This window comes from Blattabacterium cuenoti, assembly GCF_014251315.1.
Taxonomy (GTDB): domain Bacteria; phylum Bacteroidota; class Bacteroidia; order Flavobacteriales; family Blattabacteriaceae; genus Blattabacterium; species Blattabacterium cuenoti_AJ.
The window spans coordinates 76,688-134,358 of record NZ_CP059185.1; the positions used below are offsets into that span (position 1 = coordinate 76,688).

General features: G+C 25.7%; 59 protein-coding genes, 4 tRNA genes and 1 other RNA gene (2 of these 64 running past the window's edge). 37 read left to right on the forward strand and 27 right to left on the reverse strand.

All coding sequences use genetic code 11. The annotated features are described in order from the left end of the window. The 5 genes in view from H0H74_RS00315 to H0H74_RS00335 are tightly spaced (at most 39 nt apart) and all read left to right on the forward strand, a layout consistent with a single transcriptional unit that may run on beyond the window. A protein-coding gene (locus tag H0H74_RS00315) for a 4Fe-4S dicluster domain-containing protein (protein WP_185849279.1) crosses the window boundary here: on the forward strand, positions 1–486 show its 3' portion. Its footprint begins 2,499 nt before the window's first position; 486 of the gene's 2,985 nt are visible here — the last part of the coding sequence; the start codon falls outside the window, past its left edge; its stop codon occupies positions 484–486. 18 nt (positions 487–504) lie between these two features. Beyond that, positions 505–1,872, forward strand: coding sequence for an NrfD/PsrC family molybdoenzyme membrane anchor subunit (nrfD, locus tag H0H74_RS00320; protein WP_185849280.1), 1,368 nt, complete (start codon positions 505–507; stop codon positions 1,870–1,872). After that, positions 1,872–2,393, forward strand: a complete 522-nt coding sequence (locus H0H74_RS00325) for a DUF3341 domain-containing protein (protein ID WP_185849281.1) — start codon at positions 1,872–1,874, stop codon at positions 2,391–2,393. The genes nrfD and H0H74_RS00325 overlap by 1 nt, the downstream gene beginning before the upstream one ends. A 39-nt stretch (positions 2,394–2,432) precedes the next feature. Continuing rightward, on the forward strand, positions 2,433–3,038 hold the full coding sequence (locus tag H0H74_RS00330; protein WP_185849282.1) for a c-type cytochrome: 606 nt from the start codon (positions 2,433–2,435) through the stop codon (positions 3,036–3,038). A 2-nt stretch (positions 3,039–3,040) separates the two neighbouring features. Beyond that, positions 3,041–4,288 (forward strand): hypothetical protein, encoded by a 1,248-nt coding sequence (locus H0H74_RS00335; protein WP_185849283.1) that lies wholly within the window; start codon positions 3,041–3,043, stop codon positions 4,286–4,288. A 46-nt stretch (positions 4,289–4,334) separates the two neighbouring features. Here the strand turns inward: H0H74_RS00335 and H0H74_RS00340 are convergent, their stop codons facing one another. The 4 genes from H0H74_RS00340 to tsaB form a co-directional block, all read right to left on the reverse strand. Further along, positions 4,335–5,024 carry a potassium channel family protein gene (locus H0H74_RS00340; protein WP_185849284.1) on the reverse strand — a complete coding sequence of 230 codons (690 nt, stop codon included), beginning with the start codon at positions 5,022–5,024 and terminating at the stop codon, positions 4,335–4,337. 18 nt (positions 5,025–5,042) lie between these two features. Continuing rightward, entirely contained in the window at positions 5,043–6,788 is a 1,746-nt protein-coding gene (locus H0H74_RS00345; RefSeq protein WP_185849285.1) for a TrkH family potassium uptake protein, read from the reverse strand. Further along, positions 6,785–6,913 (reverse strand): hypothetical protein, encoded by a 129-nt coding sequence (locus tag H0H74_RS03160; protein ID WP_262886989.1) that lies wholly within the window; start codon positions 6,911–6,913, stop codon positions 6,785–6,787. Before H0H74_RS03160 ends, H0H74_RS00345 begins: the two co-directional genes overlap by 4 nt. A 367-nt stretch (positions 6,914–7,280) precedes the next feature. After that, positions 7,281–7,916: a tRNA (adenosine(37)-N6)-threonylcarbamoyltransferase complex dimerization subunit type 1 TsaB gene (tsaB, locus tag H0H74_RS00350; RefSeq protein ID WP_185849286.1), complete on the reverse strand. Its 636-nt coding sequence runs from the start codon at positions 7,914–7,916 to the stop codon at positions 7,281–7,283. A 40-nt stretch (positions 7,917–7,956) separates the two neighbouring features. Here tsaB and nadE point away from each other — a divergent pair, with 40 nt between their 5' ends. From nadE to cysS, 3 genes are all read left to right on the forward strand, one after another. Beyond that, the gene (gene nadE / locus H0H74_RS00355; RefSeq protein WP_185849287.1) at positions 7,957–8,745 is read left to right on the forward strand and encodes an NAD(+) synthase; all 789 of its coding nucleotides are present in this window, start codon (positions 7,957–7,959) and stop codon (positions 8,743–8,745) included. A gap of 75 nt (positions 8,746–8,820) precedes the next feature. Next, complete coding sequence (gene folE, locus H0H74_RS00360) at positions 8,821–9,516, forward strand: GTP cyclohydrolase I FolE (protein ID WP_185849288.1); 696 nt, start codon at positions 8,821–8,823, stop codon at positions 9,514–9,516. A 9-nt stretch (positions 9,517–9,525) separates the two neighbouring features. Beyond that, entirely contained in the window at positions 9,526–11,016 is a 1,491-nt protein-coding gene (gene cysS, locus H0H74_RS00365; protein ID WP_185849289.1) for a cysteine--tRNA ligase, read from the forward strand. Here the strand turns inward: cysS and H0H74_RS00370 are convergent. Next, positions 11,008–12,159: a trans-sulfuration enzyme family protein gene (locus H0H74_RS00370; RefSeq protein ID WP_185849290.1), complete on the reverse strand. Its 1,152-nt coding sequence runs from the start codon at positions 12,157–12,159 to the stop codon at positions 11,008–11,010. The two genes, cysS and H0H74_RS00370, sit on opposite strands and share 9 nt — an antisense overlap. A 166-nt stretch (positions 12,160–12,325) precedes the next feature. Here H0H74_RS00370 and atpB point away from each other — a divergent pair, with 166 nt between their 5' ends. From atpB to ilvA, 15 genes are all read left to right on the forward strand, one after another. Further along, complete coding sequence (gene atpB / locus H0H74_RS00375) at positions 12,326–13,378, forward strand: F0F1 ATP synthase subunit A (RefSeq protein WP_185849291.1); 1,053 nt, start codon at positions 12,326–12,328, stop codon at positions 13,376–13,378. A 12-nt stretch (positions 13,379–13,390) separates the two neighbouring features. After that, positions 13,391–13,618, forward strand: a complete 228-nt coding sequence (gene atpE / locus H0H74_RS00380) for an ATP synthase F0 subunit C (RefSeq protein ID WP_185849292.1) — start codon at positions 13,391–13,393, stop codon at positions 13,616–13,618. 7 nt (positions 13,619–13,625) lie between these two features. Beyond that, complete coding sequence (gene atpF, locus H0H74_RS00385) at positions 13,626–14,114, forward strand: F0F1 ATP synthase subunit B (protein ID WP_185849293.1); 489 nt, start codon at positions 13,626–13,628, stop codon at positions 14,112–14,114. A gap of 11 nt (positions 14,115–14,125) precedes the next feature. Next, positions 14,126–14,668: an ATP synthase F1 subunit delta gene (atpH, locus tag H0H74_RS00390; RefSeq protein ID WP_185849294.1), complete on the forward strand. Its 543-nt coding sequence runs from the start codon at positions 14,126–14,128 to the stop codon at positions 14,666–14,668. Positions 14,669–14,693: 25 nt separating this feature from the next. Next, on the forward strand, positions 14,694–16,274 hold the full coding sequence (gene atpA / locus H0H74_RS00395; protein ID WP_185849295.1) for a F0F1 ATP synthase subunit alpha: 1,581 nt from the start codon (positions 14,694–14,696) through the stop codon (positions 16,272–16,274). Between the two features lie 13 nt (positions 16,275–16,287). Then, a complete protein-coding gene (gene atpG / locus H0H74_RS00400; protein ID WP_185849296.1) occupies positions 16,288–17,169 on the forward strand; it encodes an ATP synthase F1 subunit gamma in 882 nt (293 codons plus the stop codon). 32 nt (positions 17,170–17,201) lie between these two features. Next, a complete protein-coding gene (gene trpS, locus H0H74_RS00405) occupies positions 17,202–18,188 on the forward strand; it encodes a tryptophan--tRNA ligase (RefSeq protein WP_185849297.1) in 987 nt (328 codons plus the stop codon). 94 nt (positions 18,189–18,282) lie between these two features. After that, on the forward strand, positions 18,283–18,840 hold the full coding sequence (locus H0H74_RS00410; RefSeq protein ID WP_185849298.1) for a nucleotide exchange factor GrpE: 558 nt from the start codon (positions 18,283–18,285) through the stop codon (positions 18,838–18,840). An 18-nt stretch (positions 18,841–18,858) separates the two neighbouring features. After that, positions 18,859–19,977 carry a molecular chaperone DnaJ gene (gene dnaJ / locus H0H74_RS00415; protein ID WP_185849299.1) on the forward strand — a complete coding sequence of 373 codons (1,119 nt, stop codon included), beginning with the start codon at positions 18,859–18,861 and terminating at the stop codon, positions 19,975–19,977. 116 nt (positions 19,978–20,093) lie between these two features. After that, complete coding sequence (gene mnmA / locus H0H74_RS00420; protein ID WP_185849300.1) at positions 20,094–21,302, forward strand: tRNA 2-thiouridine(34) synthase MnmA; 1,209 nt, start codon at positions 20,094–20,096, stop codon at positions 21,300–21,302. Positions 21,303–21,622: 320 nt separating this feature from the next. After that, entirely contained in the window at positions 21,623–23,308 is a 1,686-nt protein-coding gene (gene ilvD, locus H0H74_RS00425; protein ID WP_185849301.1) for a dihydroxy-acid dehydratase, read from the forward strand. Positions 23,309–23,316: 8 nt separating this feature from the next. Continuing rightward, positions 23,317–25,011: a biosynthetic-type acetolactate synthase large subunit gene (ilvB, locus tag H0H74_RS00430; protein ID WP_185849302.1), complete on the forward strand. Its 1,695-nt coding sequence runs from the start codon at positions 23,317–23,319 to the stop codon at positions 25,009–25,011. 19 nt (positions 25,012–25,030) lie between these two features. Further along, positions 25,031–25,342 (forward strand): acetolactate synthase, encoded by a 312-nt coding sequence (locus H0H74_RS00435; RefSeq protein ID WP_185849303.1) that lies wholly within the window; start codon positions 25,031–25,033, stop codon positions 25,340–25,342. A gap of 24 nt (positions 25,343–25,366) precedes the next feature. Continuing rightward, positions 25,367–26,419 carry a ketol-acid reductoisomerase gene (gene ilvC / locus H0H74_RS00440; RefSeq protein ID WP_185849304.1) on the forward strand — a complete coding sequence of 351 codons (1,053 nt, stop codon included), beginning with the start codon at positions 25,367–25,369 and terminating at the stop codon, positions 26,417–26,419. Positions 26,420–26,433: 14 nt separating this feature from the next. Continuing rightward, positions 26,434–27,699 (forward strand): threonine ammonia-lyase, encoded by a 1,266-nt coding sequence (gene ilvA / locus H0H74_RS00445; RefSeq protein WP_185849305.1) that lies wholly within the window; start codon positions 26,434–26,436, stop codon positions 27,697–27,699. 13 nt (positions 27,700–27,712) lie between these two features. Here ilvA and H0H74_RS00450 read toward each other — a convergent pair. Then, positions 27,713–27,797: transfer RNA gene (locus H0H74_RS00450), tRNA-Leu, on the reverse strand. Between the two features lie 139 nt (positions 27,798–27,936). Here H0H74_RS00450 and dapB point away from each other — a divergent pair. Genes dapB through lepB form a run of 3 tightly spaced genes read left to right on the forward strand, consistent with a single transcriptional unit; the run spans position 27,937 to position 30,136 of the window. Then, entirely contained in the window at positions 27,937–28,647 is a 711-nt protein-coding gene (gene dapB, locus H0H74_RS00455; RefSeq protein WP_185849306.1) for a 4-hydroxy-tetrahydrodipicolinate reductase, read from the forward strand. 10 nt (positions 28,648–28,657) lie between these two features. Beyond that, on the forward strand, positions 28,658–28,873 hold the full coding sequence (locus tag H0H74_RS03110) for a DUF5684 domain-containing protein (RefSeq protein WP_238784098.1): 216 nt from the start codon (positions 28,658–28,660) through the stop codon (positions 28,871–28,873). A gap of 9 nt (positions 28,874–28,882) precedes the next feature. Continuing rightward, positions 28,883–30,136, forward strand: coding sequence for a signal peptidase I (gene lepB / locus H0H74_RS00460; RefSeq protein WP_238784099.1), 1,254 nt, complete (start codon positions 28,883–28,885; stop codon positions 30,134–30,136). A 2-nt stretch (positions 30,137–30,138) separates the two neighbouring features. Here lepB and H0H74_RS00465 read toward each other — a convergent pair whose 3' ends face one another. From H0H74_RS00465 to H0H74_RS00490, 6 genes are all read right to left on the reverse strand, one after another. After that, complete coding sequence (locus H0H74_RS00465) at positions 30,139–30,843, reverse strand: rhomboid family intramembrane serine protease (protein ID WP_185849307.1); 705 nt, start codon at positions 30,841–30,843, stop codon at positions 30,139–30,141. Positions 30,844–30,846: 3 nt separating this feature from the next. After that, positions 30,847–32,580, reverse strand: a complete 1,734-nt coding sequence (mutL, locus tag H0H74_RS00470) for a DNA mismatch repair endonuclease MutL (protein WP_185849308.1) — start codon at positions 32,578–32,580, stop codon at positions 30,847–30,849. After that, on the reverse strand, positions 32,577–33,059 hold the full coding sequence (gene ribH, locus H0H74_RS00475; protein ID WP_185849309.1) for a 6,7-dimethyl-8-ribityllumazine synthase: 483 nt from the start codon (positions 33,057–33,059) through the stop codon (positions 32,577–32,579). The genes mutL and ribH overlap by 4 nt, the downstream gene beginning before the upstream one ends. A gap of 12 nt (positions 33,060–33,071) precedes the next feature. Continuing rightward, on the reverse strand, positions 33,072–33,674 hold the full coding sequence (locus H0H74_RS00480; RefSeq protein WP_185849310.1) for a tetratricopeptide repeat protein: 603 nt from the start codon (positions 33,672–33,674) through the stop codon (positions 33,072–33,074). Positions 33,675–33,742: 68 nt separating this feature from the next. Continuing rightward, positions 33,743–35,071 (reverse strand): gliding motility-associated protein GldE, encoded by a 1,329-nt coding sequence (gldE, locus tag H0H74_RS00485; RefSeq protein WP_185849311.1) that lies wholly within the window; start codon positions 35,069–35,071, stop codon positions 33,743–33,745. Between the two features lie 101 nt (positions 35,072–35,172). After that, a complete protein-coding gene (locus H0H74_RS00490; protein ID WP_238784111.1) occupies positions 35,173–36,063 on the reverse strand; it encodes an A/G-specific adenine glycosylase in 891 nt (296 codons plus the stop codon). A gap of 236 nt (positions 36,064–36,299) precedes the next feature. Between H0H74_RS00490 and H0H74_RS00495 the strand changes: the two genes are divergently transcribed. The 3 genes from H0H74_RS00495 (at position 36,300) to H0H74_RS00505 (ending at position 38,445) form a co-directional block, all read left to right on the forward strand. After that, positions 36,300–36,599: an HU family DNA-binding protein gene (locus H0H74_RS00495; protein WP_185849312.1), complete on the forward strand. Its 300-nt coding sequence runs from the start codon at positions 36,300–36,302 to the stop codon at positions 36,597–36,599. A gap of 186 nt (positions 36,600–36,785) precedes the next feature. Further along, positions 36,786–38,327, forward strand: coding sequence for an Rne/Rng family ribonuclease (locus H0H74_RS00500; protein ID WP_185849313.1), 1,542 nt, complete (start codon positions 36,786–36,788; stop codon positions 38,325–38,327). Between the two features lie 35 nt (positions 38,328–38,362). Beyond that, a tRNA-Leu gene (locus H0H74_RS00505) sits at positions 38,363–38,445 on the forward strand. On the opposite strand, the gene H0H74_RS00510 is transcribed toward H0H74_RS00505, so the two are convergent. The 3 genes from H0H74_RS00510 to fabD are packed head-to-tail and all read right to left on the reverse strand — an operon-like array spanning position 38,446 to position 41,566. After that, a complete protein-coding gene (locus H0H74_RS00510; RefSeq protein WP_185849314.1) occupies positions 38,446–39,696 on the reverse strand; it encodes a citrate synthase in 1,251 nt (416 codons plus the stop codon). A 48-nt stretch (positions 39,697–39,744) separates the two neighbouring features. Next, complete coding sequence (locus tag H0H74_RS00515; protein WP_185849315.1) at positions 39,745–40,689, reverse strand: GYDIA family GHMP kinase; 945 nt, start codon at positions 40,687–40,689, stop codon at positions 39,745–39,747. A gap of 16 nt (positions 40,690–40,705) precedes the next feature. Next, positions 40,706–41,566 (reverse strand): ACP S-malonyltransferase, encoded by an 861-nt coding sequence (gene fabD, locus H0H74_RS00520; RefSeq protein ID WP_185849316.1) that lies wholly within the window; start codon positions 41,564–41,566, stop codon positions 40,706–40,708. A gap of 41 nt (positions 41,567–41,607) precedes the next feature. On the opposite strand from fabD, the gene H0H74_RS00525 reads away from it, so the two are divergent. After that, the gene (locus H0H74_RS00525; RefSeq protein ID WP_185849317.1) at positions 41,608–42,384 is read left to right on the forward strand and encodes a TatD family hydrolase; all 777 of its coding nucleotides are present in this window, start codon (positions 41,608–41,610) and stop codon (positions 42,382–42,384) included. Here H0H74_RS00525 and fumC read toward each other — a convergent pair. The 3 genes from fumC to ybeY all read right to left on the reverse strand — a co-directional run bounded on the left by fumC (position 42,371) and on the right by ybeY (position 46,548). Continuing rightward, the gene (fumC, locus tag H0H74_RS00530; RefSeq protein WP_185849318.1) at positions 42,371–43,756 is read right to left on the reverse strand and encodes a class II fumarate hydratase; all 1,386 of its coding nucleotides are present in this window, start codon (positions 43,754–43,756) and stop codon (positions 42,371–42,373) included. The two genes, H0H74_RS00525 and fumC, sit on opposite strands and share 14 nt — an antisense overlap. Before the next feature lie 488 nt (positions 43,757–44,244). Next, a complete protein-coding gene (mnmG, locus tag H0H74_RS00535; protein ID WP_185849319.1) occupies positions 44,245–46,119 on the reverse strand; it encodes a tRNA uridine-5-carboxymethylaminomethyl(34) synthesis enzyme MnmG in 1,875 nt (624 codons plus the stop codon). Between the two features lie 15 nt (positions 46,120–46,134). After that, positions 46,135–46,548 (reverse strand): rRNA maturation RNase YbeY, encoded by a 414-nt coding sequence (gene ybeY, locus H0H74_RS00540; RefSeq protein ID WP_185849320.1) that lies wholly within the window; start codon positions 46,546–46,548, stop codon positions 46,135–46,137. 48 nt (positions 46,549–46,596) lie between these two features. Between ybeY and H0H74_RS00545 the strand changes: the two genes are divergently transcribed. After that, the gene (locus H0H74_RS00545) at positions 46,597–47,307 is read left to right on the forward strand and encodes a CDP-alcohol phosphatidyltransferase family protein (protein WP_185849321.1); all 711 of its coding nucleotides are present in this window, start codon (positions 46,597–46,599) and stop codon (positions 47,305–47,307) included. A gap of 7 nt (positions 47,308–47,314) precedes the next feature. After that, positions 47,315–48,082, forward strand: coding sequence for a 3'-5' exonuclease (locus tag H0H74_RS00550; RefSeq protein WP_185849322.1), 768 nt, complete (start codon positions 47,315–47,317; stop codon positions 48,080–48,082). A 16-nt stretch (positions 48,083–48,098) separates the two neighbouring features. Here H0H74_RS00550 and htpG read toward each other — a convergent pair whose 3' ends face one another. From htpG to rpmB, 5 genes are all read right to left on the reverse strand, one after another. Beyond that, on the reverse strand, positions 48,099–49,967 hold the full coding sequence (gene htpG / locus H0H74_RS00555; RefSeq protein WP_185849323.1) for a molecular chaperone HtpG: 1,869 nt from the start codon (positions 49,965–49,967) through the stop codon (positions 48,099–48,101). 75 nt (positions 49,968–50,042) lie between these two features. Then, positions 50,043–50,993, reverse strand: coding sequence for a signal recognition particle-docking protein FtsY (gene ftsY, locus H0H74_RS00560; RefSeq protein WP_394798659.1), 951 nt, complete (start codon positions 50,991–50,993; stop codon positions 50,043–50,045). An 8-nt stretch (positions 50,994–51,001) separates the two neighbouring features. After that, positions 51,002–51,166 (reverse strand): DUF4295 family protein, encoded by a 165-nt coding sequence (locus tag H0H74_RS00565; RefSeq protein WP_185849325.1) that lies wholly within the window; start codon positions 51,164–51,166, stop codon positions 51,002–51,004. 15 nt (positions 51,167–51,181) lie between these two features. Then, positions 51,182–51,364 carry a 50S ribosomal protein L33 gene (gene rpmG / locus H0H74_RS00570; RefSeq protein ID WP_185849326.1) on the reverse strand — a complete coding sequence of 61 codons (183 nt, stop codon included), beginning with the start codon at positions 51,362–51,364 and terminating at the stop codon, positions 51,182–51,184. A 5-nt stretch (positions 51,365–51,369) separates the two neighbouring features. Further along, on the reverse strand, positions 51,370–51,597 hold the full coding sequence (gene rpmB / locus H0H74_RS00575) for a 50S ribosomal protein L28 (protein ID WP_185849327.1): 228 nt from the start codon (positions 51,595–51,597) through the stop codon (positions 51,370–51,372). 75 nt (positions 51,598–51,672) lie between these two features. Here rpmB and H0H74_RS00580 point away from each other — a divergent pair, with 75 nt between their 5' ends. The 3 genes from H0H74_RS00580 to H0H74_RS00590 all read left to right on the forward strand — a co-directional run bounded on the left by H0H74_RS00580 (position 51,673) and on the right by H0H74_RS00590 (position 52,774). After that, the gene (locus H0H74_RS00580; protein WP_185849328.1) at positions 51,673–52,389 is read left to right on the forward strand and encodes a YebC/PmpR family DNA-binding transcriptional regulator; all 717 of its coding nucleotides are present in this window, start codon (positions 51,673–51,675) and stop codon (positions 52,387–52,389) included. Further along, positions 52,383–52,690, forward strand: an RNA gene (gene rnpB, locus H0H74_RS00585) — RNase P RNA component class A. Before H0H74_RS00580 ends, rnpB begins: the two co-directional genes overlap by 7 nt. Next, positions 52,690–52,774 (forward strand) — tRNA-Ser (locus tag H0H74_RS00590). Before rnpB ends, H0H74_RS00590 begins: the two co-directional genes overlap by 1 nt. Before the next feature lie 13 nt (positions 52,775–52,787). Here the strand turns inward: H0H74_RS00590 and H0H74_RS00595 are convergent. The 3 genes from H0H74_RS00595 to rho form a co-directional block, all read right to left on the reverse strand. After that, positions 52,788–53,879: a DNA recombination protein RmuC gene (locus H0H74_RS00595; protein ID WP_238784100.1), complete on the reverse strand. Its 1,092-nt coding sequence runs from the start codon at positions 53,877–53,879 to the stop codon at positions 52,788–52,790. A 90-nt stretch (positions 53,880–53,969) separates the two neighbouring features. Then, positions 53,970–54,042, reverse strand: a tRNA-Met gene (locus tag H0H74_RS00600). A 63-nt stretch (positions 54,043–54,105) separates the two neighbouring features. Further along, the gene (gene rho / locus H0H74_RS00605; RefSeq protein WP_185849330.1) at positions 54,106–55,674 is read right to left on the reverse strand and encodes a transcription termination factor Rho; all 1,569 of its coding nucleotides are present in this window, start codon (positions 55,672–55,674) and stop codon (positions 54,106–54,108) included. A 179-nt stretch (positions 55,675–55,853) separates the two neighbouring features. Between rho and H0H74_RS00610 the strand changes: the two genes are divergently transcribed. Both H0H74_RS00610 and prfA read left to right on the forward strand, forming a co-directional pair. Then, on the forward strand, positions 55,854–56,270 hold the full coding sequence (locus H0H74_RS00610; RefSeq protein ID WP_185849331.1) for a DUF4293 family protein: 417 nt from the start codon (positions 55,854–55,856) through the stop codon (positions 56,268–56,270). Between the two features lie 49 nt (positions 56,271–56,319). After that, positions 56,320–57,405 (forward strand): peptide chain release factor 1, encoded by a 1,086-nt coding sequence (gene prfA, locus H0H74_RS00615; RefSeq protein WP_185849332.1) that lies wholly within the window; start codon positions 56,320–56,322, stop codon positions 57,403–57,405. Here the strand turns inward: prfA and accC are convergent. Then, positions 57,397–57,671: the final stretch of an acetyl-CoA carboxylase biotin carboxylase subunit gene (accC, locus tag H0H74_RS00620; protein ID WP_185849333.1), read on the reverse strand. Its footprint extends 1,072 nt past the window's final position; only the last 275 of its 1,347 coding nucleotides appear in the window; the start codon falls outside the window, past its right edge — the gene reads right to left on this strand; it ends in the stop codon at positions 57,397–57,399. The genes prfA and accC overlap by 9 nt on opposite strands.

Sequence of the window (57,671 nt, forward strand, 5' to 3'; positions counted from 1 at the left end):
CATGGGGAACAAGGTCAAAATATGATGGCTTACAATCGTTGTGTAGGAACTCGTTATTGTGCAAATAACTGTCCTTATAAAGTAAGACGATTTAATTGGTTTAATTATGCTAATAATCAAAAATTTGATTTTAACATGAATAATACTTTAGGAAAAATGGTATTAAATCCAGATGTAGTTGTAAGAACCAGAGGTGTAATGGAAAAATGTTCTTTATGCATACAAAGAACACAATATGTTATAGGAATAGCAAAAAAAGAAAATAGAAAAATTAAGAATGAAGAATTTGAAACAGCTTGCAGTGTTTCTTGTCCTACCAAAGCCATTACTTTTGGAGATGCGAACGATTCTTCTAGTCTTATTTCTAAAAAAATAAAGGATACTAGATCTTATAAACTATTAGATTTTATAGGAGTAAGACCTAATGTATCTTATCTATTGAAAATTAGAAATAAGAAAAAAAATGAAATAGATAAAATGAAATAGATAAAATTATGTTTAATCATGTATGAATCTCCTATAAGAAAACCCCTAATTTTAGGAAAAAAAACATTTAAAAATATTACCGATGATATATTAAATCCTGTAAAAAATAAAGCTGGAAATTTATGGTGGATATCTTTATTTATCTCTATTTTAGCTTTTTTATGGGGATTAGGATGTATTTTTTATACAATTGGAACAGGGATAGGTGTTTGGGGGTTAAATAGAACAATTAATTGGGCTTGGGATATAACAAATTTTGTTTGGTGGGTTGGAATTGGTCATGCTGGAACTTTGATTTCAGCTGTATTGTTGTTATTTCGTCAAAAATGGCGATTATCCATTAATCGTTCAGCGGAAGCAATGACAATTTTTGCAGTGATCCAAGCTGGATTATTTCCTATTATTCATATGGGAAGACCATGGAATGCACATTGGGTTTTGCCTATTCCTAATCAATTTGGAACTTTATGGCCAAATTTTAATTCTCCTTTATTATGGGATGTATTTGCGATTAGCACTTATTTTTCTGTTTCTACAGTTTTTTGGTTTATGGGATTAATTCCAGATTTTGCAATGATACGAGACCGTATATCAAACCCTTTTCAAAAAAGAATCTATAATATTCTTAGTTTTGGATGGGGTGGAACATCAAGAGATTGGCAAAGGTTTGAAGAAATGTCTTTAATTTTGGCGGGTTTATGTACCCCATTAGTATTTTCTGTACATACCATAGTATCCTTCGATTTTTCTACTTCTGTAATTAAGGGGTGGCATAGCACAATATTTCCTCCTTATTTTGTAGCAGGCGCTATATTTTCTGGTTTTGCTATGGTACAAACTTTATTAGGCGTAGCAAGAAAAGTTCTTTCTTTGGAAAATTATATTACAAGAAATCATATTGAGTATATGAATATGATTATATTATTAACAGGAGGAATTGTTTTATTAGCTTATATTTCTGAATTTATTCTGGCTTGGTATTCCGGAAGTCCTTTTGAAAAATTCATTTATTTTTCTGAAGAAGCATCTAAGGGGCCATTTTGGTGGGCTTTTTGGGCTTTGATTATTTGTAATGTTATTATTCCTCAATTTCTATGGATTAAATATGTGCGAAGAAGTTTTTTTTGGTCTTATGTTATCGCTATTATTATAAATATTGGAATGTGGTTTGAAAGATTTGATATTATCGTTTTAAATCTAAGTCATGATTATCTTCCTTCTTCTTGGACTGGTTTTGTTCCTTCATTTGTAGATGTTGGAATTTTTGTAGGAACTATTGGCTTATTTTTTGTTCTTTATTTATTATATATACGTGTTTTTCCTGTTATTTCACAATCGGAGTTAAAAACAATATTAAAATCTGATCATAATCATAATAAAAAATAATGACAATGATATATGTACATGCATTATATAATAATAATAATACGTTAATAAATAGTATAAAAATTATACAGCGTCATAATTATATTATACATGAAGTTTATTCTCCTTTTCCTATTCATAATTTAACTGAACTCTTAAAATTAAAAAAAACAAATTTATCTTTTTTATCTTTTATATATGGATTTTTAGGTTTTTGCATAGCTTGTGCATTAACTTGGTATACCATGATTTGGGATTGGCCTCAAAATATTGGAGGAAAACCCTCTTTTTCTTGGATTAGAAATCTTCCTTCTTTCATTCCTGTTATATTTGAATTGTCTATTTTTTTTTCTGCACATTTTATGTGTATTACTTATCTCATACAATGTCAATTATTTCCGGGACGTATGCCAAAAAATCCGGATTCAAGGACTACTGACAACATGTTTTTAATAGAAATTTATACTGAAAAAAATGACGAAAAATTAGTGAATCTATTAAAAGAAAATGGGGCAATAGAGGTTATGATAAAAAAATACTAAATCCATTATTAATTATCATACATAAAGATTATAAGTATTATGAATAAATATTTTTACGGAATTATTCTTATGATTTTACTGATATTTTTTTTAGAATCTTGTTGGTTTGATAAAACTAAACCTAATGTAGTGTATATGCCTGACATGTATTATTCAGAAGCATATGAACCTTATTCAGATCCTGATTTTAATTACAATAAAAAAGCTAAAAAAATTAAAATTCCATTATTTTTAAAAGAAAAAACTTCTTCATTTTTGCCAGTAAAAGGCACAGTTTCTAGAAGTGATTTATTTTATAATTTAATGGATATCGAAAATAAAGGATTTAATTATTCAAAAAATATAATTAAAAATCCATTATATAATAAGTATGAAGAAAAAGAAATTACAATAAAAAAAGGAGAAAAATTATATCAAATCAACTGTTCTATATGTCACGGAAAAAATGGAGATGGACAAGGAGAATTGGTAAAAAACGAAAAAATTTTAGGAATTCCTAATTACAAAGATAGAGATCTTACTATTGGAAGTGTTTATTATGTTATTACATATGGTAAAAATAATATGAATTCTTATGCTTCACAATTAAATGAAATAGATAGATGGAGAGTTTCAGAATATGTTATGTTTTTAAAAAATAAATAAACATGTATCAATTTTCTAGAACAAATAAAAAAATTATCATTTTTATAATAATCGTAGGTTTTATTTTCATTTTTTTGGATAAAATATTTATTGATAATAAAAAAAATTTTACAATTTTTTCAAAAGAAAAAAAATATTCTATTATAAAAAATCACAACCCTTGTACCGTATTATATATTTCTATTTTTTATTTCACTTCTATATCTCTAGGAGCATTGTTTTTTTTAGGGATACAAAATGTTTCACAATCAGGTTGGTCCGTCATTATTCATCCTATTATGGAGGAAATTTCTTCTTTTATTCCATATGGGGGTTTTATGGTTATTATCATTTTGTTATTAAATACGATGGATATCGTACATATATTTCATTGGATGGATTCCAATTTATATAATCCAATTTCTTTAAAATATGACAAAATTATTGCAAACAAAAAAATATTTTTGAATATTCCATTTTTTTTAATAAGAAGTGTAATTTATGTGTCAGTATATAGTTTTTTTTATTTAAGTATTAAAAGTATATCTCGTACATTATATATATCACATTCTTTAAATGATTACAAAAAATTATATTCTAGATCTATTATTTTTGTTATATTTTTTTCCATCATTTCTATATTTATGATATGGGATTGGGTTATGTCTTTAAATCCACATTGGTTAAGCACTTTATTTAGTTGGTATGTTTTGAGTAGTTTTATTATAACAGGAATAAGTACGATTACAATAATAGCTATTTATCTATCCAAAAAAGGATATTTTCCTTTATTCAATAACAATCATTTACATGATTTAAGCAAATATTTATTTTCTAGTAGTTTGTTATGGACTTATCTTTGGTTCTCACAATTTTTACTTTATTGGTATGGAAATATTCCAGAAGAAGTTATATATTTTATAAAAAGAGAAAAAATATATAATTTCATTCATTTTTGGATGCTGATTCCTAATTTTATAATTCCTTTTTTTGGATTAATTAGTAGTAAAAATAAATCAAATTACAGAATAGTCTTTTCAGTATCTTTAGTCTTACTCATAGGACACTATATAGACATATACAATTTAATAGCTCCAGATGTTAATGAGGGAATCAAACTTTGTATATTCGAAGTAATAGGTTCTTTGTTAATAATAGGAGGATTTTTTATTTATATTTTATTTTCAAATTTGAATAAAAGAAAATTAAATTCTTCTGAAGGGAATCCTTTTTTCAAGGAAAGTAAAAATTACAAATATCCTTATATGTAAATGTTTTAAAATAAAAATTCATTAAAATATTAATAATCAATAATTGTTATTTTTTATCTTTTACAAAATTCATGATAGATCTGTTAGAACCAAAAAGAGTTAATATATCTCCTTTTTGTAAAACAGTGTTTCCTGTAACTAATCCTATAACTTTTCTTGTAGGAGTCCCTTTAGAAGACATTGGATTATTTATATCTCGGATTACAGTAATTAAAGAAACGGAATATTTTTGTGTCAATTTCAAACTTTTTACAGATTTCCCACTAAAAGAATATGGAGAAAAAACTTCTGCTATAGAATGCTTATTATCTACTCTAAAATAATCTAAAGCATAATTAAAAGATATTTGTTTAGTTAATCGAAATGCGGCATCTTGTTCTGGATGTATAACATCATTAATTCCCATAGCTTCTAATATTGTATCATGTATTTTTGATAAAGATCTACTCACGATTCTTAAATTCTTATACTTTTTTTTAAGGATAGCTGTCGTTACTATTGAGGACCCCTCGTTTTCTCCAATAGCTACAATACCTAAATCTGCTTGTTTAATAGGCAATACTTTATAAGCCGCTTCATTATTTGCATCCATACATACTACGTTTGCTATATGATCTTTCAATAAATCTACTTTTTCCATTTTATGATCTATCCCAAATACTTCATGTCCATTATCTGTTAAATTAAGAGCTAAAGATCTTCCAAAATTTCCTAACCCTATAATTATAATTTTCATATTCTTCTTTATCTTAATTTAATTAATAAGAATATTCCCTCTAGGATACCTATAATAATGATGGGAACCTATTTTATTTTTTCTTAAAAAACCAATCATGACATTAAAAACTCCTATTCTTCCTAATAACATTAAAAATATTAAAACTAATTTACTTCCGTTTGATAAATTAGAAGTAATACCTAAAGATAATCCTGTTGTGGAAAAAGCAGAAAAGACTTCAAAAGAAACAGATAGAATATCTTCTTTTGGATCTAAAAGAATTATGATTAATATACTTATGTATATTACCATTAGAGATAGCATAATAATTGAAAAAGATAATCGAATAGATTCCGAAGATATTTCTTTTCTTTGTATTTCTAATCTATTTTTTCCTCTAGACAAAGAAATAATATTCATTAATGCTAATGCAAAAGTACTCGTCTTTATCCCTCCACCAGTAGAAGCTGGAGAAGCTCCTATCCACATTAAAAAAATAGTAAAAAAAATAGTAACTGGTGTTAGAGTACTCATATTTAATACATGAAATCCTGCAGTTCTAGATGTAGCTGAAGAAAAAAACGAAGCGATCCATTTACCATGAAAAGAATGATGTTCTGAAAGAGAAAAATGATACTCACTTATATAATAAAAAAGAGTTCCAAAAAAAAGCAAAAAAAAAGTAGTCAATATCACAATTTTTGTATTTAAAGTTACTACATGTGCAGGACGTCTAAAATCTTCATCTTTAAAAATTTTTAAAAAATATTTTTTTACAGTTAGCCATATATATGTAAAAAAATTGAACAAAATATTAAAACCTATCCCACCCAATATTAATAAAAAAGCAATAATTATCTGCAATAAATAATTAAATCTAACAGATTCTGAATATAATCCTTGACTTAAAGTAGAAAATCCACTATTGCAAAAAGCGGATATAGAATGAAAAATAGAAAAAAACAAAATACTATCAGATTCTATTATCTGTTTATTTTTAATAGAAAAATAAATTAATAAAGTTCCTATAAATTCTACTGTTAAAGTAAACATGACTACTTTTACAGCTAAACTAAGAACGTTACTTGTTGTTTTTGTGTTTAGAAAATTACTAACAAAAATAGCTTCCTTAAAAGAAAATCCATCTCTGAAAAAATAACTAAAAAAAGAAGTTATAGTTAAAATACCTAGTCCTCCTAATTCTATTAATATAAGTATAAAAATTTTTCCTAAATATGTAAAATCCTTAGCTGTATCTAATACGCCTAATCCCGTTACACACACAGCACTAGTAGAAGTAAATAAAGCATCTATAAATGATATTTTATTGACTGTAGATGCAGGAAGCATTAATAAAGCGGATCCCAAAAAGGATAAAAGAACAAAACTTGTAATAAATATGAAAGCAGGACTATGAATTTTTACGTATACTATTCGCATAAAATAAGTGATACGAATTAACACATATAGAATCAAACTAATAAGTGTTGATATTTTTATATCTTCAGTTATTCTTATGTTATGGAATAAAATTTTTACAAAAGAAAAAATAAGAGAAAGTCCTAATATGAAAAAGGATAAAAAAATCATGGATCTATAACCTTTTTCAAGGTTTTTATCAAAAAGAATAAAAAAGTGCAAAATACTCATCATTAATACAATTCCTAAAAGAATTTCTACATTAAAAAGTCTAAAAGTTTTCCATCCTAAAGAGATAATTATATAAATAAATATAATTGGAGTAGACATATCCAAAAAATTTCGTAATCTAATTTGGATCATAATTTTTTTATGAAATCCCTTTTTATTTTTTCTAATATTTTTATTTCTATTTCTTTTAAAATATTTTCAATACAAATACATTGAAAGCCAATTGTATCATAATTAGATCCTATTTTTTTGTGCATTTCATCTAATCTCAGTTTAGATTATGGCAAAATAATCAATTTTATTTTTAATCTCAGCATGATCTCCTATAGGATTCATGCATCCATTTTATAAAACTTAAAAAAAATTGACATTACATATATATGCAGATTATATAATTTAATGAATTTAAAAATAAATAATATTAATTATTTTGAATAATAATACATGATTTTTTTTATATTCTAAACGTTTTAATCCTACTCAGACAGCCTATTTATTTTTATTACTTAACTCAAGTAGAAAATCATTTGTATGTTATGTATTATTTGTTTGAAAAATATTTGATTTAAGAAAACGTTGAATTTTTTTTCCATAAAAATGGAGATATGTATTTTTCATTATTATTTATAAATAAAAAGGAATAAATTTTTCAATGTTATTAAACTCTTTTTTACAAAATTTTTTGTAGGAAACTAAAGCCATATCCATTGCAGATGGTATTTTTTTATATAAAAATCCATTTTTTACTAATTTAGTATCTATAATAGGAATATTTCCTATGAAATATATTTTTTTATATTTTGATAATAAAGATTTTAAAAAATCGTTATCAAATTTTTTTATCTGAATAGGTTTCAATCTTTTTTTTGATTCATTAAATAATGAAGTATAGAAAAAATCAGATTTAGCATGTATCATAGGAATCAAAAATCCTTTTTTTATATCTATTTTATAACTCATTATAGTTAATGTATCTATAGATAACAAAGGAATATCTAAAGCAAAACATAATCCTCTAGCAGTAGATGCTCCTATTCTTAAAGAAGTGTAGGATCCCGGTCCTTTGCTTACACAAATAGATTTTAAATCCTTAATATGAATTCCGGAAATTTTTATAGCATATTCTATAAATGTATGTAATTTTTCTGAATGAAAATATTCTTTATAACATTCTTCTACAGAAGTTAAACATATTCCATTTTTAGCAATACTGACTGAACTATTTTTGGTAGAAGTTTCTAAATTTAGAATTAAAGACATATATAAAATTTTTTTAAAATTAATGTATTCAAAAAATAAAATGATAAAAACAGAAAAAGTAATTAAATATATTGTTTCCTGGTTAAAAGAATATATTAAAAAATCTAAATCTAATGGTTTTATTATTGGTATATCTGGAGGCATTGATTCTTCAGTAACATCTTTTTTAGTAGCTATGACAAAATTTCCTACTATCGTATTAGAAATGCCTATTATGGAAAATAAAAAAAATTTTTTGTCTATGAAACATGCAAAATTTTTAAAGAAAAAATTTTCAAACGTTCATTATCTAGAAAAAGATTTATCTTCTTTATTTACGGTTTTTTGTCATATCATAAATAAAAATAATGTTGAAGATTCAAAATTATCTTTAGCATTAGCTAACGTAAAATCTCGTATTCGAATGATAACTTTATACTATTATGCTAATGTAAAAGATTATCTTGTTGTTGGAACTGGAAATAAAGTGGAAGATTTTGGGGTAGGTTTTTTTACGAAATATGGAGATGGAGGTGTGGATTTACATCCTATAGCTGATCTAACTAAAAGTGAAGTACGTTTTTTGGCTAAAAAATTAAATATTCTTGATGAAATCCAAAAAGCAAAGCCTACGGATGGACTTTGGGAAGATAATCGATCAGATGAAGATCAATTAGGAGCTACTTATGAGGAATTAGAATGGGCTATGAAGGTTATGAAAAAAAAAGACTATCCGTTTTCCGAAATAGAATATAAAATTCTAAAAAAATATCAAATTTTACATCAGAAAAATAGACATAAAATGATTCCTATTCCTGTATGTAAAATTCCTTATAATATAAAAAAATAATAATGAAACTTCGAGTAAATATTACAACAGAATCGTTTTCGTAACTTTGTTTTTCATGGATCAATATATGTATGTATGATGGAAGAAAAATATAAAAAAATTTTAAAAAAAGAAAAATTGACTCAAAAATCTAATTCGATTTTAAATCGATCAGTTGATACAGATCCTGTTTTTCAGCATAAGGATGTTTGCTTTATGACTGATGAAGAGAAGATTGAAAAAATTAAAAAACATTTTTTTCAGATTATGAAGATTTTAGGTTTAGATATGAACGATGATAGTTTACGTAAAACACCTAAACGAGTAGCAAAAATGTTTATACAAGAAATATTCAGTGGTCTGAATTCTAAAAATTCGCCTAACCTTTCCATTTTCGAAAATAAATATAAATATAAACAAATGTTAATAGAAAAAAATATAACAGTTTATTCCACTTGTGAACATCATTTTCTTCCTATTGTAGGTAAAGCTCATGTGGGTTATATTTCTAATGGAAAAGTAGTAGGTCTTTCTAAAATTAATAGAATTGTAAATTTTTATGCAAAAAGACCACAAGTTCAAGAACGTTTAACTATACAAATTGTTCAATATTTACAAAAAATGTTAGATACACAAGATGTAGCTTGTGTAATAGAAGCAAAACATTTATGCGTAAATTCTCGTGGAATTAGGGATATAGATAGTAGTACTATTACTACTGAGCTAATAGGTTCTTTTAAAAAAAATTCAGAAATTCGAGAAGAATTTTTGCATCATATTGGAATTTCTTAAATGATAAAAATGGAGGATAAAAATTTTCAAAAAGAAAATCGAAGTCACATAAAAATATATAATTCTTTAACAGGAAAAAAAGAATTGTTTCATCCGATTCATAAAGAGCATGTTGGTATTTATGTATGTGGTCCTACGGTTTATAATCACTTACATTTAGGTAATTGTAGAACTTTTATATCATTTGATATTGTTTTTCGTTATTTAAAACATTTGGGATATAAAGTTCGTTATGTAAGAAATATTACTGATGTTGGACATATAGAAAATGAGGTTTCTGATACAGAAGATCAAATTTCTAAAAAATCTCGTATAGAAGGACTTGAACCTATGGAAATTGTTCAAAAATACACTCTTTCTTTTCACAATTTATTAAATATTTTAAATGTATTACCTCCAAGTATAGAACCTACAGCGACAGGACATATTATAGAACAAATAGATATGATTCAAGAGTTAATTAAAAAAAAACTGGCATACGAAATAAATGGATCTGTCTATTTTGATTTGAAAGAATATAAAAAATCATATCCTTATGGTATTATTAGCAGAAATAAAATTGATCAACTTTTTCATAAAAAATTAAAATTTTTAGAGGAAAAACGTGGATTTCAGGATTTTTCTCTTTGGAAAAGAGCTCATTCTAGTCATATTATGAATTGGAATTCTCCATGGGGAAAAGGATTTCCTGGTTGGCATATAGAATGCACTGCTATGAGCACAAAATATTTAGGAGAAACTTTTGATATTCATGGTGGAGGAATAGATCTTAAATTTCCTCATCATGAATGCGAATTAGCTCAAGCTATAGGTCTTTATAATAATAAAAATTCTTTTGCACATTACTGGATGCATACTAATATGCTGACTTTAAATGGAAAGAAAATGAGTAAATCTACAGGTAATTTTTTGGAATTAAAAGACATCATTCACAATAGTGAAATTTGTGAAAAAACTTTTTTTCCTAATATTTTTAGATTTTACATTTTACAATCCCATTATAGAAATGTTATGGATTTTTCCAATAAAGGAATTACAGATGCTGAGAAGGGATATCATCGCATAATGAGAGCTATAGAAATATTAAAAAATTTTGAACAACCTAAAATATCTGAAAATAGATTAATAAAAAATAGTTTTGATATATATCATTGGATAAATATTTGCTATCAAGCTATTAACGATGATTTTAATATTCCTTTATTAATTACTTACTTATTTGAAGCTGTCCGTATTATTAATACTTCCCTTCATAGTATGGACATATATCATGTTAATTTATTAAAAAAGTATATGATTTATTTTGTTTTTGATGTTTTAGGGATTCAAAAAATAAATCATCACGAAGAAAACTCTAAAAAATTAAAGATACTCACTGAAAGATTAATCAAATTTCGTGCAGAGGAAAGAAAACAAAAAAATTGGATTATTTCAGATCAAATTCGTAAAGAATTGTCTTACATAGGAGTTTCATTACATGATGAAAAATTTTTACAATGATTTTAAAGCCTGATCAAGATCTTCTATAAGATCTTCTACGTTTTCTATTCCAAGAGATAAACGAATAAGAGAATCTTGGATTCCTGCATTGATTCTGACTTCTGACGGGGTAGATTTGTGAGTCATAGTTGCTGGATGACAAATTAAACTTTTTGTCCCTCCCAAACTTTCTGCTAACTTAAATATCTTTGTTGAAGTTACAATTTTTTTTGCTGATTCTATTGTATTTTTTTTAAGACTAAAAGAAACAACTCCTCCAAAATACCGTTGTTGTTTTACTGCAATAAAATGATTTTTATGATGAGATAATCCAGGATAATAAACTTTATCTATTTTAGAATTTTTTTTATCTCTTAAAAAAGAAGCGATTTGAAACGCATTTTGAGATTGTTTTTTGATACGTAAATATAACGTTTGGCTTCCTCTTATAGTTAACCAACAATCAATAGGAGATAAAACCCCACCCGTTGCATTTTGAATATACTTTAATTTTTCATATAAATCTGTACTCTTTACAGTAATTAAACCTGCTAATACATCTGAATGTCCTGCTAAATATTTTGTAGCACTATGAACCACTATGTCTGATCCTAGTTTTAAAGGATTTTGAATAGCAGGAGAAGCAAAAGTATTGTCTACAACAACTAAAATTTTGGGATTTTTTTTCTTAGATTTTTTGCTAATATATTCTATATCAGATATTTTTAAAGTAGGATTTGTTGGAGATTCTAACCAAACTAATTTCGTTTTATTAGAAATAGCAGAAATAGTTTTTTCTGCATCTGTTGTATCTACAAATTTAGTATTAATACCTAATTTTTTATACAAATTTAATAAACGAAATGTTCCTCCATAAATATCATCGACAGCTACTATTTCACTTCCACTTTCTAACAATTTTAATATAGCATCTACAGATGCTAATCCAGAAGAAAATGCTAAACTAGCATGACCATATTCCAAATGAGTTATTAAATTTTCCAGTATTTTCCTTGTAGGATTATTAGTTCTAGTATAATCAAATCCTTTGTGAACGCCAGGAGATTCCTGTACGTAAGTTGAAGTTTGATATATTGGAGTAGATATTGCTCCTGTAAGAGGATCAGATAAAATGTTTTGAATAAGCCTTGTTTCTTCCTTCATCGTTATAATTATAAAATTTCGTACATACGGATTGTATACAAATGTACTAAAAATGAAAATATAATTTTTGTAAAAAATTTTTTTTATACAAAAACAACATATTTTTTTGAAAAAATATAAATTTGTTTCCTAAATTTTTCTATTTTTGAATGACTTCAAAAAAATAATGTGTTCTTTGTTCTTTTTTTTGTCTTTATTTTTATTTGTAAAATCTGATAATGAAAATCAGAAAATAAAAAATGGAAAAGAAAAAAAAGAGAAGATGGATATAGCTAGTACTATTTTTGATCATGTAAATGATTCTCATGAATGGCATGTTGCAGGGACTCATAATCATGGTATTATTTTTTACTTACCAGTTATTTTATGGAATAATGGATTAGAAATTTTGTCTTCCTACAAATTTTCATGTGGTAATGTAGTAAAAGGAAAATATGGATATTATAAGATGTTTAGAGAAAAAATATATAAAACCAATTATCTCGGATTATTATATATAGATCCAAAAGGAATTCCAAAAAATGATAAACCTTGGGATTTTTCTATTACGAAAAATGTAGTATCTATTTTAATGTCTTCTTTTTTATTGTCTTATCTTTTTATACGAATGAAATGTAGTTATCAAAATCATCAAATTAATAAATGGAGTTTAGGAATTTTATTGGAGTTTATAATTTTGTTTATAAGAGATGAAATTGCAATTCCTAATATTGGTAAAAAATATAAAACTTTTCTTCCTTTTTTGTTAACATCCTTTTTTTTTATATTAATTAATAATTTGATAGGTATGATTCCAGGCTTTCCAAATGTAACAGGTAATATAAATATTACATTAGTATTAGCTGGTATGACATTTATTGTCACCAATATAAATGCAAATATGAGTTATTGGAAACATATTTTTTGGATGCCAGGAGTTCCAATGGGAATTAGATTATTATTAGCTCCTATAGAATTTATTGGAATTTTTATTCGTCCATTAACTTTATGTATTAGATTATTTGCTAATATTACTGCTGGACACATAATTATTTTAAGCTTCATTTGCCTCATTTTTATTTTTAAAAATTTTCTCATTGCTGGTTTTTCCATAATTTTTGGTTTTTTTATTTCTTTGTTAGAAATTATGGTTGCATTTTTACAAGCTTTTATATTTACAACTTTATCTGCTTTACTTATAGGAACATCTGTTAAAAATTATGATAATGAAACGCATTAAATATTAACAAATATGGATTTAGATTTAACTTATTCAGGTTTAGCTGCTTTAGGGGCTGGTCTTGCGGTAATAGGAGCGGGATTAGGAATTGGAAAAATTGGAAGTTCTGCTATGGACGCTATTGCTAGACAACCTGAAGCTTCAAATAAAATACAGAATGCTATGATTATATCGGCTGCACTGATCGAAGGAGCAGCATTATTTGGAATAGTCACTACGTTATTAGCTGTATTTAAATAAAATATCAATGGATTTAATAACTCCTTCTATTGGATTAATTATTTGGCACACAATAATATTTATAATACTCATGTTTTTTCTTTCAAAATTTGCTTGGAAACCGATAATGAATTTCATTGATCAAAGAGAAAAAAAAATTAAAATGTCTATTGAAAAAGCTGATCAAATAAAAGAAGAATTGAAACATATAGAAGATCAAAAGAATAAAATTTTAAAAGAAACCCGTTTGAAAAGAGACCTAATTTTGAAAGAAGCTATTGAAATTAGAGAAAAAATAAAATTGAAAGCGAAAGAAGAGGGAATGATAGAAAAGAAAAAGATTATAGAAGAAACAAAAAAAAATATTGAAATAGAAAGGAAAGTTGCAATTCTTAAGTTAAAAAATAAAATAGGAGATATTTCTATTCAAATCGCCGAAAAAATATTAAGAAAAGAGTTAGATCAAGCCTATAAACAAGATAAGTTTATGAAAGAATTAGTAGATCAATTGTACTAATTTCAGAAAAAATGTTTTCAAATAAAAAAATAATTGAACATTATGCTCAAGTTTTTTTTGAGTTTTCTATTGAAAATCTGAATAATAGTGAAATATTTTATCATAAAATTAAAAAAATATCTTTTTTATTAAAAAATGATATCTACATAAATAGAATCATTTGTAGTTCTTTATTAAATTCTGAAAAAAAAATAAGGATTTTCAAAAAAATATTTTATACTTTTGATGCTTTACTTTTTAAATTGATTAAACTCTTAATTCTAAGAAAAAGAGAATCTTTTTTGAAAGAAATTTTTTTAAAATACCAAGAAATATACGAGGAAAATCAAAAAGGATTTGTAAAATCTGTTATTATTTCTGCTTTTCCTTTGAAAAAGGATATACAAGAAATAATTGCACAAAAAATAATGTCTAATAAAAAAAAATTTCATTTTTTCAATAAAATAGATAAATCTATTATTGGAGGTTTTATATTTCGTGTAGGATACAAAGAATGGGATTTTAGCGTTAAAAAACAATTATTACATATTAATAAATATATATTTCAAAGTTAATTAAAATAAAAGCTTTTATTTTCATATGTCAGATTTAAAATATTCTGAAATATCATCAATTCTTAAAGAAGAATTATCAAATTTTCAATTTGAATCAAAATTATCCGAATCTGGTGTAATTGTTCAAATAGGAGATGGAGTCGTAAGATCCGTTGGACTAAATTCTGCTTTTTATGGAGAATTAGTAGAATTCCATGATGGAATAAAAGGGATGGTTTTAAATCTCGAAGAAGATCATGTAAGTATCGTTTTACTTAGTCCATCAAAAAACTTAAAAGAAGGAGATATAGTAAAAAGAACTGGGAAAATTTTTTCTATTAAAGTAGGAGAAAATATGTTAGGTCGTGTTGTAGATGTATTAGGAAATCCTATAGATGGAAAAGGACCTATAGAAGGAGAATTATTTGAAATGCCTTTGGAAAGGAAAGCTCCAGGTGTTATTTATAGAGAACCTGTTAAAGAACCTCTTCAAACTGGTATAAAATTTATAGATTCTATGATTCCCATAGGAAAAGGACAAAGAGAATTAATTATTGGAGATAGACAAACTGGAAAAACAACTATAGCTATTGATACGATTATCAATCAAAAAAGATTTTTTAAAAAAAATCAGCCTGTTTATTGCATTTATGTAGCTATTGGGCAAAAAGGTTCTACAATAGCAAGAATTAAAAAAATTTTACAAAAAAAAGGAGCCATGCTTTATACGATTATAGTTTCAGCAACTTCTTCTGATCCAGCATCTATGCAAGTATTTGCTCCTTTTTCCGGAACTTCCATCGGAGAATATTTTCGGGATACAGGTCGTTCTTCCTTAATTATATATGATGATCTTTCAAAACAAGCAGTTTCTTATAGGGAAATGTCCTTATTATTACGACGTCCACCTGGTAGAGAAGCTTATCCAGGAGATGTTTTTTATTTACATTCTCGTCTTCTAGAAAGATCCGCAAAAATTATAAAAGATCAAAAAATGGCTGAAAAAATGAACGATATTCCATTTTCTATTAGAAAACAAATTAAAGGGGGAGGGTCTTTAACTGCATTGCCTATTATTGAAACTCAATCTGGAGATATCTCTTCTTACATTCCTACTAACGTTATTTCTATTACTGATGGTCAGATTTTTTTAGAAAAAGATTTATTTCATTCTGGAGTTCGTCCTGCAATTAATGAAAGTATATCTGTTTCTCGAGTAGGAGGATCTGCACAAATTCAGTCTATGAGAAAAATATCTGGAACTCTAAAATTAGATCAAGCTCAATTCAGAGAATTAGAATCTTTCTCAAAATTTGGTTCTGAACTAGATTCATCTACTATGAATATTCTTAATAGAGGAAAAATTAATATAGAAATATTAAAACAACCACCTCATACTCCCTATGATATAGCAGATCAAATAGCTATTATTTATGCTGGAACTAAAAATTTACTTAAAAAAATCCCTATTGATAAAATTTCAGATTTTGAAAAAGAGTATCTTTTCTATTTAAAAGAAAAACATGAAAATATCTTAAATTTTTTAAGAAATGGAATTTTTGACAAAAAAATATCTGATATTTTAGAAAACGTGGCTTTAGAGTTAAGTAAAAAATACGTTTCTTAAATTTTTGTTTGCTATGTCTAATCCAAAAGAAATAAAAAGAAGAATATTATCTATAGAATCTGTTATTAAAACTACAGAAGCAATGAAAATGATTTCTATAGTAAAATTACGAAAAACAAAAGATTTACTTATGCAAGTAAAAATTTATTTGGATTATATAGAATCGGTTCTTTTAGATCTTTTATTAACAAAAAAATGTAAAGAAAATTCTAAAAAAAATCAATATTTTTCAGAAAAAGGAAAAGGAAAAATGAAATTATTTATAGTATTTACTTCTGATCGTGGTTTATGTGGTTCTTTTAATTCTTCAATTTTTGAAAAAATTAATCATTTTTTTCAAAAAAAAAAATACTCATATAATGAATGTGTATTTTTATCTATTGGAAAAAAAGGATCTGATTTTTTATGTAAAAAATATAATATGTACAATAAAAATTGGATCGATAATAATTTATCGAATCAGAAAATACAATTTTTGGGATCAAAATTAATTTTTGATTTTTTAAAAGGGAAATTTTCTTCAATTTATTTGATGTACAATCATTTGAAAAAATCTTTATTTCAAGAAATAGTTATAGAAAAATTTCTTCCAATTACTACTAAAAATTTTAAAAAAAAAATATCGGAAATTTACTATATTTTAGAACCTTCTAAAAAAGAAATATTAAATTTTCTGATTCCGAAATTTTTAAATGCAAAATTATTAAAAATTTTTTGGGAATCTGCTACTGCAGAGCATACATCTCGCATGATATCTATGCATAAAGCTACAGAAAATGCATATGATATTAAACATGATTTAATATTAAATTATAATAAAGAAAGACAAACTACAATTACTAAAGAAATACTTGAAATTATTAGTGGATTAGAATCTATAAACAAAAAAAAATAATAAAAATTCCGATTGATTTATACATTATAATTATGGAAAAAATGTTAACAGGAATTAGAAGCACAGGGACTCCTCATTTAGGGAATATTTTAGGTGTTATTATTCCGTCTGTATTCAGAGCTAATAAAAGTACAAAATATTCTTCATTCATATTTATAGCTGATTTACATTCTATGGTTCAAATAGAGAATATAAGAACGATAAAAAATAATACTTATCAAATTGCAGCTGCATGGTTAGCTTTTGGATTAAATATAGATAATTGTTTATTTTTCAGACAATCTGATGTTTCGTCCGTTACTGAATTAGCTTGGTATTTCAATTGTTTTTATCCATATCAAAGACTTTCATTAGCTCATGCTTTTAAAAAAGAAATCAAGAATAAAGGAAAAATAAGTGTGGGTTTATTTACTTATCCTATTTTAATGGCTGCTGATATTTTACTTTACAACGCAAAAATTATTCCAGTAGGAAAAGATCAATTACAACATATTGAAATAGCTCGTTGTATAGCTAATTATTTTAATAAAAAAATAGATAAAAAATTGTTTGTTCTACCTAATGCTATTTTACAAAAAAATACGTTTATATTAGGTACAGATGGAAAAAAGATGAGTAAATCTCAAAAAAATTGTATTGATATTTTTTCTTCAGATGAAGTTTTGAAAAAACAAATTATGAGCATCCGTACAGATAGTAAATCTGTAGAAGAAAAGAAAAATCCTGAAACTGATTATATCATGTATTTATATAGTTTAATAGCTCCTTTGGATAAAATAGAGATCATGAAAAAAAGATATATAAGAGGAGGATATGGATATTATGAAGCTAAAATTGCATTATACGAGTATATTATTCATAAATTCTCATCGGAAAGAAAAAAGTTTTTTTCTTTTATGAAAAAGAAACCTTTATTAGATCATATTTTAGCTTTAGGTGCTAAAAGAGCAAAAAGGATAGCTAATGAAAGATTAAATTGCATTAGAAAACATTTGAGATACAATTCTATAAATTTTTAATCAATGCCATTATGACATAATTATAACTTTTGGCAAATCTTTTGCCCCAGTCCATAGAATTATATGGAAAATATTTTTTATATTATTTTATATTATGGATATTAATCAAAAAAACACTGAAAAACAGTCAAAATTATCTAATGAAAATAAATCTAATGGAATAGATTCCTCTTGTCAAAAAGAAGTACATGATCCATTAAAAAAAGAAATCCAGTTTTTTAAAGAAGAATTAGAAAAAGAAAAAGATAAATTTTTACGTCTTTTTGCCGAATTTGATAATTATAAAAAACGTATTCAAAAAGAAAGATTTGATATCTTTAGAAATGTTCATGAACAAATTCTTATAGATTTAATTCCAATTTTAGATGATTTTGAACGAGGGATTAAAGAATTAAAAAAATCTAAAGATGAACATCTTGTAAAAGGAGTTTTTTTGATACAGGAAAAACTTATTAAAACTTTAAAAGAAAAAGGATTAAATAAAATCAAAATAAAAAAAGGAGATGATTTTAACACGGATTTTCATGAAGCAATAACACAAATTCCAGCTATAACAGATGATTTAAAAGGAAAAATTATAGAAATTATAGAAGCTGGATATTTTCTAAAAGAAAAAGTGATACGACATGCTAAAGTCATTACCGGAAAATAATTAATAATTTTTATCTTCATGATGAAAAAAGATTATTACGAAGTATTAGGAGTTTCTAGAAACGCTTCTCCAGAAGAAATAAAAAAAGCCTATCGAAAATTAGCAATAAAATATCATCCAGATAAGAATTTAGATAATAAAAATAAAGCAGAAGAAAAATTTAAAGAAGCAGCCGAAGCTTATGAAGTTTTAAGCAATCCAGAAAAAAAACAACGTTACGATAAATTTGGACATTCTGGAATAAAAGGAAGTGCTTCAGGTTCAGGAATGAATATGGAGGATATTTTTGCAAATTTTGGAGATATTTTTGCTGATGCATTTGGAGAAGGTTTTTCTAGCTTTGGATTTGGAAGACAAAATAGACATAAAACTATTAAAGGAAGTGATTTAAGAATCAGAGTAAAACTTTCATTGGAAGAAATAGCTAACGGAGTAGAAAAAAAAGTTAAAGTTAAAAGACTTAAAGTGGCCAAAGGAATCAGATTTAAAAATTGTACATCTTGTAATGGTACTGGTCAAATAATACGAGTCACCAATACTATTTTAGGAAAAATGCAAACTACTTCACAATGTGGAATATGTTATGGTACTGGAAAAATTATTGAAAATATTCCTTATGGAGCTAATAAACATGGATTAATTAAAGAAGAAGAATTAGTAAATATTAAAATTCCCGCAGGTCTTACAGAAGGAATTCAATTAAAAGTTTCTGAAAAAGGAAATGAAGCACCATTTGGTGGAATTTCTGGTGATTTGATCGTGTTAATTGAGGAGATCCCTCATCATAAATTAAAAAGAGAAGGAAGTAATCTTCATTATGATTTGTATATATCATTTCCAGATGCAATATTAGGTGCTTTGAAAGAAGTTCCAACCATTAATGGAAAGGCAAGAATAAAAATAGATCCAGGAACACAATCAGGGAAAACTCTTAGATTAAAAAACAAAGGATTGCCTAATCTTGAAGGATATGGATATGGAAGTCTTTTCATTCATGTAAATGTTTGGACTCCAAAAAAAATTAATGAAGAACAAAAAAAATTTTTTGAAAAAATGAGAAAAAATGAAAATTTTCTTCCTCATCCCGGAAATTCAGAAAAATCGTTTTTTGATCGTGTAAGAGAAATGTTTTCCTAGAAAATTTAATGATAAAATACTTTGATCAATTATTTTTACTGTTCTATTTCATTATGTTTTATTGATTTCAATGTAATTACATTTTTATATAACATCACATCAATAAAAAAAATTTTATGCAAAAAGTAGTAGTTGGACTTTCAGGAGGGGTAGATTCAAGTGTAGCTGCATTAATTCTTAAAAAAAGGGGTTATGAAGTTATTGGCCTATTTATGCATAATTGGGAAGAGGAAGATTCTAATAAATGTACTTGGAAAGAAGATAGTATTGATGCTATGTTAATCTCCAAGCAATTAAATATCCCTTTTCAAGTAGTTGAAATGAAAAATGAATACAAAAAACATGTCATAAACTACATGTTTAACGAGTATAAATCTGGAAAAACCCCTAATCCAGATATTTTGTGCAATAGAGAAATAAAATTTAACATTTTTTTGAAAAAAGCTCTTGATTTAGGAGCAGATTTTATTGCTACAGGACATTATGTAAATAAAGAAAAAATTGTAAAAAATAGAAAAACAATTTATCGCCTTTTAATTGGAAAAGACCTTAATAAAGATCAATCATATTTCTTATGTCAATTAACGCAATATCAATTGAAAAAATCTCTATTTCCGTTAGGATTACTAACTAAAAATAAAGTTCGAAAAATAGCAGAAATTCATAAATTATGTAATGCTCATAAAAAAGAATCTCAAGGTTTATGTTTTGTAGGTAAAATTAATTTACCTAATTTTCTTAAAAAAAGAATCCCTACAAAAAAGGGAGAAATTGTTTCCATTGATTCTAATGCTTCGATATTTCAAGAAAAAAAATTCTTTTTTTCTAAAGAAGAAGAGTTATTTTTTTTATCTAGAAAAAAAAAATACAAAAAATCAGATGGAAAAATAATTGGATCCCATAAAGGGGCTTATTATTTTACTAAGGGACAACGGAAGGGAATAGCATTAGGAGGTTATAAGGAAGCTCTTTTTGTTATAGATACTGATGTAAAAGAAAATGTTATTTATACAGGAATGGGAAAAAAACATCCGGGATTATATAGAAAATCTTTGTTTATTCAGGAAAAAAATATTCATTGGATACGAGAAGATCTTACTCTTTTTGAAGGTGAAAAAATGGATGTATTCTGTAGAATTCGTTATAGACAACCATTGCAAAAATCAAAATTGTATAAAATAAAAAAAGGAATGTTTATTGAATTTGATAGAATGCAATGTGCTATAACAGAAGGACAATTTGCCGTTTGGTATCTTGGAAAAGAATTAATAGGATCAGGTATTATTTCTATTGTTTTACATTTTATATTTTTTTTAAAAAATTAAATATATTTTATAAATATAAAAATTTTTTTTAAAAAATTTTTTAAAAAAGCATTCTTTTTTTGATAAAAAATCAAAAATACATTGTTCAAATAATTTCTTATTGTAAACTTTATAATATATTCATTAATAAATCAAAAAATAATAATATTTTAAAAATAAATACCTAAAAACCGCTTTTATATAATCTATTTTTTTCATATTTTTGCATATTATATAATTCAAAATTTGTATAGTTTTTTGTAAAACTATTCAAGTTCGGTGTTATTTTTTTATCCCTACTTGATAGCTCAGTAGGGCTTTTTGATTTATTAAAATATTTCATGAAAAAAAGAATTAACAATTTTAGCAAAGAAATCACAAAAGCACCTAATTTGCCAGCGGCACATGCTATGTTGTATGCTACAGGAATGAAAGAATCAGATTTTTGTAAAGCTCAAATAGGAATAGTTAGCAACTGGTACGAAGGAAATCCTTGTAACATGCATTTAGATAAATTAGCTAAAAAAATAAAATCATCGGTTATAACTAAAAATTTAATAGGATTTCAATTTACAACTATTGGAGTTAGTGATGGAATTACCATGGGGACATCAGGGATGAGGTATTCACTTCCTTCCAGAGAATTAATAGCAGATAGCATAGAAACTGTAGTAGATTCTCATTATTATGATGGAGTGATAGCTATACCCGGATGTGATAAAAATATACCAGGAGTTATGATAGCTTTGTTAAGACTAAATAGACCATCCATAATTGTATATGGAGGAAGTATTTCTTCCGGTTATTATAATGGAAAAAAGTTAGATGTTGTTTCTTCTTTTGAAGCTTTAGGAAAAAAGAATACATGTCAAATCACTGAAAATGAATATAAAAATATAGTAAAAAATTCTTGTCCAGGACCAGGAGCTTGTGGAGGAATGTATACAGCAAATACTATGTCCTCTGCTTTAGAAGCTATGGGAATGATGTTACCTTATTCTTCCTCTTCTCCTTCAACTAGTGAAAATAAGAAAATAGAGTGTGAAGAAGTTTCTATATATATTAAAAATCTTTTAAAAAAAGGAATAAAACCAAAAAATATAGTAACAAAAACTTCTATAGAAAACGGAGTGAAATTAGCTATGTGTTTGGGAGGATCTACTAATTTAGTTTTACATTTTTTAGCTATTGCTAAATCAGCAAATGTTGATTTTTCTTTAAAAGATTTTCAAAAAATTAGCAATAAAGTTCCTTTGATTGGAAATCTAAAGCCTAGTGGAACTTTCTTAATGGAAGATATACATATGTATATAGGAGGTATGCCTGTCATTATAAAATATTTATTAAATAAAGGAATATTATCAGGAAATTGTTTAACTGTTACTGGAAAAACATTATCTGAAAATATGAAAAATATTCCAGACATAACTTTTAATCAAAAAATTATTTATCCACTAGAGAATCCCATAAAAAAAAACGGACATATTAGAATTTTGTATGGAAATTTAGCGCCTAAAGGTGCTATAGCTAAAATTACAGGAAAAGAAGGAACAATTTTTAGGGGAATGGCTAATGTTTTTAATTCGGAAGAAGAAGCAAACCAAGCTATTTTAAATAATAAAATTTTACCTGGAGTTGTCATTGTTATTCGATATGTAGGTCCAATAGGAGGACCAGGTATGCCAGAAATGTTAAAACCAACATCTTATATTATGGGATCTGGACTAGGAAAAAAAGTAGCTCTTATCACAGACGGAAGGTTTTCAGGAGGATCACATGGTTTTGTTGTAGGACATATCACTCCAGAAGCACAATCTGGAGGATTAATTGCTTTAGTAAAAAATGATGATTTCATTAAAATAGATACAGAAAATAATACCATTACTCTTGAAGTAGAGGATGAAGAAATACAAAAAAGAATGAAGTCATGGACTCCCCCTTTATTAAAAGTTCAAAAAGGATATCTATACAAATATACAAAAATGGTATCTTCAGCTTCTGAAGGGTGCATTACAGATCAATTTTAGTTTTGTGTATGGAAAAAAAGTTATTCTATGGTTCAGAAATAGTAATAAAAGCTCTTTTATATGAAGAGGTAGAATATATATTTGGATATCCAGGGGGAGCCATTATGCCCATATATGATTCTTTACACGATTACTTAAATTCCATTTCGCATATTCTCATGCGTCATGAACAAGGATCTATTCATGCAGCACAAGGATACGCTAGAGCTACTGGAAAAATAGGTGTATGTTTTACAACTTCAGGTCCGGGAGCTACTAATTTAATTACTGGATTAGCAGATGCCTTGATAGATAGTACTCCTATTGTTTGTATTACCGGACAAGTCTCCTCTCATTTATTAGGAACTGATGCTTTTCAAGAAACCAACATCATAGATATTTCGATTCCTGTAACTAAATGGAATATTCAGGTTTTAAAAGCTAAAGATATTTGTGAATCAATCCAAAAAGGATTTTTTATAGCTAAAAAAGGGAGACCAGGGCCTGTATTGATAGATATAACCAAAGATGCCCAGTTTCAAAAAACTATATTTCATTATACACGTTGTAAATATATAAAAAATTTTCGTCCATATCCTTGTATAGAAAACAAAAGAATAATAGAAGCTGCAGATTTAATAAATTCGGCTCAAAGGCCTTTAATTCTGGTAGGTCAAGGAGTAATTTTAGCTGAAGCAGAAGAAGAATTTAAAGAATTTGTTGAAAAAACTGGAATTCCAGTAGCTAGCACTTTATTAGGTTTAGGAGCATTGGAGAGTGATCATCATTTATATGTAGGAATGTTAGGGATGCATGGAAATTATGCCCCCAATATTTTAACTAATCAATGTGATATTCTCATTGCGATAGGTATGCGATTTGATGATCGTGTAACTGGAGATGTTAAAAGATATGCTAAACAAGCTAAAATCATTCATCTAGAAATAGATTCTTCCGAAATCAATAAAAATATTTTATGTCATCTCCCAATTTTGGGAGATTGTAAAATATCTTTAAAAAAATTGGTTTTTTATGTTAATAAATCTGTTCATCAAAAATGGATAGATAAATTTTTTCATCTTAAAGAAAAAGAAAAAATCACAGTAATACAAGAAGATCTGAATCCAAAAAAAAAAGGTATTACTATGGGTGAAGTAATTAAATGGATTAATCAATACAAACAAAAAAATGCAGTTCTTGTAACTGATGTAGGACAACATCAAATGATAGCTTCAAGATACTTCAATTTTACTTACAAAAAAAGTCAAATAACTTCTGGAGGATTGGGAACCATGGGGTTCGCTTTACCTGCTTCTATAGGGGCTCAATTAGGATCCAAAAATAGGCAAGTTATTTGTGTTGTAGGAGATGGAGGAATTCAAATGACAATACAAGAAATGGGGACAATATTACAAAATAAGATTCCCGTAAAAATTATACTATTAAATAATAATTTTTTGGGAATGGTACGTCAATGGCAACAACTTTTTTTTAATAAACGTTATTCGTGTACAGAACTGGTTAATCCAGATTTTATAAAATTAGCTGATGCTTATAACATAAAAGCAAAAAAGGTAAGAAAAAGAGAAAAATTAAAAGAATCAGTAAAAAAAGCATTAAATCATGAAAATGCTTTTTTATTAGAAGTTTTGATAGAAAAAGAAGACAATGTTTTTCCTATGATTCCTTCAGGAGCTGCTGTGGATGAAATCCGTTTAAATTAATTAATAAATATATAACACTATGAAGCATCAATTCAGAATAATAATTTTAGGAGAAAAAGAAACAAGATTATTAAGTAGAATTCTTATTATATTAAATCGGAGGAATCTGAAAACTAATCATATTCATGTATCCAGTAATAATGAAAATGAAACCATGAGTAATATTCAATATATTGTTGATATAGAATGTCAAGAAGAACAATTGTTTAAAATCAAAAAATTAATTGAAAAGTTAATTGGAATTATTCATGTTTACTATTCTAAACTAGAAAAACAAAATTCAATAAAAAGTTTATGGAAAAAAATAGATTTGCCACTAGCTACATATTAAATGAAAAATAAAAATATAAAAATTATGAAAATAAAATTTGGATCTATAGAAGAAACTATTGTTACAAGAGATGAATTTCCATTATGTAAAGCTAGAGAAACTTTGAAAAAAGAAACTATTTCTGTTTTAGGTTATGGAGTCCAAGGTCCTGGACAGTCTCTTAATTTAAGAGATAATGGATTTAAAGTGATAGTGGGGCAAAGAAAACATTCTTTTTCTTGGAAAAAAGCGTTAAAAGACGGATGGATAGAAGGAGAAAATCTTTTTACTTTAGAAGAAGCTTCTGAAAGAGGTACTATACTTATGTATTTGTTATCAGATGCAGGTCAAATCTCTTTTTGGCCTACTCTTAGTACATACTTAACTGAAGGAAAATCTTTATATTTTTCACATGGATTTGGATTAACTTTTTGTAATCAAACAAAAATATATCCTTCTAAAAATATAGATATTTTTTTAGTAGCACCTAAAGGATCGGGTACCAGTTTAAGAAGATTATTTAAACAAGGAAAAGGAATCAATTCTAGTTATGCTGTTTATCAGGATTATAGTGGAAACAGTTTAAAAAAAACTTTATCAATTGGAATCGGAATAGGATCTGGATTTTTATTTAAAACAAATTTTAAAAATGAAGTATATTCTGATTTAGTAGGAGAGAGAGGAACTTTGATGGGAGCTATACAAGGGATTTTTTCTGCACAATATCAAATATTAAGAGAAAAAGGACATTCTCCTTCAGAATCTTTCAACGAAACTGTAGAAGAATTAACTCAAAGTTTAATGCCACTAGTTTCGGAAAAAGGAATGGATTGGATGTATGCTAATTGTTCTACTACTGCACAAAGAGGTGCTTTAGATTGGTGGAAAAAATTTAGAAATGCTACTCTTCCAATATTTAAAGAATTATATAATGAAGTATCATCTGGAGATGAAGCAAAAAGAATTATTGAAGCTAATAGTGATACCAATTATAGAGAAAAATTACAAAAAGAATTACAAGATCTTAGAAAAAGTGAATTGTGGGAAGTAGGATCCATAATTCGTAATCTTAGACCTGAAAAAAAAGATCAAAATTAATATTATTTTAAGGATTGAAAAATAAGATTAAAGGATACTTTCCTTCTTACAAAGAAATAATTAAAGCAAAAAATCTTTTAAAAGATATTATTAATGAAACTCCATTACAAAAAAATTTTCTTTTATCAGAAAAATATAAAGCTAATGTTTTCCTAAAAAGAGAAGACTTACAAATCATACGTTCATACAAAATTAGAGGAGCTTATAATAAAATAAAAAGTTTATCTCATATAGAATTGAAAAAGGGAATTATTTGTGCTAGTGCAGGAAATCATGCACAAGGGGTTGCTTATTCTTGTAATATATTAAAAATACCAGGAAAAATTTATATGCCAAGTACTACTCCTAAGCAAAAAGTAGAGAGAGTCAAAATGTTTGGAAAAGAGTATATTGAAATTATTCTTATCGGAGATACTTTTGATGCAGTTAGTTATGAAGCTATGAAAGATTGTAAAAAAAATGAAAAAATTTTTATTCATCCTTTTGATGATATTAAAATTATTGAAGGACAAGCTACTGTTGGAGTGGAAATTTTACAACAATCTATTTCAGATATAGATTATGTTTTTATTCCTATTGGTGGAGGAGGATTAGCTTCTGGTGTAGGAAGTCATTTTCAAGAATTTAGTCCTAAAACTAAAATTATTGGAGTAGAACCTCAAGGAGCTCCATCTATGAGTTTTTCTTTGAAAAAAGGAAAAGTTGTTGAATTAAAAACAATAGACAGATTTATTGATGGAGCTTCAGTAAAAAAAGTGGGAGAATTAAATTTTAATATATGTAATCAAACATTATTTGACATCAGAACCGTTCCGGAGGGAAAAGTTTGCACAACGATTTTGGATTTATATAATTTAGAAGCTATTGTTGCAGAACCTGCTGGAGCTCTTTCAATAGCTGCTTTAGATTTTTATTCTGATGAAATAAAAGGAAAAACTATTGTCTGTATTTTAAGTGGAGGAAACAATGATATTACTAGAATGGAAGAAATTAGAGAAAGATCTCTTTTATATGAAGAAAAAAAGCATTATTTCATTGTAAAATTTCCCCAAAGAGCTGGCGCTTTAAAAGAATTTGTTAATAATATTTTGGGACCAAAAGATGATATTGCCTATTTTGAATATTCCAAAAAAACTTCTAAAGAAGAAGGACCAGCAGTAATAGGAATAGAACTAGCAGATAAAAATGAATTTACTGGATTAATAGGAAGAATGAAGAAACATAAAGTTCATTTCCAATATTTGAATAAAAATCCATATTTATTTCGGATTCTCATATAATAAAAAAAATTCGTACCCACGACTGGATTTGAACCAGCACATCCTAATCGGATACCACCCCCTCAAAGTGGCGTGTCTGCCATTTTCACCACGTGGGCATTATATCAAATAATGATCATTTCCTATGATGAAGATAGGATCTCTTGTTTATTCAAATATAGAATTTATTGAAATTCCATCAAAGAAAAATATAAGTTATCTTTGAATGAATTATGAATTCTATTCAAATAAAAAAATATGAATATAGCAATAATAGGATATGGAAAAATGGGTAAAACTATAGAAAAAATAACTAAAATTAGAAATCATAAAATTTCATTATGTTATGATGGAACCCCTTCTTTACATTTATTGAAAAATTCAAATTCAGATGTAGCAATAGAATTTAGTCAACCTCATTCTGCTTTCAATAATGTAAAAATTTGTATAGAAAATGATATTCCTGTAGTAAGTGGAACTACAGGGTGGCTAGAAAAATTTGAAATTATTAAAAAAATATGTAAAAAAAGAAATGGATCTTTTTTGTACTCATCCAATTTTAGTATTGGAATGAACATTTTTTTCGAAATTAATAAAAAATTATCAAAACTATTGCATTTATATTCTAAAGATTATGAAATAACAATAGAGGAAATTCATCATAAAGAAAAAATAGATAAACCTAGCGGAACAGCTATTTCTTTAGCAAAAGATATAGTTCACAACAAAATGAAAAAAACATGGGTTTTGGATGAAAAAAAGACAAAAGATCAAATTTTGATTTTATCAAAAAGATTTAATAATGTACCCGGAATACATACTGTAAAATATGAATCTAAAATAGAGGATATAAAAATCCAACATAAAGCTCATAGCAGAGAAGGATTTGCTTTAGGTGCTGTTATTGCAGCAGAATGGATTCAAAACAAAAAAGGTTTTTTTTCTATGAAAGAAGTTTTAGGAATATAAATATCTTTTTATGTATCAATATTTTGTTTTTAGTGGCATATTTTTATTTTTTGAACATATCATTCATATTTTAGGAACATGGAAATTTTATAAAAAATTGGGGATAAAATCTTGGAAAATTTTTATTCCTGTATATAATATTTTTATTCTTTTAAAAATTTATAAAAGATCTATCTGGTGGATTTTACTATTATTTATTCCATTAACTAGCATAATCTTAATTTAAATTTTGTGGATGAACTTAATTTATACTTTTTTAAAAAAAACGAAAAAAAATATTATTTTATTTTTAATGTCTGCGGGTTTATACATTTTTTACGTAAATTTTTTCAAAAAAATACAATTATTAAAAATTGAAAATATAAAAAAAAAAGAAGATAATATAGGGATTTTATTCGCTATTGTTTTTTCTTTTGTAACTCATACTTATATAGTTCAACCTTTTGTGATTCCTACTTCTTCTATGGAAAGAACTTTATTAGTAGGAGATTTTATATTAGTCAGTAAAATTCATTATGGATTACGAATGCCTATGTCTCCTATTTGCATTCCTTTTTTTACACATAACAATATTATTGGAAATATAAAATCTTATATTTCTATTTTTCAATGGCCATACTTTCGTTTTCCTCCTATACAATCTGTGCAAAGAAATGATATAATCGTTTTCAATTATCCTAAAGATTCTAATCATAAAATAATAGATCGTAAAGACCATTATATTAAACGTTGTGTAGGATTACCAGGAGATTTAATCTCTATTAAAAAAGGGATTTTATTTGTTAATCATAAAAAAGAAAAATCTTTTTTGGAAAAACAACAAGCTTATTTTATTAAAACGATAAATATTCCTTTAAATATAGAATATCTTAAAAACAAAATGGATATTGAAGATATTGAATGTATTGAAGAAAAAAATGATGAATATTTTTATCAAATTATGTTAAATGAAAAAAAAGCAACTCAAATAAAAAATTTATTCGATAACATAGTTTTTATAAAAAAGTATATTCTTCCTATTCATTTTAAGGAACATTCTATATTTATGAATTATTCAGATTGGAATAGAGATTTTTTTGGGCCATTACACATACCTAAAAAAGGGGAATTAGTGAAATTAAATTCAAAAAATATTCATGTTTATAATGAAATTTTCACTTATGAAAAAGTTAATAAATTCGATATGACTTCAAAGAAATATTATAAAGTAAAAAACAATTATTATTTTATGATGGGAGATAATAGACATAATTCATCTGACTCTCGATATTGGGGTTTTGTTCCAGAAGATCATATAGTAGGTAAACCTATATTTATATGGATGAGTATCGATTGGGATCGAAAAAATCCTTTAAATATATTTAATTGGAAGTTTCGTTGGGATCGCATTATGAAAACAATAAATAATCAACATTCTTATCTATCTTTATTTTTTCTATTTTCATTTTCATATTTAATCTATTTTTTATTTAAAAACGAAAAATCATAAATTCAATAAAAAATATTATTTTCGTTTTTTTTAAAAAAACTCCCTATAAAATAACCAGATAAAATCCCTCCAATATGAGCAAAATGAGCAACTCCAGGTGCTAAATTAAAAATAGACGAGACAAAACTTCCAAAAATAAAAATTATAAGAGCTTTTCTAACTGCTATTGGAAAAGGAAAAGGTAAAATAAAAATTTTATGTTCTGGAAAAAATTTAGCAAAAGCTCCTACTATTCCACTTACGGCTCCAGAAGCTCCCATCATAGGAGAATACATAGAAGTATAAAGATTAATTTTTTGTTCTTCATTGAAATAATCTAACATTTTTTTAGCTTGTGAAAAATCTAAAGTTTGAACAAAGTAATATAAAACACCAGTGTTAAAAATGATTTGAAATAATGCCGCGAAAATACCTGATAAAAAATATATAATTATAAATTTTTTTACTCCTAATAAAGTTTCTATCTGTCCTCCAAACATAAATAAAGCTAACATATTAAAAATTATATGAAAAAAAAGTCGTTTCGAGTGGACAAACATATGAGTAAAAATTTGATATAATTCAAATCGTTCATCTAAAGGATGATATAAAGAAAGAATGCTCTCTATTTTATATTGTGAAAAAACAAAAGCAGCTGTATACACAAGTATATTCACACTAATTAAATGTTTTACAGCATCTGAATTAAAATTTGTATAAAAATTCACTTTTTAAAAAAAATTTTTTCTTAAAACAAAAAATATGGGATCGCCTGAATATGTATAATTTGGATTATGACAAGAAAATAAATCTTTAATTATACATTCCATTTTTTCAGGATATAATTTTGTTCCGTATTTTATAGATGCGGATTTGGATATAATTTGAATAAGTTTCTTTTTATTATTTTTTTCTTTTCTAAGAAAATTATATGTTATAATATTTTGAATGATTTCAACCAACATGTTTTGATGTATGTTTTCAGGGACAGAATACAAATAAGCTGATTCGTTACAAATATATAAATGAAATCCAAAATTGATCAAATCATTTTTTATATTATTTAAAGAAATAGATTCTTTTTTTAAAAGTTTTACTTTTATGGGAAAAATCAATTGTTGACTTATCAAATTTCTTTTTCTTAAAAAGAATTCAAATAATATGTTTTGATGCGCTTTATGTTGATCTACCAATATCACATATTCATTCTTCAATACAAAAATTATGTATTTTCTATTCATTTGAAGAGTTTTTATTTTACTTTTATGAGAAACATAATGAAATAACTCATTTGTGAATTGAAAATTGTTATTAAATGTTTCAAAATTAGATTCATTTATTTTATGATACCAATTTTCTAGTTGAACGACTTTTTCTTGATCATAAAGTTTATCATAAAAATTATTTAATGAATAATCTTTTTTAAGTGATTTACAAGATAGAAAAATATCATAATTTTTCAACTCTCTATTTTTTACTTTATATTGATGAAATAAAATATTTTTGATTTCTTGTTGGATCATTTCACCAATATCCTCTTCTTTTTCTAATTTTACTTCTTTTTTTGTTGGGTGTATATTCCAATTTACTAAACTAGAATCTACAAAAATAAAAATAAAATAAGATGCTGTTTTTAAATCTCTCAAAAAACCATCATAAGCATGAACAATTTTTTTGTGTAAAAGTAAATGAGTAACACAGCGTTGATTCACCAATAAGAATTGATCACCTTTTTTTCTATAAATATCTGGAACGCTCACAAATCCTTCTACAAGAATTCCATTTTTTTTTATAAAAATGGAAACTAAATTTTTTATTTTATTTTTAAAAATTTCTTTAATTCTTTCTATTAAAGAAGTTTTTTTGAAATAAAAAACAATTTTATTATTATGATAAAATCGATATGTTATATTTCTGTGTGCTAAAATAATTTTATAAAATTCATAAATAATATGTTGAAATTCTATTTTAGAAGATTTTAAGAATTGTCTTCTAGCTGGAAATTTAGAAAAAATATTTTTTACAGAAATTCTTGTTCCTCGAAGCATATTTATAGGAATTTGTTTTTTTATTTTTCCTTCTTCTATAAAAAGATGAATTCCTACTACATTTTCTTCATTTTTAGTTTGGATTTCTAATTGAGAAATCAGTGCTATAGAAAATAAAGCTTCTCCTCTAAATCCTTTTGTTTTAATTTTGAAAATATCATCAGTTTTTTTAATTTTAGAAGTAGCATGTCTTAGAATACTCATTTTAGCATCATCAATACTCATCCCTATTCCATCATCTATTAATTGAATCAATGTTTTTCCTGAATCTTTTATAAAAATGTCAATCATTTTCGCGTTTGCATCTATTGCATTTTCTAATAATTCTCTTAAAACAGAAGAAGGACGTTGTATGACCTCTCCTGCAGCTATTTGCTGAATCACTTTTTCAGGCAAAAGTTGAATAATATTTTTCATTTTATAGACTTTCTAAATAAAGACATATATATAGCTGTTTTCGCACATTCTATACCTTTATTTCCATTTTTTCCGCCTGATCGATCAAAAGATTGTTGTTCATTTCTATCAGAAAGAACACAAAATATAACAGGGGTATCATATATTATGTTAATATCTTTAATTCCATTCGAAATAGCTTGACATAAATATTGAAAATGAGGAGTTTCTCCCTGTATCAGGGATCCTATGGCAATAATTGAATCAAAATCGTAACAATGAGCTATTTTTTTAGAAGAATAAATTAATTCATAACTTCCAGGAACTTCCCAAGTTTTAATTTTTTCTTTTAGTATTCCTAATTGAATTAAAGTTTCGTAAGCACCTTTATATAATCTATTCGTAATTTCTCTATTCCATAAAGAGACAATAATCGCAAATTTTAAATTTGCATTTTTTATTTTTTTTTTATCTAATGAATAAGCAGAATCTATCTTCATAAACACAATAATTTATAATTTGTTTTCAATAAACATAAGATATTTTTCAACGTTTTTTTTATACAAAAAAAAAGGATATTTTTTTTCTATTTTTTTTAGAAAAAATTTAGAATTTTTATATTTTTTCATATAAAAATTCAATAATGCTGCTTTGTAATAATAAAGAGGAGTTGTGATTTTATTATCTCTTACATTAGCTGCTATAACGTAATTTTTTAAGGCTTCTTTTTGATTTTTGATTTGAGAAAAAGCATCTCCTATAATTCCGTATTTCATAGAGGATAAAATTTCATCTTTTGCTGAAAAACTTTTCATCATTTGTATAGTTTTTTCATAATCCCCCAATTTATAATAGCAAATTCCTGCATAAAATTTAGATATGTTTCCTGCTTTAGTAAAAGGAAATTTAGAAGCTATACCTAAAAATCCTAAATAATTTATTTTAATATTTTTTCTATTTAAAGCTTTATCTGTTTCTCCTTCAGAAAGATATTGTTGAGCATAATTCAATTCTTTCATCGCTTTTTCTTCTGATGGATATAAAAAAAATTTCTTTGAAAAAAAATATGCACCAGTTATTATAATAATTAAAAAAAAAATTATGTTTTTTTTCATGTCATGATATTTGATAAATCAATAAAGGAACTATAATATTCTATAAATTTAATATTAATATACATTATCTAATTCATTTTTTTTCTTATTACTTCTATAGTTTTTATTCTTTTATGATCAATGCTTTTTATAATAAAAGAATAATTTAAAAAATTGATTTTCTGTTTTCTTTTTGGAAATTCTTTACTTATTTCCATAATAAATCCTCCTAAAGTATCTGCTTCTCCTTTTTTATTCTCAAAAAAAACTTCTTCTTTAATGTCCATAATACGATAAAAATTGATTAAAGATGTTTTTCCATCAAACAAATAATTATTTTGATTGAGTTTAGAATAAGACATGTCTTCTTCATCAAATTCATCAATAATATCTCCTACTATTTCCTCTATCACATCTTCAAGAGTAATTAATCCACATGTTCCTCCATATTCATCTACCACAATAGCTAAATGGATTTTCCTTTTTTTAAAATCGTTTAAAAGATCATCTATCTTTTTTTTTTCTGGTACAAAAAAAGGGGGATGAATTAATTTATTCCATTCAAAATTTTTATCATAAATAAACGGAAGTAGATCTTTCGCAAAAAGAACTCCTTCTATATCATCAATACTGTCTTTATAAATAGGAATCCGAGAATATCCCTGATACCTAACTAATTCTAATACGTTTGAAAAATTTGTATTTCGATTTAAAGCGAACATATCTATTCTTGGCGTCATAATTTGATGTATTTCTGTATTTCCAAAATCAACAATTCTTTGCAAAAATTGACGTTCTTTAACGTTTTTTTGATTTGAAGATGTAATTTTTAAAGCCTTTGAAAGTTGATCTACAGAAATCATTTTCTTTTTTTTTGTTACTTTTTTTTCTATAGATTTTGAAATCAAAATTATAATTTTGCTGATTGGATATAATATCTTACTGAGAATCAGTAATGGCTTTGCCATAAAAATAGCAAAACGTAAATTATTTTTACTAGCATATATTTTAGGTATTATTTCTCCAAATAAAAGCAAAATAAAAGTAAGAAACACCACCTCTAAAAGAAAATTGATAGGGATATGAAATCGATTATAAATAACTAAATATTTTTTTTGTAAAAATTCTGTTATTAAATAAGAACTTAGTATAACAATTCCAATATTAGAAAAATTATTAGATATTAATATTGTTGCTAGTAGTTTTTTTTTCTCTCTTAGAATTTTAAACACAATATTTCCTTTATAAGAGTTTTTTTTTCTCTCTCTATCAATCGTTTTTTTTTCAATACAAAAAAAAGCTGTTTCGGATCCAGATATTAGTGCAGAAAATAATAACAGTATTATTATTAATGCAAAATAAAAAACTAAATATAAAGTTTTTTCTAAAAAAACATTCGTCGAAGATTCTTTTTCCAAGAGATTAAATTTTGATAATAATTTTTAGAAAATAAAATGGAAAATTTATATGATAAAAAATGGATCTTAAATTCATATTAGGGTTTCATTGAAAATAAAAACTAAATCATTTTTTCATGTTTTAAAAATAAGATAATAGGACGAGGAAAAGGGTACTCATCTATTTTATTATGTGGGATAAAAAAAAAATTATCAAGAAATATATTTTTATTTTGTAAAATATCACAATTTAAAAATCGAATTGATAAAATTTGATGAGTAAGTTTATGTTCTATTTTATACATCAAAGTGTTAGAAACAACTATTCTAAATTTTTTCCAAATTTTATCATTTATATCATAAATTGAAAGATTTTCTTTCGATTCTATTAAAGGAAAATCATAAAGTCCCTTCCATATATCTTTATTAGATCTTTTATTTATACAAATATTTTTATTCCGATCACATATGAAAAGATAATAAAAAAATCTATGTTTTATAAACTTTTTTATTTTTTTTACAGGTAATTTATATACAGTTTCATTTTGAATGGAAAAACAAGAATCTTTAACTGGACATCCTAAACATTTAGGATTTTTTGGAGTACATAAAATAGAACCTAAATCCATAATTGCTTGATTAAAAATTCCTGGCTGTTTAAAATCCATTATTTTTGAAACAATAACTCGAAATATATTTTTTGTAGTAGTGGATGTAATATCATTATAAATTCCAAAATATCTAGAAAATACTCTAAAAGCATTTCCATCAATAGCAGGGATAACTTCATGAAAACATATAGATGCAATAGCTGCTGCTGTATATGGACCTATTCCTTTATATTTTATTAATTCTTTATATTTTTTGGGAAAAGAAATTTTTTTGTTTTTTAATTCTTTCGCAAAAGAATGTAAGTATTTTGCTCTAGAATAATACCCCAATCCTTCCCATTTTTTCAATACATCTTTCTCTTCTGCTTTAGCTAACTTTTCTAAAGTTGGAAATTTTTTTATAAAGTTTAAATAATACTTTTATGGTTTGTGATATCCTTGTTTGTTGCAGCATAAACTCTGAAACCAATATATAATATGGATTTTTAGTTCCTCTCCAAGGAAGGATTCTATGATTTTTTTTATACCAATTTATTATTTTTTTAGAAAAATCCATATACCTTTAATTTTAGAGCAATTTTATAAAAAATTGGTATATTTAAGAAACCAAATTTTGTTATTCGATATAATGATTTAACATGACAAAAGCAGATATAATAACAGAAATCATATCAGAAACTGGATCTGAGAGAATTGATACGCAAAAGGTGATAGAAACATTTATGAAAAAAATAAAGCAAAGTTTAACATCGGGAGAAAATGTTTATTTAAGAGGATTCGGATCATTTATTATTAAATATCGTGCGAAAAAACTCGGCCGTCATATATCCAAAGATATGTCTATTGTAATTCCTGCGCATAATATACCAGCATTTAAACCTGCAAAATCTTTTACAGAATTAGTGAAAAAAAATGTTCCTATACCTATAAAGGAATAGAAATAATGGAAATACAATGAATCAATAATTACTAAATGAGAATTATGCCAAACGGAAAAAAAAGAAAAAGACGTAAAATTGCAACCCATAAAAGAAAAAAAAGAAATAGGAAAAATAGGCATAAAAAGAAATAATAATAAAATTAATCTATTGTAATTTCTGAAACCTTTTTCCTTGTTTTTGTGTATGAATAAAGAGTTAATTATAAATGCAGAAGAACAAGAAGTTAAGATAGCTCTTTTAGAAGAAGGAAAGTTACTGGAGCTTCATAGAGATGTTTTTGATAAAAAATTCTCTGTAGGAGACATATATTTGGGGAGAGTTAAAAAAATTTTATATGGATTAAATGCTGCTATCATAGATATAGGACATTCAAAAGGAGCTTTTTTGCATTATGATGATCTTGGATTTCAAATAGATCAAATGTTAGATTTGATATCTACAAATCATATAAAAAAAGAATTTTATAATTTTGAACCTCAAGAAAATAAAAATTCTATAAATCATATATTGCATCTTGGACAAAAAATATTAGTTCAAATTTCCAAAGAGCCTATTTCTAACAAAGGACCAAAACTTACTACCAAAATTTGCATTCCAGGGAGAAATTTAATACTTATACCTTTTTCAGAAAAAATTTTTATTTCTAAAAAAATAAAAAATATAAAAGAAAGAAGTAGATTGGTTTCTTCCATAAAAAAAATAATACCTCAGAAATTTGGTGTTATTATTCGTACAGCTGCTAATAATGAAATAGAAAAAATTCTGAATGATGAATTAATTTTTTTAATCAAAAAATGGAAAAAAACGTTAAATAGTTTAATGAAACTTTGTCCTCCAGTTCGAGTATTGAGTGAAAGGAGTAAGACTTATTGTTTATTAAGAGATATATTCAATAACGATTTTAAATCTATTTATTGTAATAACAGTTTTCTTTTTCAAGAAATTCATTCATATTTATCTTTAATTGCTCCAAAAAAAATCAGCATAATTAAATATTATAAAGGAAACCTCCCCATATTTGAAAAATATGGGGTAGAAAAACAAATACAAATTTTTTTAGGAAAAAATGTCCCCCTTGAAAATGGAGCTTATCTTATAATAGAACACACTGAAGCTTTACATGTTATAGATGTTAATAGTGGAATGAGTAATCATATGATGAAAAATTGTACAGAAATAGAAAGAACTGAGAATATATTGAAAATTAATTTATTGGCAGCAACTGAAATAGCTAGACAACTTAGACTGAGGGATATGGGAGGTATAATTATAGTGGATTTTATAGATATGTATGACTCTATGCAAAAAAAACAACTATATGAACATTTAAAGGATAAAATGAAAAATGATAGAGCAAAACATCAAATTTTACCTCCTAATGAATTTGGTTTAGTTCAATTTACTCGTCATAGAGTAAGGCCTGAATTAAAAAAAATGAATATAAATAATAAAAAGTCTAAAAATTCTCCTGAGAATTACATTCATTATTTGGAATTTGTTCTAGAAACTATTATAAAAAATAAGAATCATAAAGGAATACAATTACATATTCATTCTTTTGTTTCAGCTTATTTAAAAAAAGGATTTCCTTCTATTCAACAAAAATGGTTTTTAAAATATAAAAAATGGATAAAAATAATTCCAAGAGATTCATTTGAATACACAGAATATCTAATTTTAAATAAAAATCATAAAATTGTATCATCTTCTTTTTATTTTCATTAAAATTTATTATAAATTATTTATACATACTCAAATGAGTGGGCGTGGTGAAACCGGTAGACACGTCAGAATTAGGATCTGATGCCTATTAGGCGTGAGGGTTCGAATCCCTTCGCCCGCACTAATTTTTTATATTTCTTTTTTTATATCCTATATAAATTTGTCTAGGTCTTCCTATAGGATCTCTATTCAATTTCATTTCTTTCCAATGGGCCATCCACCCTGGCAATCTTCCTAAAGCAAACATAACAGTAAACATATCTTTTGGAATGCCTATGGCCTGATAAATAATACCGGAATAAAAATCGATATTAGGATAAAGTTTTTTTTCCACAAAATAGGAATCCTGAAGAGCATTTTTTTCAAGATTTTTTGCCAATTCTAATATTGGATCAGAAATTCCTAATTCTTTAATAACGTTTTCAGCTACTTTTTTAGCTATTTTAGCTCTAGGATCAAAATTTTTATAAATTCGATGTCCAAAACCCATAAGTCGAAATGGATCTTTCTTATTTTTTGCTTTTTCTATCCATTTTTTTATATTTCCTCCACTTTTTAAAATATCTTCTAACATTTCAATTACAGCTTGATTAGCCCCTCCATGTAATTTTCCCCAAAGAGCACTCATCCCTGCAGATATAGATGAAAATAATCCAGCATGAGCAGAACCTAATAAACGAACAGTAGTTGTGGAACAATTTTGTTCATGATCAGCATGTAATATTAAAAGTTTATTCAAAGCATCCGAAATAATTGGATTTTGTTCATAAGATTTATTAGGAATAGAAAAAAACATTTTTAACAGATTGGATATATAATCAAGATGATGATCTGCATGAGAAGGAGGTACCCCTATTTTTTTTCTGTAAGTTAAAGCTGCTAATATAGGTAATTTAGCTAATAAATGAAGATATATATCTTCTTCTTGTAAAGAATTTGTAAATGCATCTAAAGTATAGGTCAATAAAGATAAAATTTCCATTGGATGATAAAAGTTAGGAATATTATCAAGTATTTGGATTATTTTCTGATCAATATGATTAAATTTTTTTATTTTTTCGGAAAAGGATTTTAATTGTGCAGTATTAGGAAGTTCTCCATTTAAAATAAGATAACTCGTTTCTATAAATGAACATTTGTTAATAACTTGTTCAATAGGATATCCTCTATATAAAAGTTCTCCTTTTTCTCCATCTATAAAACTAATAGAACTTTTGGTGATTCCTGTATTTTTAAATCCTGGATCAAATGTAATAAATCCTGTATTTTCTCTTAATTGAGAAATATTAATGGCTTTATCATAAAAAGTTCCATAAATGACAGGCAACTTGTAATGATATCCATTGATATTCAAATTTACGACACTGCACATAAAAATAAATTTTTAAATTTATATAATATAAATAATAAAATATAACTTTTACATTTTTAAAATCATTTCATCAAATGAAATAAGAGTATCAAATCCCTTTTTAGAAAAATAATTTTTCATTCCTTTTCTATAACTTATCAAAACAAAATCTCCGCCCCAAGCTCCTAAACTTTTGATTATTCCTAAATAGTCAGGAAAATATATTTCTTTAATAGTAGGAATATTAAGTATTTTTGATATAATTTTTTCATGTTTGAACAATAATTCTTCGAATTCTTTTAATGTTTTACAAAAAGGAATTTTTCGAGTAATAAAAGATATGGACTCAATATTTTCATAGGATATACTAGATATAGTAGAATGAAAATATTGTATTTCATCACAAGTATTTTTCTTTTTATTGAGATGCAGAAAAAAAAGTTGGTTTTTAAATGGAGGATTAAATTCTATGGGAATAATATGAGGTTTTTTATTACATAATTTATAAATTATGGGTCTTGAAATTGAAACACAAGCGATATCATATCCACTTCCTGGAAAATAGTTTCCTAATAACATGTAAGGGTCTATTTTAGCCCATTTCGCTATATTATTAATTAAAGTAGAACTGCTACCTAACCCCCAATTTCTAGGAAATTCCAATTGTGTTTTAACATATATTCCTAATTCATTAGGTTCATTAGAAAGAAAATTCTTTTGAATTTTTTTAGATTTTAATAATAAATCTCTTAGTTTAATAGCCGTATTTTTTTCTGTTTCATAACAAATGTCTAAAGAAGGAAGCTGAAATATGCCTTCAAACCAAGGTTGATTGACTTCATCGTAACATTTCCAATGCAAAACAGAAGAAAAATTATGTACAAAAATAGTTAATGACTGTCCTTTAATTGTGGGCAAAGCTAATCCATAAGCTCCACAAAGAATAAAATATTCTCCTGTTAACAACAGTTTTCCATGACTATAAAAAAAATGTTTATATTTATGTCTATGCATTATGGATTTATATTTTTTAGACAGAATTTCTTAAAATTTTTTTAATTAAACCTTGTAAAATATTACTTGGACCTATTTCTGTAAATGAAACGGCTCCATGGTCCATCATATTTTTTATGGATTGTTTCCATTTAACTGGAGCAGTCAATTGTTCTACAAGATTCTTTTTTATATCATCAGATTTATTTACAGGTAGAGCGGTTACATTTTGATATATTGGATATTTAGAATCTTTAAAATAAATTTTATTTAAAATTTTTTTAAATTTTTTTTGGGCTGGTTTCATGATTGGAGAATGAAAAGCTCCATGAACAGGAAGAAAAAATATTTTTTTAGCACCTATTTTTTTTAGATAAGAACAAACCCTTCTCAAAGCTTGAATTTCTCCAGAAATAACTAGTTGCTCAGGACTATTATAATTAGATGGAACTATAATCCCATGATCTTTGTTACAAACGTCTTCTATAATAGAATCTTTTAATCCAAATACAACAGCCATACCTCCTGGGTTCAATTCACAAATATTTTGCATAATTGAAGCTCTTTCATTCACTAATTTTAATCCATCTTCAAAAGAAAATACATTAATTGCAGCTAAAGCAGATAATTCACCAAGAGAATGTCCAGCTACCATATCAGGTTCAAAACTATTTGATATTCTTGCTTTGATAACTGAATATATATAAATTGATAATTGTGTGTATTTTGTATTTTTTAAAATATCCATAGATCCTTCAAACATTATAGATGTAATTCGAAAACCTAAGACTTCGTCAGATAATTGAAATAATTTTTTTGCTAAATGAGAATTTTTATATAAATCTTTTCCCATTCCTAAAAATTGAGATCCTTGACCAGAAAATAAATAAGCTTTCATAAAAAAATATTTTAATTTAAAAACTTAAAATTAATTGTTACATGAAAATTACTGATACCCATACCCATTTATACATGAAAGAATTTGATGAAGATATTAGTTTTGTAATACAAAAAGCCTTTCATAAAGGAATCAATAGATTTTTACTTCCTTCTATAGATAGTTCTACTATTCCTAGTCTACTAAAATTAGAAAAAAAATATCCCAATGTATGTTTTTCTATGATAGGATTACATCCTAATAAAGTTCATCCAGTTAGTTTAAAGAAAGAATTGAAAAATATTAAAACATGGTTATATAAACATCCTTTTATTTCTATTGGAGAAATTGGGATGGATTTGCATTCGGAAAAAAAATTTATTTCTGAACAGGAATATGCTTTTCAAACTCAAATAAGATGGGCTAAACAAAAAAAACTACCTATAGTTATACATTGCAGAGAAGCTTTTGATCAAGTTTTTCATATTTTATCAAAAGAAAAAAACTCTTTTCTTAAAGGAGTTTTTCATTGTTTTTCCGGAACTTTGGAGCAAGCTCAAAAGATTATTGACCTTGAAATGAAACTAGGCATTGGAGGAATGATCACTTTTAAAAAAAATCATGTTAGTCAATTTTTACATAAAATATGTTTGAATCATATAATATTAGAAACTGATTCTCCTTATCTTGCTCCACATCCTTTTAGAGGAAAAAGAAACGAACCAAAAAATTTAAGAATAATTTTAGAAAAACTATCACAGATTTATTCTGTATCAGAAGAAAAAATATCTGATATTATTCATTTAAATGTAGAAAAATTATTTTTTACACCATTTTAGATGGATTAATGAATTTTTCAAATTCATCAACAGTCAAATATCCTAATCGAATCGCTTCTTCTTTTAAGGTACTATTATTTTCATAAGCACATTTTGCTATTTCTGCTGATTTTTCGTATCCAATATGAGGATTAAGTGCTGTAACTAACATCAAAGATTTATCCAAAAATTCTTTAATTCTCTGATAATTTGGTTTTATTCCTTTCACGCAAAAAGAAGAAAAAGAAGTGCAAGCATCTGCAAGAAGTTGAGAAGATTGTAAAAAATTATATGCCATTAATGGTTTTGCTACATTCAATTCATAATTTCCTGAAGATCCAGCCATAGAAATGGCTATATCATTTCCTATAACTTGAGTACAAACCATAATAATAGCTTCGCATTGAGTAGGATTCACTTTTCCAGGCATTATAGAAGATCCGGGTTCATTTTTAGGAATGTGAATCTCTCCAATACCTGAACGTGGTCCAGAAGCTAAAAAACGAATATCATTTGATATTTTAATTAAAGAAACAGCTATTTGTTTAAGAGCGCTGTGAGATTCCACTATAGCATCGTGAGATGATAATGCTTCAAACTTATTTTTAGCGACTTTAAAAGGAAATCCAGTATATTTACATATATATTCGGTTACTTTCGTATCGTATCCTTTAGGAGCGTTCAACCCTGTTCCTACAGCTGTTCCTCCTATAGCCAATTCAGAAAGATGATCTAAAGTTTTTTTTAGAGCGTTTAATCCATGATCGATTTGAGAAACATATCCTGAAAATTCTTGTCCTAGAGTAATAGGAGTTGCATCCATAAGATGAGTTCTTCCTATTTTAATGACATTATAAAATAATTTGGATTTTTCTTCCAAAGTTTTTTTTAATTTTTGGATAGAAGGAATAGTTTCTTTTCTTAATTTATTATAAGAAGCTATATGCATTGCTGTAGGAAAGGTGTCGTTAGATGACTGAGACATATTCACATCATCATTAGGATGAATAAAAGGTTTGTTCCTTCCTAACTTTTCTCCCATTAAAACATGAGCTCTATTAGAAATAACCTCGTTTATATTCATGTTAGTATGAGTTCCTGAACCCGTTTGCCATATAACTAAAGGAAATTGATCATTTAATTTTTTTTCTATAATTTCATCACAAACTAAGGATATCATGTCTTTCTTCTTTTTAGATAAAAAACCTAATTCAAAGTTAACATGAGCCGCTGCTTTTTTTAAAAAACCAAATGCATGAATAATTTCTATAGGCATAGAAGCCTCTGCCCCAATCCTAAAGTTTCTTCTAGATCTTTCTGTTTGCGCTCCCCAATATTTATTAGCAGGTACTTCAACAAATCCTAAAATATCTTTTTCTATTCTATATGTCATTGTCCTATTTTTTTACGAAATTATAATATAAAAATTTTATCTATCTATGATTATTAAATTTATAGGATTTTTGTTTTTTTTATTCATAACTATATCTGGTTTTTGGTGTATATTTTTTTTATCTTTTTTTAGTATTTACTGGATTATGAGTATATTAATTAATATGTTTTCAATTCGTTTTTTAAAATATAGGAATGATAAAGACAAGAAAATATAAAATACTTAAAAATAAATACTTTTGGATTAGTATTTTTTTTTTAATATGGATATCTTTTTTTGATTCTAATTCTTTAATGTTACACTTAAAATTTAAAAAAAGTATTCAGGAAATGACATTGAATAGAGATTTTTTAAAAAAAAAATTTTATTAGAAGGAAATAAATTTAAAAAATTAACTACGGATTCTAAATATCTTGAAAAATTAGCAAGAGAAAAATTTTACATGAAAAAAGAAAATGAAGATTTATTTGTTATATCCCAAAATAATATTAACGTCCCATATAAATAAGTAATATACTTAAATCTGAAGGAGATATTCCACTAATTCTTGAAGCTTGAGCCAATGAGATTGGACGATAATAATCCAATTTTTCTCTTGCTTCTGAAGAAAGAGATTTAATTGATTTATAATCAAAATTATTCGGAATTTTAAGACTTTCCAATTTTAATAATTTTTTTGCATTTTCTTTTTCTCTGTTTATATATCCTTTATATTTTATACGAATAGAAACTTGTTCCAATATTTCCTGAGTAAAATCGTTTTTTTTAATTTCTTCTATTAAAAATGGAACAGATATAATGTCTTTAATATCAATTTCAGAACGAGATAAAATAGTTTCTATTTTTTTATTGTGATATATTTTAGGAGATTTTCTAGCAAGTAAGATAGGATTTATAGTTTTTGGATCAAAATTCTTTTTTCGAAATAAATACATACATTTTTCTATCTTAGATTTTTTTCTATCTAGTAGTGTCATTTTATCTTTTGAAATTAAACCTATATTGTATCCCATAGGAGTCAATCTTTCATCAGCATTATCTTGTCGCAATAACATTCTATATTCCGCCCTTGAAGTGAACATTCTATAAGGTTCTTTTGTCCCTTTTGTAATCAAATCATCTATTAAAACTCCAATATAAGCTTGATTTCTTTTAAGAATAAATGGTTCTTTTTTATGAATTTTTAAATGAACATTAATTCCTGCCATTAATCCTTGTGCAGCAGCTTCTTCATATCCAGTTGTTCCGTTAATTTGTCCAGCAAAAAAAAGATTTTCTATAATCTTACTTTCTAAAGTGGCCTTTAATTGTTCTGGAGGAAAATAATCATATTCAATAGCATATCCAGGTTTCAATATTTTTACATTTTCAAAACCTGAAATTTTTTTTAAAGATTGATATTGTATTTTTTCTGGAAAAGAAGTAGAAAATCCATTTATATATACTTCTACAGTATTCCATCCTTCTGGTTCTACAAAGATAGTATGTTCTTTTTTATCCGAAAATCGAAAAACTTTTTCTTCTATAGATGGACAATATCTGGGGCTGACTCCTTGAATAGATCCAGTATGAATTGGAGAATAACTGAAATTATTACGTATAAAATCATGTATTTTTTGATTCGTGTAAGTAATGTAACATTTTTTTTGTTTTTTCAATTTTTTTGTATTATAAAAAAAAGAAAATTTTTTTGGATCTATATCTCCATTTTGAGACTTCATTTTATTATAATTTAAGGAACGTCCATCTACTCTTGGAGATGTTCCTGTTTTCATTCTTCCAAATTTTAATCCAAAATTTTCAGTTAATTGTTCTGTAATTCCTCTTACTTCTTGTTCTGCTATTCTTCCTCCATTAATTTTTTTTTCTCCAATATGTATTTTTCCATTTAAAAAAGTCCCATTTGTAAGTATTACTGTCTTTCCTTTAATTTTTAAACCAAAAAAAGTTTTAACTCCTTTAATTTTATATTTTTCTATTATTAAAGATGTTACTGTATCTTGATACAGATCCAATTGAACATTTTTTTCTATAAAAAATCTCCAATAATAGGAAAATAATTTTCTATCACATTGAGCTCTAGGACTCCACATAGCAGGTCCTTTAGATTTGTTTAGCATTCTGAATTGAATTGTACTAAAATCTGCAATTATTCCTGAATACCCACCTAAAGCATCTATTTCTCGAATGATTTGACCTTTAGCAATTCCTCCTATAGCCGGATTACATGACATTTGACCTATAGTTTGTAAATTAGTGGTAATAAGCAAAGTTTTGGATCCCATATTAGAAGCTGCAGAAGCCGCTTCTACACCAGCATGTCCTCCCCCAACCACAATGACATCATATATATCTAAAAACATGATTTTTATTTAAATTTATTTCAATTTTAAATAAAATTCTTCTTTTCTTTTCATAATTTCTTTATCTATATGATTATGGTCGTCATATCCTAAAAAATGTAATATGGCATGTATCATAACACGTTTTAATTCATTAATAAAAAATTGATTCCATTGTTTGGAGTTATCATAAACACGATCTATACTAATAAATATGTCTCCCGAAATACATTTATTGATAGAATAATTAAACGCAAGTACATCTGTGTAAAAATTTTTTTTTAAATATTTTTTATTCATATCTAAAAGATAATCATCATTACAAAAAATATAGTTAATATTTCCAATATATCTTCCTTCATTGTTTAATAATGTATAGATTTCTTTAATAAAAAAAGATTTTTTTTTGATAAAAAAATTAGAAATTTCATAAAACAATTTAATTCTCATAAAATAATATTTATTATTTTAGAATAATTTTTATTTACATATTTACATATGTTGATAACAACAAAAAAAATAATTCCTAATATATTCACTTTATTAAATTTGTTTTGTGGATGTCTGTCTATTATATTTTTACAATCTAGAAATTTTAATTATTCTGCTGTTGTTACTTTATTTTCAATAATTTTTGATTTTTTGGATGGTTTTTTTGCTAGATTGATCAAAAACGAAAATCCATTTGGAAAAGAATTGGATTCTCTAGCAGACATGGTTTCTTTTGGATTAGTTCCATCTGTAATAGTTTTCCTTTTATTGGAAAAAAAAACCCCAATTCCATTTATTGAATATTTTTCTTTTTTTATTTCCATTATTTCTGCATGTCGTTTAGCTAAATTTAATATTACACCTCATAATAATCATGTAATAGGACTAACAACACCCGTGAATACCCTGTTTTTTTCTTCTTTATCTATCGTAATAATAAATCATCCTATCCTCTTTATTAATAAAAAAATCATATATCTTATTACGATGCTTTCTATGATATTCTTTTCCTGTTATTTTTTAATATCTAAGATTAGAATGTTTTCTTTTGATTTTGAAGATTTTTCTTGGAAAAAGAATAAAATACGTTATATATTTTTATTGATTAGTACATTTCTTTTATTAACTTTACATGTCATGGCATTGCCATGCATTATTATTTTTTATATAATAACCTCAATCTATTTTCATAAAAAATTAAAAAAAAAAAATTCATAATAAAAACATGAAATTAAAACTTCATCGTCCTATTTGTTTTTTTGATATAGAAGCAACAGGAATCAATATAGGAAAAGACAGAATTATAGAAATATCCATATTAAAAATATTTCCAAATGAAAAACAGGAAGATAAAACTTGGTTAATCTGTCCTGGAATTCCTATCCCCCCACAATCAACAGCTATTCATGGCATTAAAGATGAAGATGTAGCAGGAAAATTAAAGTTTAAAGATGTAGCTTTTTCTATTTTTAAAATGATTGAAAATACAGATTTAGCAGGATATAATTCTAATAGATTTGATATTCCAATTTTAGCAGAGGAAATGCTTAGAGCAGGAATATCTTTTGATATTAAAAAATATAAAACTATAGATGTTCAAGTTATATTTCATAAAATGGAACCTAGAACCCTATCTGCTGCCTATAAATATTATTGTAGTAAAGAGCTTCTGAGAGCTCATAGTTCTAAAGCTGATACATTTGCTACATACGAAATATTATTAGCACAATTAGAAAAATATAAAAACTTAAAAAAAGATGTAAAAAGTCTCAATCAATTTTCTCATCAAAAAAACATAGCAGATCTTGCTGGATTCGTTAAAATAGATGAAAAAGGAAATGAAATATTCAATTTTGGAAAATACAAAGGAGAGAAAATTTTTGAAATTTTTGAAAAAGATCCCAATTATTATGGATGGATACAGAATTCAGATTTCCCATTATATACAAAAAAAATATTAACAGGAATTAAATTAAAAAAATTTAATAAATAAATCCCCTAACTCTACCCTATTCTTGTCCTTTAATAAGATCTTTTAATTTTTTCGATATAAAATTTGTAAGATTTTTTCCATGTAGTAAACCTTTAGATAAAAGAGCCAAATTTAAAGCTTCTTGTATAATTTTTTTTCTTTTTTCTTCTGATGTTTCTTTTAATACTTTTTTCATCAAAATATGATTTGCGTTTACTATCAATTGATAATATTTTTCTTGATCTTTTTCTACCATATCTTTTCCTATAGTAGAATTCATTTCTTTTATTCTCCTTAAAAATTCTGGAATGATAATTAAAAAAGGATTATCTTTCTTGGATAAATCTTCTAATTGTATGGAAAATTTGAAATTTTCCATTAGATGATGATGAATAAGATTTTTTAAATCTTGTTTTTCTTTTTCAGAAAGTTCTGAATAAGGTTTATCCTCTTTCCTATAATTAATTAACTTATCAATATGATCTGAATCCACTCGCACAAAACAAATATCTTGATAAGAAAATTCTAATTTTTGTATTAAATGAACTGAAAGTGAACTATCAAGAATTAAAACTTCATAGCATCTATCTTTAGCATCTTTTATATAACTATACTGTTTATCTATATGTGAAGAATAAAGAAAAACAATTTTTTCTTCTTTATTTTTTTGAGTTTCTCTAATTTTATTTCTAAACTCTTCTAGAGTGAAATAATTTTCATCTACAGTACAAAAAACAAAGAACTTGATAGCTTTTTCAAAAAAATTTTGTGAGCTAATCATTCCATACTCTACTATAATTTTTATATCTTTCCATTTTTTTTGAAAATCTTCTCTGTTTTTTCTAAACATAGAATCTAGCTTATCAGCTACTTTTCTGGTTATATATTTAGATATATTTTTAACAGAAGCATCAGATTGCAAATAAGAACGTGATACGTTAAGAGGAATATCTGGAGAATCTATAACTCCTCTTAATAAAATAAGAAAATCTGGTACAACCCCTTCTAAATTATCCGTAATATAAACCTGATTTTGATACAAATGAATTTTATTTTTTTGTATGTCTATTCTTTTTTCTATTTTAGGAAAATATAAAATTCCTGTTAAATGAAAAGGATGATCTATATTTAAATGAATCCAAAATAAAGGATCTTCTAATTGATTTGTATATAATTCATGATAAAAATCCAAATAATTTTTATCGTTCAATCGAAGTGGATTTTTTTTCCAAGCAGGATTAATATTATTGATGACAACTTCTTTTTCTTTATCTTCTTCTTTTGAAGACAAAAAAATTTTAATGGGCATAAATTTACAGTATTTTTGTAATAATTTTAAAATCCGATCATACTCTAAAAATTCTTTATTCTCTTCATTAATAGACAAAACAATTTCTGTTCCTCTATCTTTTTTTTCAATTTCTTTCATGATGAAATTTGGATCTCCTTCACAAGACCAAAATATAGATGATGCGTTTTTTTTATAAGATTGAGTAAATATCATAACTTTGTTTGCCACCATAAAAGAAGAATAAAAACCTAATCCAAAATGCCCAATAATATTAGAAGAATCTGTTGTAGACAGATTTTTATATTTTTTAATAAATTCCTCAGCTCCAGAAAAAGCTATTTGATTAATATATTTATCCACTTCTTCTTCAGTCATTCCTATCCCATTATCTAAAATGTGAAGTGTATTATTTTTTTTATCTATGATAATTTTAACTTTAAAATCATTAATAATATCATACAAATTTTCTAATTTTATTAAAGTTTTTAATTTAACAATAGCATCTATAGCATTAGAAACTAGTTCACGTAAAAAAACTTCTTGATCTGAATAAAGAAACTTTTTAATAATAGGAAAAATATTGTCTGAAGTAACACTAATTTTATTATTTTTCATAGAATATTAACATTGTAGAATAGCAAAGAGAAAGTTATCAAAAATTATACCGTTATTTTTATAATAGACAATATGTCAGATTTTTGTAAAAAAACAATCAATAAATTTTTTTCCATCAAATCCTTTTAAATCTTGTATTTTTTCTCCTGTTCCTAAATATTGTATAGGAATTTTAAATTGATCCATTATTCCTATTACTACTCCTCCTTTAGCTGTCCCTTCTATTTTCGTTAGGATAATAGAAGTAACTGGAACAAAAGAAAGAAATTGTCTGACCTGTTCAAAAGCATTTTGACCAGTTGTTGCATCTAAAATCAGTATAATCTCATGAGGAGATTCAGGTATTATTTTTTTCATGACTCTACTAATTTTAGAAAGTTCTTCCATAAGATGGATTCGATTTTGTAATCTTCCGGCTGTATCAATTAGAACTACATCTTTTTTTTTAGATTTCGCCGATTGTAAAGTATCATATGCCACAGATGCTGGATCCGCATACATATGTTGTTTAATTAAAGGAACTTCAGCTTTATTTGACCATATTTCAAGTTGATCAATAGCAGCCGCTCTAAATGTATCTGCAGCACCTATAATGACATGAAAACCCTTTTTTTTTAGAAAAAAAGACAATTTTCCAATTGTCGTCGTTTTTCCTACCCCATTTACTCCTACTATCAGGATAACATATGGTATTTTTTCATTTTCCTTTATTTTTGTTTCTAAACAAACATTTTCAATATTTATAAAGAGATTTTCAATTTCTTCTTTAAGAAGATCGTAAATATCCTGTAAACTTCTATATTTATCTCTTTGAATTCTTTTTTCTAAATTATCAATAATTTTGATAGTAGTTTGTGTTCCTATATCTGCAGATAATAATATTTCTTCTATAGAATCAATAACATTTATATCTATTTTGGATTTTTTCAAAAATAGATTTTTGATTTTAGAAAATAAAGATTCTCTAGTTTTTTTTAATTCATGATTGAATGTTTGACTTATTTTTTTCTTGTGTTTTAAAAACATGATATACATCACTTTTTTGTAAAAAAAATCTTGATTTCTTCATCAGAAATCATTTTATTTTCAAAGGTATAATAACCTGACTTTTTAGATTTAACTATTTTTATGGCCAAAGTCATTTTTTTTGAAATCTTTTTTTTTTGGGGATCTACTCCTTTTACTCCTTTTTTAGACATTTTTTTTATATGATTTTATTTAATTTCTTTATGAACTGTATATTTTCTTAATATTGGATTATATTTTTTTAGCTCAATTCTATTTGGAGTATTTTTTTTATTTTTCGTTGTAATATACCTAGAACAACCAGGTACTCCAATTTTTCTTTGTTCAATACATTCTAGTATGATTTGTATTCTATTTCCTTTTTTTCCCATTTCATTTAATATTTGTATTTAAAACGTTTTAAAACTTTTTCTATTCCTATTTTATTGATAAGTTTAATAATAGAAGTGCAAATTTTTAAAGTAATCCATTTTTTTTCTTTTATTAAAAAAAAACGTTTTCTACATAAATTAATGTTAAAACGACGTTTTTTTTTGTTATTTGCATGAGAAACTCGATTTCCCATCATTGCTTTTTTTCCTGTCAATTCACAAATTTTTGACATAAAAATTTTTTTTGTTAACTTGCCAAAATGGCTGTACATTAAATATAAATAATAAAATAATATAAAAGACATTTCATGTCAGGACATAGCAAATGGTCAAATATACAACATAGAAAATCGAATCAAGATTTCAAAAAATCTAAGAAATTTTCTAAAATTATTAAAGAGATTTCTATGGCCGTAAAAGAATCAGGCACAAACAATTCTCGTTTTAGAAATGCGGTTTCGAATGCTAAATCGTTCAACATTCCTAAAAATACTATAGAAAAGGCTATAAAAAAAGCTTTGCAAATCAAAACAGATGGGTACAAAAATTTGGATTTAGAAGGATTAATTCACGGAATTAGTCTGATTATAGAATGTGTGACGAATAATAGCATTAGAACAACCTCCAATATTCGAATCCTTTTTAATAAAAATAAAGGAAGATTATGTCATAACGGAGAATTAACTCATTTTTTTCATAAAATGGGTGTTTTTTGTGTAAAAAAAAAGGATATCCATTATTCAGTGGAAGATTTTGAACTTATGACAATAGATTTTGGAGCTAAAGATTTTATAGAAGATCATGATATAATTTATTTATATACAGATTTTGAATATTTTGGATCTATGAAAAATAGTTTGGATAAGTTAGAAATACTTCATAAGTATAAAGTGAAACGTATTCCTAGACAAATGAAATACATTTCAGAAGAAAAAAAAAATAAAGTTTTAGATTTAATTGAAAAACTTTACCTAAATGAAGATGTAGAAAATATTTACTCAAATATAGATGAAAATAAAAAGTAGAATGTCCTATCGCATTTTTTTTTAACAAAAAATGAGGAAAGTCCGGACACCGTAGAGCAACACAATGGGTAACTCCCATCCATCGTAAGGTGAGGAATAGTGCAACAGAAAGAAAGTACAGATATAATTTATTAATTGCTGTAGTGAAATCATGTAAACTCTGTGTGGTGAAATGCCATGTATACCGGAAAACTAGCTCGGTTGAAACCGGGGGGTAGGCAGATTGAGATCATGGGTAACCTAGATCCTAGATAAATGATAGGTGTAAAAACAGAATCCGGCTTATAATTCTACTTTTTCGGAGAGGTGGCCGAGAGGATTAAGGCGCACGTCTGGAAAGCGTGTTCACCAAAAAGTGTCAAGGGTTCGAATCCCTTTCTCTCCGCTTTTATTCTTTATTATAAGTTTTCTATATCCTTTAATTTTTTTTCTATCAAATGAGTTCGAACTTTTAATAATCGATCTATGTCTTTGGAAGCCCCTTGTAATTTGTATTGAGCCTGATGAAGTAATAATCCAAATTTTGTGAATTCTTGTTTTACCGTTTCTAAAACTTGCCACACTTCAGAACTCCTTTTTTGAATAGCTAAAGTTCGGAACCCAATTTGCAAACTATTTAATATAGCAGCCAATGTAGACGGTCCTGCTATTACTGTTTTGTATTTTCTTAATAATTCTTCTAATAAACTAGAGTTTCTTGTTATTTCAGCATATATGCCTTCAAAAGGCAAAAAAAGTATAGCAAAATCAGTAGTATGTGGAGGGTCTACATATTTTTCTTTAATGTCTTTGGCCATTTTTTTAAGTACAGATTCCATATTTTTTATAGCTGTTTCTATATTTTTTTTTTCTCCATTATGATAAGCTTTTTGTACTTTTTCATAAGTTTCTTTTGGAAATTTAACATCAATAGGTAACCATATCATATTTCCATCTTCAATCCCTGGAAGTTTAATCGCAAATTCTACTACAAAATTTGTACTAGATTTGGTCACAACATTAGAAGCATATTGTTCTGGAGACAGAATTTGCTGTAAAAGCATTGAGAGCTGCATTTCGCTAAAACTTCCACATATTTTTACATGATTTAAGGTTCTTTTTAAAGAACTCACATCTTTCGCTAAAATCTTCATTTCTCCCAAACCCTCTTGTAAAAAGAATAATTGATTTCCAATCATCTCAAATGATTTACCCAGATGTACATTTAAAGAAGTTTGAAGTTTGTCATTAACATTTTCTCTTATTTCCTCAAGTTTTTTTTCAAAAATTTTAAGAAATTTTTCATGAGATGTATAAAAAGAATTCAATTTTTTATCTTGGTTTTCAGTATAAAATTGAACTTTTTGATCAATAACATCCTGAAAAACTTTTATGTTTTGTATTAAACCATTTTTTACTTCAATTAAAGAATCACCAATTTCGGTTCTACTATATTTAGATAATTTATGAATTTCATTCTGTTGATCTTTAAATTCTTTTCTAAAGAACAATTCTAATTTTCTAAAAAAATATATGCATATGAATAAAATAAAAAAAGAAAAAAGTATAAATGAATAATACATTCATATAAATAAAAAAAATAGCGGGAATAGGACTCGAACCTATGACCTTCGGGTTATGAGCCCGACGAGCTACCAACTGCTCCATCCCGCGAATATTATATTTGTGAATATAATGTTTTTCATTTACAAAATCAAATATTAAAAAAAATTTATTCTATCCATTCATAGATATTAAAAATTCTTCATTATTTTGAGTTCTAGCCATTCTAGATCTTAAAAAATCCATAGCTTCTACTGGATTCATATCGGAAAGATGTTTTCGTAAAATCCACATTCTTTGTAATGTATTTTGATCAAGTAAAAGATCATCTTTTCTAGTACTAGAAGATACAAGATCAATAGCTGGATAAATTCGTTTATTAGCTATTTTTCTGTCTAATTGAAGCTCTTTATTTCCTGTTCCTTTAAATTCTTCAAAAATTACTTCATCCATTTTTGATCCTGTATCGATCATGGCTGTGGCAATTATCGATAAAGATCCTCCATTTTCTATGTTTCTAGCAGCTCCAAAAAATCTTTTGGGTCTATGTAATGCATTTGCATCTACTCCTCCTGATAACACCTTTCCAGATGCAGGAGCAACAGTGTTATACGCACGTGCTAAGCGTGTAATGGAATCTAACAATATGACGACGTCATGTGAACATTCTACCATTCTTTTTGCTTTTTGTAAAACAATGTTGGCTACTTTAACATGTCGATCCGCTGGTTCATCAAAAGTAGATGCAATAACTTCTCCTTTCACGTTTCTTTGCATATCTGTAACTTCTTCCGGACGTTCATCTATCAATAATATAATTAAATATACTTCAGGATGATTAGCTGCAATAGCATTTGCTATTTCTTTTAATAAAGTAGTTTTTCCTGTTTTAGGAGGAGCCACGATCATTCCTCTTTGTCCTTTTCCTATAGGAGTAAAAAGATCTACAATTCTTGTAGAAAGAGTAGCATTTTTTTCAGCTAATTTGAATTTTTCATTTGGAAATAGTGGCGTCAAATGCTCAAAAGAATCTCTATCTCTTACAAAAGAAGGTGATCTTCCATTAATCTCAAGAATTTTAATTAGGGGGAAATATTTCTCACCATCTTTAGGTGGACGAACTTCTCCCCTTATTGTATCTCCTGTTTTCATTCCAAAAAGTCTAATTTGAGATTGGGAAACGTAAATATCATCAGGAGATGATAAATAATTAAAATCAGAAGATCTCAAGAATCCGTAATTTTCTGGCATAATTTCCAATACACCTTCACTTATTATTATTCCTTCAAATTCGTATTCAGGAGTACGGTATTTATTAGGAGAAATTTTTTGTGATCCTATTTCTGTTCCGTGAGATGATGATATATTCTGAGTTTCAAATCTATCATTTTTTTTCCAATTAGAAAAATTTTGATGCTTTTTTTGAAATTTTGGGGATTCTTCTGAAAATTTAGAATTATAATTTTTTAAATGTTCTTGAGAAATCAATTTTTTTTTACCATTTATGCTTTTTTTTTCTGAAAATGAATTTTTAGATTCAGTATTTTTTCGCATATTAAATCCTTTTTTTAAAGAATTTTCCCTTTTTGAATGTGCAGAAGTTTTTTTATTATTAAAAATGGAAATAATTTTTTCTAGGAGTTCGTTTTTTCGAAGTTGTGTACATTTTTTTAATCCTGATGAACGGGCAATCTCCTGTAATTCAAAAAGTTTTTTACTTTTTAATTCAGTAATATCAAACATAAAGTGATTGGGTTTTATATATGTATATGCTTGGTAAGTAATATACTTTGAGTGTATTAACTTAATATTAATAATAATAACTTATGAAAAATAACTTAGAAACGATAAATACAATTATACAAAAAATTAATTTGAAAATAACAAATTACAAAATAATTTAATCTTTATATTATTATATTATGTTATATAGAATACAAACATTATATTTATTTATTTCTATTTTTATTTACTTTGTCTTCATATATTTTTTATATCCTTTAAATATTAATTTTAATCAAAATCTAATTGATTTTTTTTATTTGTATTTGTGTTTGAAAAAAATAATTAGAATGATTCTAATCATATGTTTATCTCTATCTATTTTCAGTTTTTTTCTTTTTAAGAAAAAAAAATTGCAAATATTTATAAATAAAATTAATATACTTTTTAATACAATTCATGTATTAATCCTTTTTTTTTCAGACTATCAATTGAATAAATACGAGTTTAGTTCAATAATCACACTTCTTTCTTTATGTATATGTGTTTTGTGTATGTCAAACATAGCTATAAAAAAAGATATAAAATTAATCGATTCTATAAATCGAATACGATAAACAAGAGTATTCTTGATTAAAAAGAATTTTTATGAAAAATTTATAATAGATGAAAAAAACTTTATTAATTCAAAAGTTGGAAGTTTTCAAAAAGGAATTTTATGAAATTTCAAAATCAATCATACAACCCAGTATTATATCTGATCAAAAAGAATATAAAAAATTATTAAAAAAATACACAAAATTAGAAAAAATAGTTACTCTTTATGAAGAGTACAACAAAAAGTTATCTCTACTTGAAGAAATAAATTTCATTTTAAAAAATGACTCAAATACAGAAATGAAGGAATTCGCTTCAACAGAAAAATACAAAGTTTTAGAAAATTTATCTTTCATTGAAAAAAAATTCGAAAATCTCCTCTTTTCTTCAAAAGAAAAATATACAACAGAAGATCATAGAAATGCTGCTATAGTAGAACTACGTTCTGGAACAGGAGGAGACGAAGCATGTCTTTTTGTTGAAGATATATTAAGAATGTATACTATGTATTTTAAAAAATCAGGTTGGAAATATAAAATCATACATGCTCAAAAAGGAGGAGTCAAAGGATATAAAGAAATTATTTTAGAAATTTATGGAGAAAAAGGAGTTTATGGAAATTTAAAATTCGAATCTGGAGTACACAGAGTACAAAGAATTCCAAAAACAGAATCTCAAGGAAGAGTTCATACATCTGCTATAACCGTTGCAGTTTTTCCTAAAGTTGAAGATATAGAAGTCGATATTAATTTATCTGATATAAAAAAAGATACTTTTAGATCTAGTGGGGCTGGAGGTCAGCATGTTAATAAAACAGAATCTGCTGTACGATTAACCCATATTCCAAGTAAAATTACAGTAGAATGTCAAGAAGAACGTTCTCAACATAAAAATTTCGAAAAAGCTATAAGTATTTTACGATCACGTATTTATCAAAATGAAAAAGAAAAAAGATTAAAAAAAATATCGATAAAAAGAAAATCTTTGGTTTCTACAGGAGATCGTTCCGTAAAAATTAGAACCTATAATTATCCCAAAAATAGAGTTACGGATCATAGAATTCATAAATCTATTTATGATCTTTCAGGATTTATGAATGGAAATATTCAAAAAATGATTAATTTATTAAAATTATTTGAAAAAAAATCAATCTAAATTTAGATTATCTAAAAAACTTGTATTATAATTTCCTTTTACAAAATCATTATTTTGCATGAGTTTTCTGAGAAAAGGAAGTGTAGTATGTATACCTTCTATTACAAATTCATCTAAAGAACGACGCATTTTTTCAATAGTTTCTTTTCTGCTTTTTGCCGTGGTAATAATTTTAGCAATCATAGAATCATAATAATGTGGAACAAGATATCCTGCATAAATATGTGTATCAATACGTACGCCTTTTCCACCAGGTAAATGCATTT

Excerpts from the sequence above, each read along its gene's own strand:
- H0H74_RS00480 (WP_185849310.1), bottom strand. The coding sequence starts at position 33,674 with ATGAAAAAAAACATAATTTTTTTTTTAATTATTATAATAACTGGTGCA.
- ftsY (WP_394798659.1), bottom strand. The coding sequence starts at position 50,993 with ATGTTTTTAAAACACAAGAAAAAAATAAGTCAAACATTCAATCATGAA.
- fabD (WP_185849316.1), bottom strand. The coding sequence starts at position 41,566 with ATGAAAGCTTATTTATTTTCTGGTCAAGGATCTCAATTTTTAGGAATG.
- H0H74_RS00345 (WP_185849285.1), bottom strand. The coding sequence starts at position 6,788 with ATGATCCAAATTAGATTACGAAATTTTTTGGATATGTCTACTCCAATT.
- lepB (WP_238784099.1), top strand. The coding sequence starts at position 28,883 with ATGAACTTAATTTATACTTTTTTAAAAAAAACGAAAAAAAATATTATT.
- H0H74_RS03110 (WP_238784098.1), top strand. The coding sequence starts at position 28,658 with ATGTATCAATATTTTGTTTTTAGTGGCATATTTTTATTTTTTGAACAT.
- atpF (WP_185849293.1), top strand. The coding sequence starts at position 13,626 with ATGGATTTAATAACTCCTTCTATTGGATTAATTATTTGGCACACAATA.
- nrfD (WP_185849280.1), top strand. The coding sequence starts at position 505 with ATGTATGAATCTCCTATAAGAAAACCCCTAATTTTAGGAAAAAAAACA.
- rpmB (WP_185849327.1), bottom strand. The coding sequence starts at position 51,597 with ATGTCAAAAATTTGTGAATTGACAGGAAAAAAAGCAATGATGGGAAAT.
- H0H74_RS00335 (WP_185849283.1), top strand. The coding sequence starts at position 3,041 with ATGTATCAATTTTCTAGAACAAATAAAAAAATTATCATTTTTATAATA.
- atpA (WP_185849295.1), top strand. The coding sequence starts at position 14,694 with ATGTCAGATTTAAAATATTCTGAAATATCATCAATTCTTAAAGAAGAA.
- H0H74_RS00610 (WP_185849331.1), top strand. The coding sequence starts at position 55,854 with ATGTTATATAGAATACAAACATTATATTTATTTATTTCTATTTTTATT.
- rpmG (WP_185849326.1), bottom strand. The coding sequence starts at position 51,364 with ATGGGAAAAAAAGGAAATAGAATACAAATCATACTAGAATGTATTGAA.
- atpB (WP_185849291.1), top strand. The coding sequence starts at position 12,326 with ATGTGTTCTTTGTTCTTTTTTTTGTCTTTATTTTTATTTGTAAAATCT.
- H0H74_RS03160 (WP_262886989.1), bottom strand. The coding sequence starts at position 6,913 with ATGCACAAAAAAATAGGATCTAATTATGATACAATTGGCTTTCAATGT.
- mnmG (WP_185849319.1), bottom strand. The coding sequence starts at position 46,119 with ATGTTTTTAGATATATATGATGTCATTGTGGTTGGGGGAGGACATGCT.
- H0H74_RS00500 (WP_185849313.1), top strand. The coding sequence starts at position 36,786 with ATGAATAAAGAGTTAATTATAAATGCAGAAGAACAAGAAGTTAAGATA.
- ilvC (WP_185849304.1), top strand. The coding sequence starts at position 25,367 with ATGAAAATAAAATTTGGATCTATAGAAGAAACTATTGTTACAAGAGAT.
- ribH (WP_185849309.1), bottom strand. The coding sequence starts at position 33,059 with ATGAAGATAGATTCTGCTTATTCATTAGATAAAAAAAAAATAAAAAAT.
- trpS (WP_185849297.1), top strand. The coding sequence starts at position 17,202 with ATGGAAAAAATGTTAACAGGAATTAGAAGCACAGGGACTCCTCATTTA.
- fumC (WP_185849318.1), bottom strand. The coding sequence starts at position 43,756 with ATGACATATAGAATAGAAAAAGATATTTTAGGATTTGTTGAAGTACCT.
- H0H74_RS00580 (WP_185849328.1), top strand. The coding sequence starts at position 51,673 with ATGTCAGGACATAGCAAATGGTCAAATATACAACATAGAAAATCGAAT.
- H0H74_RS00510 (WP_185849314.1), bottom strand. The coding sequence starts at position 39,696 with ATGTGCAGTGTCGTAAATTTGAATATCAATGGATATCATTACAAGTTG.
- H0H74_RS00410 (WP_185849298.1), top strand. The coding sequence starts at position 18,283 with ATGGATATTAATCAAAAAAACACTGAAAAACAGTCAAAATTATCTAAT.
- mutL (WP_185849308.1), bottom strand. The coding sequence starts at position 32,580 with ATGAAAAATATTATTCAACTTTTGCCTGAAAAAGTGATTCAGCAAATA.
- mnmA (WP_185849300.1), top strand. The coding sequence starts at position 20,094 with ATGCAAAAAGTAGTAGTTGGACTTTCAGGAGGGGTAGATTCAAGTGTA.
- H0H74_RS00545 (WP_185849321.1), top strand. The coding sequence starts at position 46,597 with ATGTTGATAACAACAAAAAAAATAATTCCTAATATATTCACTTTATTA.
- rho (WP_185849330.1), bottom strand. The coding sequence starts at position 55,674 with ATGTTTGATATTACTGAATTAAAAAGTAAAAAACTTTTTGAATTACAG.
- dapB (WP_185849306.1), top strand. The coding sequence starts at position 27,937 with ATGAATATAGCAATAATAGGATATGGAAAAATGGGTAAAACTATAGAA.
- htpG (WP_185849323.1), bottom strand. The coding sequence starts at position 49,967 with ATGAAAAATAATAAAATTAGTGTTACTTCAGACAATATTTTTCCTATT.
- H0H74_RS00515 (WP_185849315.1), bottom strand. The coding sequence starts at position 40,689 with ATGCATAGACATAAATATAAACATTTTTTTTATAGTCATGGAAAACTG.
- H0H74_RS00325 (WP_185849281.1), top strand. The coding sequence starts at position 1,872 with ATGACAATGATATATGTACATGCATTATATAATAATAATAATACGTTA.
- H0H74_RS00370 (WP_185849290.1), bottom strand. The coding sequence starts at position 12,159 with ATGAAGGAAGAAACAAGGCTTATTCAAAACATTTTATCTGATCCTCTT.
- tsaB (WP_185849286.1), bottom strand. The coding sequence starts at position 7,916 with ATGTCTTTAATTCTAAATTTAGAAACTTCTACCAAAAATAGTTCAGTC.
- ybeY (WP_185849320.1), bottom strand. The coding sequence starts at position 46,548 with ATGAGAATTAAATTGTTTTATGAAATTTCTAATTTTTTTATCAAAAAA.
- prfA (WP_185849332.1), top strand. The coding sequence starts at position 56,320 with ATGAAAAAAACTTTATTAATTCAAAAGTTGGAAGTTTTCAAAAAGGAA.
- cysS (WP_185849289.1), top strand. The coding sequence starts at position 9,526 with ATGGAGGATAAAAATTTTCAAAAAGAAAATCGAAGTCACATAAAAATA.
- H0H74_RS00550 (WP_185849322.1), top strand. The coding sequence starts at position 47,315 with ATGAAATTAAAACTTCATCGTCCTATTTGTTTTTTTGATATAGAAGCA.
- H0H74_RS00340 (WP_185849284.1), bottom strand. The coding sequence starts at position 5,024 with ATGAAAATTATAATTATAGGGTTAGGAAATTTTGGAAGATCTTTAGCT.
- H0H74_RS00330 (WP_185849282.1), top strand. The coding sequence starts at position 2,433 with ATGAATAAATATTTTTACGGAATTATTCTTATGATTTTACTGATATTT.
- atpH (WP_185849294.1), top strand. The coding sequence starts at position 14,126 with ATGTTTTCAAATAAAAAAATAATTGAACATTATGCTCAAGTTTTTTTT.
- folE (WP_185849288.1), top strand. The coding sequence starts at position 8,821 with ATGATGGAAGAAAAATATAAAAAAATTTTAAAAAAAGAAAAATTGACT.
- ilvB (WP_185849302.1), top strand. The coding sequence starts at position 23,317 with ATGGAAAAAAAGTTATTCTATGGTTCAGAAATAGTAATAAAAGCTCTT.
- nadE (WP_185849287.1), top strand. The coding sequence starts at position 7,957 with ATGATAAAAACAGAAAAAGTAATTAAATATATTGTTTCCTGGTTAAAA.
- H0H74_RS00435 (WP_185849303.1), top strand. The coding sequence starts at position 25,031 with ATGAAGCATCAATTCAGAATAATAATTTTAGGAGAAAAAGAAACAAGA.
- dnaJ (WP_185849299.1), top strand. The coding sequence starts at position 18,859 with ATGATGAAAAAAGATTATTACGAAGTATTAGGAGTTTCTAGAAACGCT.
- H0H74_RS00565 (WP_185849325.1), bottom strand. The coding sequence starts at position 51,166 with ATGTCTAAAAAAGGAGTAAAAGGAGTAGATCCCCAAAAAAAAAAGATT.
- atpE (WP_185849292.1), top strand. The coding sequence starts at position 13,391 with ATGGATTTAGATTTAACTTATTCAGGTTTAGCTGCTTTAGGGGCTGGT.
- ilvD (WP_185849301.1), top strand. The coding sequence starts at position 21,623 with ATGAAAAAAAGAATTAACAATTTTAGCAAAGAAATCACAAAAGCACCT.
- H0H74_RS00495 (WP_185849312.1), top strand. The coding sequence starts at position 36,300 with ATGACAAAAGCAGATATAATAACAGAAATCATATCAGAAACTGGATCT.
- H0H74_RS00525 (WP_185849317.1), top strand. The coding sequence starts at position 41,608 with ATGAAAATTACTGATACCCATACCCATTTATACATGAAAGAATTTGAT.
- atpG (WP_185849296.1), top strand. The coding sequence starts at position 16,288 with ATGTCTAATCCAAAAGAAATAAAAAGAAGAATATTATCTATAGAATCT.